The sequence below is a fragment of the Bullifex porci genome (assembly GCF_009695635.1).
Lineage (GTDB): Bacteria > Spirochaetota > Spirochaetia > Sphaerochaetales > Sphaerochaetaceae > Bullifex > Bullifex porci.
This window is the reverse complement of the sequence record NZ_VUNN01000004.1, coordinates 1-57671: the sequence shown is the minus strand read 5'-3', so window position 1 is coordinate 57671 and position 57671 is coordinate 1. Positions and strand designations below refer to the sequence as shown.

The 57671-nt window shown below is 34.6% G+C and carries 55 protein-coding genes (1 of these 55 running past the window's edge); 48 read left to right on the top strand and 7 right to left on the bottom strand.

Annotated features, from left to right (window positions below; genetic code table 11):
- A protein-coding gene (gene asnB, locus FYJ80_RS03435; protein WP_154424731.1) for an asparagine synthase B crosses the window boundary here: on the top strand, nt 1–208 show its end. It extends 1469 nt beyond the left edge of the window; 208 of the gene's 1677 nt are visible here — the last part of the coding sequence; its start codon lies off the left edge, out of view; it ends in the stop codon at nt 206–208.
- On the opposite strand, the gene FYJ80_RS03430 is transcribed toward asnB, so the two are convergent.
- Nucleotides 209–739, bottom strand: a complete 531-nt coding sequence (locus tag FYJ80_RS03430) for a GNAT family N-acetyltransferase (protein WP_154424730.1) — start codon at nt 737–739, stop codon at nt 209–211.
- Between the two features lie 443 nt (nt 740–1182).
- Here FYJ80_RS03430 and FYJ80_RS03425 point away from each other — a divergent pair, with 443 nt between their 5' ends.
- The 4 genes from FYJ80_RS03425 (at nt 1183) to FYJ80_RS03410 (ending at nt 5315) form a co-directional block, all read left to right on the top strand.
- The gene (locus FYJ80_RS03425) at nt 1183–2253 is read left to right on the top strand and encodes a methionine ABC transporter ATP-binding protein (protein WP_154424729.1); all 1071 of its coding nucleotides are present in this window, start codon (nt 1183–1185) and stop codon (nt 2251–2253) included.
- Nucleotides 2253–2972 carry a methionine ABC transporter permease gene (locus FYJ80_RS03420; protein WP_154424728.1) on the top strand — a complete coding sequence of 240 codons (720 nt, stop codon included), beginning with the start codon at nt 2253–2255 and terminating at the stop codon, nt 2970–2972. The genes FYJ80_RS03425 and FYJ80_RS03420 overlap by 1 nt, the downstream gene beginning before the upstream one ends.
- 250 nt (nt 2973–3222) lie before the next feature.
- Entirely contained in the window at nt 3223–4128 is a 906-nt protein-coding gene (locus FYJ80_RS03415; protein WP_154424727.1) for a MetQ/NlpA family ABC transporter substrate-binding protein, read from the top strand.
- Nucleotides 4128–5315, top strand: a complete 1188-nt coding sequence (locus FYJ80_RS03410; protein WP_154424726.1) for a M20 metallopeptidase family protein — start codon at nt 4128–4130, stop codon at nt 5313–5315. Before FYJ80_RS03415 ends, FYJ80_RS03410 begins: the two co-directional genes overlap by 1 nt.
- Nucleotides 5316–5374: 59 nt before the next feature.
- Here the strand turns inward: FYJ80_RS03410 and FYJ80_RS03405 are convergent, their stop codons facing one another.
- Nucleotides 5375–6166 (bottom strand): Rpn family recombination-promoting nuclease/putative transposase, encoded by a 792-nt coding sequence (locus FYJ80_RS03405; protein WP_154424725.1) that lies wholly within the window; start codon nt 6164–6166, stop codon nt 5375–5377.
- Nucleotides 6167–6392: 226 nt separating this feature from the next.
- On the opposite strand from FYJ80_RS03405, the gene FYJ80_RS03400 reads away from it, so the two are divergent.
- The 16 genes from FYJ80_RS03400 (at nt 6393) to FYJ80_RS03325 (ending at nt 22438) form a co-directional block, all read left to right on the top strand.
- A complete protein-coding gene (locus FYJ80_RS03400; RefSeq protein ID WP_154424724.1) occupies nt 6393–7079 on the top strand; it encodes an alpha/beta fold hydrolase in 687 nt (228 codons plus the stop codon).
- A 164-nt stretch (nt 7080–7243) separates the two neighbouring features.
- Complete coding sequence (locus FYJ80_RS03395; RefSeq protein ID WP_154424723.1) at nt 7244–8104, top strand: MurR/RpiR family transcriptional regulator; 861 nt, start codon at nt 7244–7246, stop codon at nt 8102–8104.
- Nucleotides 8097–8852 carry an alpha/beta hydrolase gene (locus FYJ80_RS03390; RefSeq protein WP_206360941.1) on the top strand — a complete coding sequence of 252 codons (756 nt, stop codon included), beginning with the start codon at nt 8097–8099 and terminating at the stop codon, nt 8850–8852. The genes FYJ80_RS03395 and FYJ80_RS03390 overlap by 8 nt, the downstream gene beginning before the upstream one ends.
- Nucleotides 8853–8872: 20 nt before the next feature.
- Nucleotides 8873–10396 (top strand): ABC transporter substrate-binding protein, encoded by a 1524-nt coding sequence (locus FYJ80_RS03385; RefSeq protein ID WP_154424721.1) that lies wholly within the window; start codon nt 8873–8875, stop codon nt 10394–10396.
- Between the two features lie 68 nt (nt 10397–10464).
- Nucleotides 10465–11394: an ABC transporter permease gene (locus tag FYJ80_RS03380; RefSeq protein ID WP_268878555.1), complete on the top strand. Its 930-nt coding sequence runs from the start codon at nt 10465–10467 to the stop codon at nt 11392–11394.
- A gap of 9 nt (nt 11395–11403) precedes the next feature.
- On the top strand, nt 11404–12282 hold the full coding sequence (locus tag FYJ80_RS03375) for an ABC transporter permease (RefSeq protein WP_154424719.1): 879 nt from the start codon (nt 11404–11406) through the stop codon (nt 12280–12282).
- Between the two features lie 15 nt (nt 12283–12297).
- Nucleotides 12298–13275, top strand: coding sequence for an ABC transporter ATP-binding protein (locus tag FYJ80_RS03370; RefSeq protein ID WP_154424718.1), 978 nt, complete (start codon nt 12298–12300; stop codon nt 13273–13275).
- Nucleotides 13275–14234 carry an ABC transporter ATP-binding protein gene (locus FYJ80_RS03365; RefSeq protein ID WP_154424717.1) on the top strand — a complete coding sequence of 320 codons (960 nt, stop codon included), beginning with the start codon at nt 13275–13277 and terminating at the stop codon, nt 14232–14234. The genes FYJ80_RS03370 and FYJ80_RS03365 overlap by 1 nt, the downstream gene beginning before the upstream one ends.
- A 9-nt stretch (nt 14235–14243) precedes the next feature.
- Nucleotides 14244–14969: an alpha/beta hydrolase gene (locus tag FYJ80_RS03360; RefSeq protein WP_154424716.1), complete on the top strand. Its 726-nt coding sequence runs from the start codon at nt 14244–14246 to the stop codon at nt 14967–14969.
- An 11-nt stretch (nt 14970–14980) separates the two neighbouring features.
- Entirely contained in the window at nt 14981–15874 is an 894-nt protein-coding gene (locus tag FYJ80_RS03355) for an N-acetylglucosamine kinase (RefSeq protein WP_154424715.1), read from the top strand.
- Nucleotides 15867–16766, top strand: a complete 900-nt coding sequence (gene murQ, locus FYJ80_RS03350) for an N-acetylmuramic acid 6-phosphate etherase (protein ID WP_154424714.1) — start codon at nt 15867–15869, stop codon at nt 16764–16766. Before FYJ80_RS03355 ends, murQ begins: the two co-directional genes overlap by 8 nt.
- 6 nt (nt 16767–16772) lie before the next feature.
- Nucleotides 16773–17885 (top strand): PTS transporter subunit EIIC, encoded by a 1113-nt coding sequence (locus FYJ80_RS03345; protein ID WP_154424713.1) that lies wholly within the window; start codon nt 16773–16775, stop codon nt 17883–17885.
- A gap of 52 nt (nt 17886–17937) precedes the next feature.
- On the top strand, nt 17938–18522 hold the full coding sequence (locus FYJ80_RS03340) for a helix-turn-helix domain-containing protein (RefSeq protein WP_154424712.1): 585 nt from the start codon (nt 17938–17940) through the stop codon (nt 18520–18522).
- A 62-nt stretch (nt 18523–18584) separates the two neighbouring features.
- Nucleotides 18585–19994 carry an ATP-binding protein gene (locus FYJ80_RS03335; RefSeq protein ID WP_154424711.1) on the top strand — a complete coding sequence of 470 codons (1410 nt, stop codon included), beginning with the start codon at nt 18585–18587 and terminating at the stop codon, nt 19992–19994.
- A 187-nt stretch (nt 19995–20181) separates the two neighbouring features.
- The gene (locus FYJ80_RS03330) at nt 20182–21393 is read left to right on the top strand and encodes an ATP-binding protein (RefSeq protein WP_154424710.1); all 1212 of its coding nucleotides are present in this window, start codon (nt 20182–20184) and stop codon (nt 21391–21393) included.
- 166 nt (nt 21394–21559) lie between these two features.
- The gene (locus FYJ80_RS03325; protein WP_206360940.1) at nt 21560–22438 is read left to right on the top strand and encodes a DMT family transporter; all 879 of its coding nucleotides are present in this window, start codon (nt 21560–21562) and stop codon (nt 22436–22438) included.
- A gap of 46 nt (nt 22439–22484) precedes the next feature.
- On the opposite strand, the gene FYJ80_RS03320 is transcribed toward FYJ80_RS03325, so the two are convergent.
- Both FYJ80_RS03320 and FYJ80_RS03315 read right to left on the bottom strand, forming a co-directional pair.
- On the bottom strand, nt 22485–23549 hold the full coding sequence (locus FYJ80_RS03320; RefSeq protein WP_154424708.1) for a GntR family transcriptional regulator: 1065 nt from the start codon (nt 23547–23549) through the stop codon (nt 22485–22487).
- A 2-nt stretch (nt 23550–23551) separates the two neighbouring features.
- Nucleotides 23552–24346, bottom strand: a complete 795-nt coding sequence (locus FYJ80_RS03315) for an SDR family oxidoreductase (protein ID WP_154424707.1) — start codon at nt 24344–24346, stop codon at nt 23552–23554.
- Between the two features lie 201 nt (nt 24347–24547).
- On the opposite strand from FYJ80_RS03315, the gene FYJ80_RS03310 reads away from it, so the two are divergent.
- The 13 genes from FYJ80_RS03310 to FYJ80_RS03250 all read left to right on the top strand — a co-directional run bounded on the left by FYJ80_RS03310 (nt 24548) and on the right by FYJ80_RS03250 (nt 39873).
- Nucleotides 24548–25327 (top strand): HpcH/HpaI aldolase family protein, encoded by a 780-nt coding sequence (locus FYJ80_RS03310; protein WP_154424706.1) that lies wholly within the window; start codon nt 24548–24550, stop codon nt 25325–25327.
- Between the two features lie 12 nt (nt 25328–25339).
- Entirely contained in the window at nt 25340–26365 is a 1026-nt protein-coding gene (locus tag FYJ80_RS03305) for a TRAP transporter substrate-binding protein (RefSeq protein ID WP_154424705.1), read from the top strand.
- A 55-nt stretch (nt 26366–26420) separates the two neighbouring features.
- A complete protein-coding gene (locus tag FYJ80_RS03300; RefSeq protein WP_206360939.1) occupies nt 26421–26981 on the top strand; it encodes a TRAP transporter small permease in 561 nt (186 codons plus the stop codon).
- A gap of 1 nt (nt 26982) precedes the next feature.
- Complete coding sequence (locus FYJ80_RS03295) at nt 26983–28263, top strand: TRAP transporter large permease (RefSeq protein WP_154424703.1); 1281 nt, start codon at nt 26983–26985, stop codon at nt 28261–28263.
- A gap of 12 nt (nt 28264–28275) precedes the next feature.
- A complete protein-coding gene (locus tag FYJ80_RS03290; protein WP_154424702.1) occupies nt 28276–29166 on the top strand; it encodes an N-acetylneuraminate lyase in 891 nt (296 codons plus the stop codon).
- A 312-nt stretch (nt 29167–29478) separates the two neighbouring features.
- A complete protein-coding gene (gene dcm, locus FYJ80_RS03285) occupies nt 29479–30624 on the top strand; it encodes a DNA (cytosine-5-)-methyltransferase (protein ID WP_154424701.1) in 1146 nt (381 codons plus the stop codon).
- Nucleotide 30625: 1 nt separating this feature from the next.
- Nucleotides 30626–31450 (top strand): hypothetical protein, encoded by an 825-nt coding sequence (locus tag FYJ80_RS03280; protein WP_154424700.1) that lies wholly within the window; start codon nt 30626–30628, stop codon nt 31448–31450.
- Nucleotides 31447–33318 (top strand): DEAD/DEAH box helicase, encoded by a 1872-nt coding sequence (locus FYJ80_RS03275; RefSeq protein WP_154424699.1) that lies wholly within the window; start codon nt 31447–31449, stop codon nt 33316–33318. Before FYJ80_RS03280 ends, FYJ80_RS03275 begins: the two co-directional genes overlap by 4 nt.
- Nucleotides 33315–34928 (top strand): ATP-binding protein, encoded by a 1614-nt coding sequence (locus FYJ80_RS03270; RefSeq protein ID WP_154424698.1) that lies wholly within the window; start codon nt 33315–33317, stop codon nt 34926–34928. Before FYJ80_RS03275 ends, FYJ80_RS03270 begins: the two co-directional genes overlap by 4 nt.
- Nucleotides 34903–35751 (top strand): HNH endonuclease, encoded by an 849-nt coding sequence (locus FYJ80_RS03265; protein WP_206360938.1) that lies wholly within the window; start codon nt 34903–34905, stop codon nt 35749–35751. The genes FYJ80_RS03270 and FYJ80_RS03265 overlap by 26 nt, the downstream gene beginning before the upstream one ends.
- A 243-nt stretch (nt 35752–35994) precedes the next feature.
- Nucleotides 35995–36861, top strand: coding sequence for an HNH endonuclease signature motif containing protein (locus tag FYJ80_RS03260; RefSeq protein ID WP_154424697.1), 867 nt, complete (start codon nt 35995–35997; stop codon nt 36859–36861).
- Nucleotides 36862–36939: 78 nt separating this feature from the next.
- Complete coding sequence (locus FYJ80_RS03255) at nt 36940–38421, top strand: hypothetical protein (protein WP_154424696.1); 1482 nt, start codon at nt 36940–36942, stop codon at nt 38419–38421.
- A 174-nt stretch (nt 38422–38595) separates the two neighbouring features.
- Entirely contained in the window at nt 38596–39873 is a 1278-nt protein-coding gene (locus FYJ80_RS03250) for an L-cysteine desulfidase family protein (RefSeq protein ID WP_154424695.1), read from the top strand.
- A 5-nt stretch (nt 39874–39878) separates the two neighbouring features.
- Here the strand turns inward: FYJ80_RS03250 and FYJ80_RS03245 are convergent, their stop codons facing one another.
- On the bottom strand, nt 39879–40520 hold the full coding sequence (locus tag FYJ80_RS03245; protein WP_154424694.1) for a GntR family transcriptional regulator: 642 nt from the start codon (nt 40518–40520) through the stop codon (nt 39879–39881).
- A gap of 7 nt (nt 40521–40527) precedes the next feature.
- On the bottom strand, nt 40528–41745 hold the full coding sequence (gene pepT / locus FYJ80_RS03240) for a peptidase T (RefSeq protein WP_154424693.1): 1218 nt from the start codon (nt 41743–41745) through the stop codon (nt 40528–40530).
- A 254-nt stretch (nt 41746–41999) separates the two neighbouring features.
- Here pepT and FYJ80_RS03235 point away from each other — a divergent pair, with 254 nt between their 5' ends.
- The 7 genes from FYJ80_RS03235 to FYJ80_RS03205 are packed head-to-tail and all read left to right on the top strand — an operon-like array spanning nt 42000 to nt 49842.
- Entirely contained in the window at nt 42000–42953 is a 954-nt protein-coding gene (locus FYJ80_RS03235; RefSeq protein ID WP_154424692.1) for an ABC transporter permease, read from the top strand.
- An 8-nt stretch (nt 42954–42961) separates the two neighbouring features.
- Entirely contained in the window at nt 42962–43843 is an 882-nt protein-coding gene (locus tag FYJ80_RS03230; RefSeq protein ID WP_154424691.1) for an ABC transporter permease, read from the top strand.
- 11 nt (nt 43844–43854) lie between these two features.
- On the top strand, nt 43855–45456 hold the full coding sequence (locus FYJ80_RS03225; RefSeq protein ID WP_154424690.1) for an ABC transporter substrate-binding protein: 1602 nt from the start codon (nt 43855–43857) through the stop codon (nt 45454–45456).
- Between the two features lie 60 nt (nt 45457–45516).
- Nucleotides 45517–46509, top strand: coding sequence for an ABC transporter ATP-binding protein (locus FYJ80_RS03220; RefSeq protein ID WP_154424689.1), 993 nt, complete (start codon nt 45517–45519; stop codon nt 46507–46509).
- Nucleotides 46499–47467: an ABC transporter ATP-binding protein gene (locus tag FYJ80_RS03215; protein ID WP_206360937.1), complete on the top strand. Its 969-nt coding sequence runs from the start codon at nt 46499–46501 to the stop codon at nt 47465–47467. The genes FYJ80_RS03220 and FYJ80_RS03215 overlap by 11 nt, the downstream gene beginning before the upstream one ends.
- Nucleotides 47468–47474: 7 nt before the next feature.
- Nucleotides 47475–48863 carry a Sapep family Mn(2+)-dependent dipeptidase gene (locus FYJ80_RS03210; RefSeq protein WP_154424687.1) on the top strand — a complete coding sequence of 463 codons (1389 nt, stop codon included), beginning with the start codon at nt 47475–47477 and terminating at the stop codon, nt 48861–48863.
- A gap of 16 nt (nt 48864–48879) precedes the next feature.
- Nucleotides 48880–49842, top strand: coding sequence for a uroporphyrinogen decarboxylase family protein (locus tag FYJ80_RS03205; protein WP_154424686.1), 963 nt, complete (start codon nt 48880–48882; stop codon nt 49840–49842).
- Nucleotides 49843–49844: 2 nt separating this feature from the next.
- On the opposite strand, the gene FYJ80_RS03200 is transcribed toward FYJ80_RS03205, so the two are convergent.
- Nucleotides 49845–50510 carry a GntR family transcriptional regulator gene (locus tag FYJ80_RS03200; protein WP_154424685.1) on the bottom strand — a complete coding sequence of 222 codons (666 nt, stop codon included), beginning with the start codon at nt 50508–50510 and terminating at the stop codon, nt 49845–49847.
- A 232-nt stretch (nt 50511–50742) separates the two neighbouring features.
- Here FYJ80_RS03200 and FYJ80_RS03195 point away from each other — a divergent pair, with 232 nt between their 5' ends.
- The 7 genes from FYJ80_RS03195 (at nt 50743) to FYJ80_RS03165 (ending at nt 57494) form a co-directional block, all read left to right on the top strand.
- On the top strand, nt 50743–51615 hold the full coding sequence (locus FYJ80_RS03195) for an Rpn family recombination-promoting nuclease/putative transposase (protein WP_154424684.1): 873 nt from the start codon (nt 50743–50745) through the stop codon (nt 51613–51615).
- A gap of 77 nt (nt 51616–51692) precedes the next feature.
- A complete protein-coding gene (locus tag FYJ80_RS03190) occupies nt 51693–51875 on the top strand; it encodes a hypothetical protein (protein ID WP_154424683.1) in 183 nt (60 codons plus the stop codon).
- 117 nt (nt 51876–51992) lie between these two features.
- On the top strand, nt 51993–53528 hold the full coding sequence (locus tag FYJ80_RS03185; RefSeq protein ID WP_154424682.1) for a sulfatase-like hydrolase/transferase: 1536 nt from the start codon (nt 51993–51995) through the stop codon (nt 53526–53528).
- Entirely contained in the window at nt 53525–54499 is a 975-nt protein-coding gene (locus FYJ80_RS03180; RefSeq protein ID WP_154424681.1) for a LacI family DNA-binding transcriptional regulator, read from the top strand. The genes FYJ80_RS03185 and FYJ80_RS03180 overlap by 4 nt, the downstream gene beginning before the upstream one ends.
- Nucleotides 54500–54526: 27 nt before the next feature.
- Complete coding sequence (locus FYJ80_RS03175) at nt 54527–55801, top strand: ABC transporter substrate-binding protein (RefSeq protein WP_154424680.1); 1275 nt, start codon at nt 54527–54529, stop codon at nt 55799–55801.
- 51 nt (nt 55802–55852) lie between these two features.
- Nucleotides 55853–56761, top strand: coding sequence for a carbohydrate ABC transporter permease (locus FYJ80_RS03170; protein WP_154424679.1), 909 nt, complete (start codon nt 55853–55855; stop codon nt 56759–56761).
- A 13-nt stretch (nt 56762–56774) separates the two neighbouring features.
- Entirely contained in the window at nt 56775–57494 is a 720-nt protein-coding gene (locus FYJ80_RS03165) for a carbohydrate ABC transporter permease (RefSeq protein ID WP_154424678.1), read from the top strand.
- The last annotated feature ends 177 nt before the right edge of the window (nt 57495–57671 follow it).

Genomic DNA, 57671 nt, shown 5'->3' with positions numbered 1-57671 from the left:
TATAAATACACCTGCAACTAAGGAGGAGTATTACTATAGATCAATCTTTGCTCGTCACTTCCCATCTGAATCAGCTGCTAAGTGTGTACCTCATGAAGCATCTGTTGCATGCTCAACTGCTAAGGCTCTCGAGTGGGATGAAGCATTTAAGCATATGAATGAGCCATCAGGAAGAGCTGTTGCTGGCGTCCATGATAAGGCTTATTAATTAAAGTATTTCTAGTGGAGTTGGGTTGAACTTTACCATGTGTATGTGGTCTTCCCATACTCCATTGATGTATAAATAATTTTTAGAATACCCCTCCTCTATAAAGCCACATTTTTCTAAAACTCTTTTAGATGCAATGTTTTTAGGCATTACATTAGCTTCAATTCTATGAAGCTTTATTACCTCAAATGCATAATGAATGACCTCATTTACAGATTCTGTCATATACCCTTTATTAATATAATCTTTATCTAAGCTATAACCTAAGAAGCATGAGTGAAAGCACCCTCTTACAATATTATTTAACGCAATAGTTCCTATAACCTTATTATCAAGAGTGATATAAAATCTAACACCAGTTCCATTCTTTTCATTTTTTATTGCATTCTTTAATAGAAGCTCTATAGAAGAAAGTGTAAAGAAATTATCATCTCTTTTACTTTCATATGGAGCTAAGAACTCTCTATTTCTTATGTAGTAATCTAAAATTAGTGGAGCAAGCTTCTTATTTGCTTTAACAAGGGTAACCATAGTTTTTGTTTTACCATATATATTTTAAAAAGTGTAATTTATATTAAGTGCAGGTTGAAAGTTTAATTAGATGATGCTGGAAATATTTATAATTTTGCTATACTAAAATAGTAACAAATAGTAACAAAGAATATGATAACTAGCATAGAAAGAGCTCCCTATATTTTCTTCTTATTACATGATTTAAATCTCTCTTTAATAAGATGAAAGGTTTAGATCATATGAGATATACAAAAGATTTAACATTGCTTGACACATATCAAGAATTATTGCAATCTATTTTTCGGATAGGAAATATAATGTATAGCTTTAGATTTTACATGTGCATGTCTATGATGATGTCCCTGGATAAAACCGAGGGCTTTTCCTGTCTGTGATAAGCAAGTAAATAAAAACGGATAACGGAGAGCCTAGGAGCTCTCCATTTTTTTTGTGAGGATTAGATGATTGAGATTGAGAATGTGACTAAAATCTTTAGGACTAAGGCCGGTACTGTAGAAGCACTTAAGGATGTGTCTCTAAAGATTGAAAAGGGAGAGACCTATGGAGTTATTGGTTACTCCGGAGCAGGTAAGTCTACATTAGTTAGATGTATTAACTTCTTAGAGACTCCTGATATAGGTGCTGTTACTATCGATGGAACAAGGATTGAAATTGATAATGAAAAGCTTTTTCTAGTTAAGGATGGAGAGAAAACAAGACTTTCTGAAAAGAGCTTAAATAAGCTTAGAAGCTCAATTGGTATGATCTTCCAGCACTTTAATCTTCTTGATAGATCAAATGTATTTGATAATATTGCATATCCACTAAAATATACAGGAAAGAGTAAAAAAGAAATTCACGATAGAGTATTTGAGCTTCTTGAGCTAGTTGGCCTTGAGTCAAAGGTAAATGCTTATCCATGTGAGCTTTCAGGTGGTCAAAAGCAGAGAGTTGCAATTGCAAGAGCTCTTGCTAATAACCCTAAGATTTTACTTTCCGATGAAGCAACTAGTGCTCTTGATCCCGATGCTACAGAATCTATTCTTAACCTTTTAAAGGATTTAAATAAGAAGTTAGGAGTAACAATTGTTGTTATCACACATGAAATGGGTGTTATTAAATCTATTTGTGACCGTGTAGCTGTAATGGAGAAGGGTAAGGTAGTTGAAGAAGGAAGAGTATATGATATCTTCTCTAACCCAAAGCAGCCTATTACACGCAAGTTTGTTAACTCAACATCATCTCTCTCAAAGGTTGATGAACTTGTTAAGAAGGATTCCCCTCTTGTTAAATCACAAGCAGGAGAGAGTAGACTCTATCGCTTAGTCTTTGATAAGAGTGTTAATAATCCTGTTATCTCTGAGGTTTCAAGAAAGTTTAATGTCGACTTTAATATTATCCTCGCAAATGTTGAAGCAATCGGAGACCAAACTATTGGTGCCATGATTGTAAAGCTCTCAGGAGAGGATAAAGCAATAGATGCAGCACTTACATATCTTAGTGCTACAAAGGTAAGAGTGGAGGCAGTTTGATGGAAAATTTTATTAAAACAGTAGCTCCAAATATTTGGGCATATAGAACACGTTTCATCCAAAGCTTATTAGATACTTGGTCTCTATTTTTAATTCCAGGTATCATATCATTTATTTTAGGTATCTTCTTTGGTGTGGTTCTTACTATTACAAAGAAGGGTGGTATTAAACAAAATACAGTTATTTTTAGAATAATTGATACTATTATCAATATTTTTCGAGCTATTCCATTTGTAATATTACTAATTTTCTTAATTCCTTTTACACGCTTAATTGTTGGAACAGCTATTGGCGTAAGAGGTGCAGTAATTCCTTTAATTTTTGGTACAGTACCTTTCTTCTCTCGACAGGTAGAAACAGCTTTAGCAAATGTTTCACCTGGAAAGATAGAGGCTGCTAGAGCAATGGGTTCGGGAATATTTGGTCTTATATTTAGAGTTTATCTTCATGAGGCAGTTCCTGAGCTTGCTAGAGTAACTACAATTACAGCTATTAGCTTAGTTGGGCTAACTACAATGGCTGGTGCAGTAGGTGCTGGTGGTATTGGTTCCTTTGCAATTAACTATGGTCAAGGTCAAGGACACCCTGATATCGTTAATGTTTGTGTTGTAGTACTTCTTGTCGCAGTTTGTATAATCCAAGCCATTGGTTCATTTGTAGCAAAGAAAACAACAAATAGAACCTTTATACATAAAATTTACAAAAAAGATAATATCTAATATTGCATAAATATTCGTTTAGTGGTACCATTTGGACATCTTTCATAGGAGGGCAACAATGAATAATTATAAGAATTCAACAATGTCATACATGTGCATGCTCTCTATGATGATGCCCCTCTGGGCATAATATCTTCTTTTATAAAATCACTTTACATTATTATTTTAGGCTTTTTGGATGTCATTATTGACTGTTATATATTTATGTATATTCAGTGCATAATTATGCACTTTTAAAAGGAAAAATAAAATGAAAAAACTTATAGCTTTTGCACTTATCTCTTTATTAATCGTAACTTCAGCTTTTGCTGGTGGCGCTTCTGAAAAGGCTGCATTAAAAATCGGTGTTCCTGATGATGCAACAAACCAAGCAAGAGCAATTAAGCTCCTTGAAACAGCGGGCTTAATCGAAGTTGATCCAGCTGTTGGCTACTCACCTGAGATTAAGGATGTAACAAAGTACATCTACAATATTGAAATTGTACCAACAACAGCAAACACACTTTTCTCAACACTCGATGACTTTGGTGCCTCAACAATTAACGGAACATATGCCACATCAGCGGGCTTAGTTCCTTCTAAGGATGCTATCTTAATTGAGACACAGGATGAGGGTGGTAATAATCCATTTGTAAATATCATCGTAGCTCGCTCAAGTGAAAAAGATAATCCTGTTTATAAGAAGATTATTTCTGCATACCAGACAGAACTTGTTGCAGAGTACCTCCTTGCAAAATATAAGGAAGCTTACTTCCCAGCATTTAAATATGATAGCGCTACAGTACAATATCCAGATGTTCTTGATGTAGTTGATAACTATGTTTCATCATCAGCAGGTAAGACAATTGTTAAGGTTGGTGTTTGTGGTGCTGCTAATGAGTACTGGAATGCAGTACAGAAGATATTGGATGAAAGAGGAGAGAATATCTACATCGAACGTGTTGAATTTGATGCTTATAACCTTCCTAATGAAGCATTAAATAACGGTGATATTAACCTCAATGCTTTCCAGCATAAAGCTTACTTAAACAAGGAAATAAATGCTAACGGATATAAGATTGAAGCAATCGGTGATACATTAATTGCTCCACTTTCACTTTACTCAAAGAAAGTAACTAGCGTTGATGCTCTTAAAGAACTTGCAGGAAAGAACTAATGAGTTATTCAATTGAAACAATAAAAAAAGAAGTTTCACAGGAGAGGGACCAATTGGTCTCTCTTCGTCGTTATTTGCATACCCATCCTGAGCTCCCTAGAGAAGAGTATGAAACAGCAAAGTTTATTGAAGAGGAGCTTCATAAGCTTGGGCTTAACACAAGAAGAGTTGGAGAAACAGGTGTATATGCACTATTAGAGGGTACAAAGCCTGGTAAGGCATTAATATTACGTGCTGATATCGATGCTCTTCCAATAACAGAGACTCATGAGTGTCCATATAAAAGTGTAAATGATGGAAAGATGCATGCATGTGGACATGATGCTCATACTGCTGCACTTTTGGGTGCTGCAAAAATCCTTGTAAATCATAAGGATGATATAAAAGGCTCAATAGCCTTTTGCTTCCAGCAGGCAGAGGAAATAGGTTATGGCGCTAATATCTTTGTTAATGAGGGTTTAGTTAAAGGTGATCGTTGCTTTGGCATTCACTTAGCTTCAAATATTGAATGTGGAAAAGTTTCTGCAACTGCTGGTCCTAATAATGCTTCTGTTGACTACTTTAAGATAAAGGTAAATGGATCTTGCGCTCATGTATCAACACCTGAGCTAGGAATTGATGCTGTTTATATAGCATCTATGATAACAGTAGGGGCACAAGGATTAGTTACAAGAAGGACTAATCCAACAGACTCAGTTATTATCGGTATCGGTAAGATAGTAGCTGGAACTGCATACAATATTGTTGCGGGTGAGGCTGTTTTAGAGGGAACTATCAGAGTAATGTACCCTGAAATTAGAAGCCAGGTTAAAGCAGAGCTAAAGGCTTTGGCTGAAAATACTGCTAAGATATATGGTGGTGAAGCTTCTATTGAGTATCAAGATTTTACTGCTCCTCTTATTAATCCTGAAGTACCTACCCATGAGGTTCAATTAGTAGCTACAAAGCTATTTGGCAGTGATAATGTAATTACTAATCGTAAGTATTCTCTTGGTGGTGATGATTTTGCAGAGTTTAATATTGAGGTTCCTGGCTGTTATGCATATGTAGGTTCTGGTAATCCTAATATTAAGGAAACAACTTTAGCCCATCACGACTCATCTTTTGATATTGATGAAAGGTGTCTCGAGGTTGCAACACAATTGCATGTTGCATATGCTTTAGATTATTTAAACGATAATATTTAATTTTAATACAAGCATATAGTGATATTTCTATCACTATCATGCTTGTTAAGATAACTTAATTAAAGCTTATACCCTAAGGTTTCTGCTATAGATAAGAATTCTTCTTTAGGTAAGCCGGAGTTTTCAATTGCATAGTCTAAGGTAATAGCACCTTTATTAACAAAATCTAATAAAATTTCAGTTTTACCCTTAGCTACCCCCTTAGCCATACCAGAATCAAATGATTTTGCAGCATACTCACGCATAGCTTCACAAACTTCGTCTTCACCAATTTCACTTGTCTTATAATACATAGCACACTCCTTAATTACATCGTCTTTCATTGTCTTATAATCACTTGATATAAGGCTTTGCATTAAATTGTCTAATTCTTTTCTGCCTTTATTCTTTGCATTTATATAAATTATACGGCTCCCATCATCAAGTGACAACTTCGATTGGTCATCATACCTCTTAAATTCATATAACTGCTTTCCTTTATCAAAGATATCATCCTCCATTAAGAATATAACAATTTGGTCTTTTATTTTGTTATAGTCCTTTTCTCCAGCTTCCAAAGTATATTTAACATCTATTGCTGATGATATATACCTTGCTCGCTTTCTCAAATTACCCGTGTTAGTTGCTTGTACCTCTATGTTATATAAATTACCCTCACTATCAACTGCAAGGCAGTCTAGTATGACAGAGTGACTATCTTTAAAGAGGTGAATATCATCTTGAGTATTTACACTTAAAATTTTTATATCATCTCTATTTAAAGATAATCTGACGATATGCTCTACAAGAATAATATTACCCTTAGCCATTGTTCGAAATAAGGTGTCATCAATTGGCCTTAATTCCTTCACAATTTCCCTTTCTTCATTTGTATATTTTGTTTTTATTATCAAAATTGTTATCCTTTTTGAAAATATAGTATTTGGCGAGAAAGTATAACGAGAATTTACTCTCTCTTTTTTTATTACCTCCTACTAGTAATACAAAAAAACTTTTAAATTTTCGTAAATTTGAGAAATACAGCTAATTATTTCCTTTGTTCTTACTATTAGGTGTTAATATTAGTTGGAGATAAAAATGAAGAAGAAAGAAAAAATAATATTATTGCTACTACTATTAGTTCTAATAATAGGAGTTGCTTTTACATTATATGTAAATGATTATTACCATGCAGAAACTGACGCTCTAAAGGTTTTAGATGAAGAAAATATTATTGTAAGTAAAGATAGTATCATTTTAAAGGGAAATAGTGAGATTGGCATAATATTTTATCCAGGAGCAAAGGTCGAAGCTGAAAGCTATTTACCAATTTTATCAAAGCTAAGAGATAAGGGTTTTACTACTGTCTTAGTTAAGATGCCTTTTAATATGGCAATATTTAACAGCAATGCTGCAGATAAAATAATTAAAGATAATAGTGATATAAAGTATTGGTATATTGCAGGTCACTCTATGGGTGGTGCTATGGCATCAAGTTATGCTGCAAAAAACCAAGAAAAGGTTGAAGGCTTAATACTTCTTGGCTCATACATTTATGGTGATTACCCAGAAGAAAGAACATTAACAATATATGGATCTTTAAACCAAAGTGTAGAGGATAAAATTAATTACACTAAAAATATAGTTGAAATTGAAGGTGGAAACCACGCTCAATTTGGTAACTATGGATTTCAAAAGGGTGATCTTGAAGCAACTATATCTGCAGAAGAACAGCAGGATATAAGTGTTGATGCTATTACTACTTTTATTAACCAAAATTTATAAAGAAATCTCTTTTTCTTATTATTTACAGGAATTTTTCTATTTCCCTTATTAAGTAGAGGAAATGTATGTTTGTTCTAACCTTGAACAAATTGAAATAAATTTTCAGTAAAAATTGAAAAAAATTTTCGTTGACAGCTGAAGAATGTGGATTTAAGGTATAATATATGAATGGAATCCTGCTGAAGATAATGAATAATAGAGATTACTTCTCCTCTAAAGAGCTAGAGGTTGCTAATGCTATCATTCGCGATCCAGGATTATTATTATCATCTACAATTATTGAATACGCAGAGCACATCAAGACCTCTCCTGCAACTGTTACTAGATTTTGTAAAAGAATGAATATTTCAGGCTTCCAAGAGCTAAAGCTCTTAATTGCACGAGCTGCAAAGGATGAGGAAGTAAATATTGGCTCTATTGAGAGTGATGAATCAAAATCAATGGAAACAACCGATGGCATTATTTCTAATGTAATGAATAATGCTATTTCATCTATACATAATCTTAATAAGTTTCTCAATAACGATACTTTAGAGAGCGTTGTTTCTGCAATTAAGAATAGTAGACATATATTAATATGTGGTGTTGGAGCAAGTGGAGTTGTTGCTAAGGACTTCCATCAAAAGCTTGTTAGAATAGGTATTCTATCAAATTGTGATGATGATTTTGACTTAGCTAAAGTACAGGTTACCTCCTTTGATTCAAGAGACCTCGTAATTGCCTTTTCATACTCAGGTATGAAATCAGAGATAAAGAGTATAGTATCTATTGCTAAGGAAAAGGGTGCAACAGTTATTGCAATTACTAGAGCCGGAAGCAACCCTATAGCGAACAGTGCTAACTATCACATTCCTGTTGCTCCTTCTGAAGCTATCTTTAGAGATGGTGCAACTGTATCAAGACTTCAAATGCTAATAGTTGTTGATATACTCTATCAAATGCTTATCAATAGTAATTCTACTAGTGCATTGGCAACATTAAAGGAAACTTGGAGAAATGTTGCTTCAGGAGGAAAGGATGAATAAAAGAATTTATCTTCAATCTGAAAATAATATCCCATATATCGATCTTTACCTTCATGAAAGAGCAAAGAAAGAGTCAATAGTATTAGTTATTCCTGGTGGTGGATATTTCTTCTGTAACCCTAGGGAAGGAGAGGATATTGCATATAATTTCCTCTCTAGAGGGTTTGATGCAGCTGTTTTACAATACAGTACCAATAAAGGAGATCTCTATCCTAAGCAACTTATTGAGACTGCTAAAGCAATCGACTATATCAAAAAAACGCTTGGGTATGAAAAGGTTTTTTTATGTGGCTTTAGTGCAGGTGGGCATTTAGCTGCTTCAGTTGCAACTCTATTTAATAAGGAAGAAAGAATTAAGGAATATGATTGTCGTCCTAATGGCTGTGTGCTTTCCTATCCAGTATTAATTTCGAGAAGATTTGAAAATAAAATTACACTCGATAATTTATGCGGGAATGATGAAGCACTTCGCTCTTGGGTTAGCTTAGAGGATAGAGTAGATAGCCAAACTCCAAAATTCTTTATTTGGCATACCTTTGAGGATGAGAAGGTTCCAGTTGAAAACTCTTTAATTTTTGCCTCTGCTTTAAGAAAAAATAATATAGCCTTTGAGCTTCATATATATGAGAAGGGTCCTCATGCGCTTTCTCTCGCAACAGATATTACTGCTGAAAGAGAGGAAGACGTAAATAACCATGCTTCTAGCTGGTTTGACCTAGCTTGTGATTGGATTAAAAACTGTCTTTAATAGAAAAAGGAGATACCAAGATGAAAAAACTATTAGTATTCGCTTTATTAGTAGTATTGATGGTTCCTGTATTTGCAGGCGGTGCAAGTGAATCCGCCTCTGCTTCAACAGCAGATAAAACCAAGGTTACTTTCACAGTAGCTGGAAACCCTTATCGTTTCTTCCACTTAACAAGTGCAGGCTGTGGTGGCGATGATAACATCGTACTCGCTAACGTATACGATAACTTGCTCTGCCTTGAAAACGATGGTTCCCTCTCAAATGCATTAGCTGAAAGCTATGATCTTAGTGCTGATGGTACTATCTATACTTTCCACTTGAGAAAGGGTGTTAAGTTTACAAATGGAAGAGAAATGACAGCTGAAGATGTTAAGTTCTCATTAGATAAAGGTTCTCAGGGACCTCTTGGTGGACCTCTTTTGATTAACTACAAAGAGTGTCGTATCGTAGATCCTTATACTGTTGAAGTTGAACTCTCAGCTCCATATGCAGCATTCCCATATTGTGTTGCATCTCGTGTTGGTGGCGTTGCTTGTAAGAGCTATTGGGAAGAGGTTGGTGATGAAGGTTATCAGAATGCACCAGTTGGAACAGGCCCATATAAGCTCACAGCTTATGCAGCTAACGACTACATCACATTGGAAGCTAACGAAGAACACTGGAGAGGTGCTCCAGCTGTTAAGACTATTCAAATTGAGCTCGTAGCTGACCCTAACACAATGATTCTTGGCCTCCAGAATGGTGACTATGATGTAATGGGTAACCCTTCTATTGAGATGGTAACAAGATTTGAAAAGGATCCTAAGATTAACACAAGTGTTGCTTCTTCAACTGGTAGAATTACACTTTACTTAAATGCAAGAAATGGTATCACAAGTGACATTAATTTCAGAAAGGCTGTTCAGGCTGCAATCGATAAGGAAGAAGTTAATATCGCAGTAAACAATGGTGCAGCAACTCTTATTGATGTTGACCTCTGCCCAATGTATACAGGTCACCCAACTTCTGGCTTACACATTGTAACTAAGGATGTAGAGAAGGCTAAGCAGTATCTCGCAGCTTCTGGCTACAAGAATGAAGAGTTTGGTATCCTCGTTCAGGCTGGTACAAACTATGAAACAGCTGCTAAGGTAATCCAGGCTCAGCTCATGGCTGTTGGTATTAACTGTAAGGTTGATGCTGTTGATAACACAACATTAAGAAGCCGCGATGGTTCTCGTGACTTTGATGGTTACCTCTGTGATAACCTCTCATCAATTCCTGATGCAGATGCTATTGCCGGATTCTTCAAGCCAACTAGATTTGCAGAAAGCGTAAGCTACCCAAGAGCTCCAGAGATTTATCAGCTTTCACAGAAGGGATGTTCAGCTCAGGGCGATGCACGTCTTCCTTACTACACAGAAATCTGTAACATCATCACAGATGAGGCATACATGGTTCCTCTCTACAATGGAATTACAACTATCGCTTATAACGCTGACTTAGGCGGAGTAGGTGCTCACTGTCTTAACTACTACCTCTTCAGATATTGGTACTGGAAATAAGTTAATTGGTCTTTGTGGGGGAATCTTCCCCCACAAATCAAAAGTTTTTCATTATAAGGAATTAAACATTGAACTGGCTTAAATACGCATTGAAAAGGTTATTGATGCTTATCCCTGTAATCATAGCCGTTACCTTTGTCCTTTTCGTAATATTATCATTTGCTCCTGGAGATGTTGTTAAATCAATCTTAGGAGATGAAGCAACTGCTGAGCAGATTGCTGAACTTAAACATGAACTCAATCTCGATCAACCTTTGTTGATAAGATATGTTAGATATATGTTTGATGCTTGCCGTCTAGATTTCGGCTCATCATGGACAAGTGGATATGAAATTCTTCCTGAATTTGCAAGAAGACTTCCATATACACTTCTCGTTACAACTCTTTCAGTCCTATTTGCTGTTGGCTTTGGAATTCCTCTTGGAATTGCATCTGCAGTAAAGGAGCATAGCCTGTTAGACTATGGTAGCACCTTCTTAGTAATGCTACTTGCCTCAATGCCTGCCTTTTGGCTAGGTACGCTATGCCAAATATTCTTCTGTCTAACGCTGCGATGGCTTCCTGTATCGGGTGTTGGCTCTTGGAAGCACTTTATTTTGCCATCTATTATTTTAGGTGCATCCTCCCTTGCAACTATGATAAGAATGAGCCGAACTAGTATGCTCGATGTAATTAAGATGGATTACATCAGAACTGCTCGTGCTAAGGGTGCAGATGAGAAAAAGGTACTCTACCACCATGCAATAAGAAATAGCTTAATTCCAGTTATTACCCAAATTGGTATTAGCTTTGCAGGCGGTATCGGTGGTGCTATCGTAACTGAAAACATCTTTGCTATTCCTGGTATTGGAGTAATGCTTGTAAATGCCGTTAAGAGCCGTGATGTACCTGTAGTAATGGGTGTAATTATCTTCGTTACTATAATTGTTGGTATTATCAACCTCATAGTTGACTTAATTTGTGCGATTGTTGATCCACGTATCGACTTTGCTTCATAGGGGATTAATATGTTGAAGAAAAAGAATAAAAAGCCACTATCAGAATATAGCTCATGGGAGCTTATCGGTTACAGGTTTAAAAAGAATAAGCTTGCAATGCTTGGTGTCGCTATGCTTTCTGCTATCATCATAGTTACATTACTAGCTCCAGTATTTATCCCATATGAGAAAGTTATTGAACAAAATGTTAGACAAAAGCTCCAAGGCCCAAGTGTTGAGCATATCTTTGGTACAGATGAATTAGGAAGAGACATGCTTGCCCGAGTCCTATATGGCGGTAGAATATCGCTACTATGTGGTATCGCGATTATTGCTATAGCCTTTGTCTTTGGTGCAATCATAGGTGGTATCGCAGGCTTTATCGGTGGTAAGGTTGATACCATATTAATGCGTATAGTAGATGCGCTAATGGCTGTTCCACCAGCACTTTTAGCTATGGCAATCATTACAGCCCTAGGCAATGGTGTATTTAACCTAGTAGTTGCGCTTGCTATTGCTCAAATTCCACGTTTTGCTAGAACAGTACGTTCATCTGTATTAACTCTTAGAAACATGGAGTATGTAGAGGCTGCAAAGTGCTACGGCTCTTCCTCTATGAGAATAATTTTAAAGCACATCCTTCCTAATGGTATTGGACCAATCGTTGTTGCAGCAACACTAACTCTTGGTGCTGTAATCTTAAGTATCTCCTCAATGGGATATCTTGGACTTGGTGTTGCTTCTCCAACTCCTGAATGGGGTACTATCATCAGTGAAAATAAGATTAACATTAGATATTATCCATACCTCGGTCTTATTCCTGGTCTATGTATTATGTTTACTGTTATGGCTGTTAACTTCATTGGTGATGGTTTAAGAGATGCCTTTGACCCAAAGAGCAAGAACTGATAAAGGGAAAATAAGATGAATGATGATCTACTTCAGATTGAAAAACTAAATGTAGAATATATTACCGATGATGCGATTGTATATGCGCTCAATGACTTTTCTTTGAATGTTAAAAGAGGCGAGAAAATTGGATTAGTAGGAGAAACAGGTGCTGGTAAAACAACCCTTGCTCTTTCAATTTTACGCCTACTTCCAAAGAAGATTGGAAAGATTACATCTGGCTCTATTATCTATGAGGGTGATGAGCTTCTTGATAAGCCTGAGAGCTATATGCTTGGCTTGAGAGGCAGAAAGATCTCTATGATCTTCCAGGATCCTATGACAAGCTTAAATCCTGTAAAGAGTGTAGGAGACCAGGTTCTTGAGGTTTTAAATCTCCACTTCCCTAATTTATCGAAGGATGAGAAAAACCAAAAGGTAGATGAAATCTTCCGTTTAGTTGGTATCCCAGCAGAGAGAAAGATTGAGTACCCTCACCAATTTTCTGGTGGTATGAAGCAGCGTATTGTTATTGCTATGGCACTTATTTCAGAGCCTGAGCTACTACTTGCAGATGAACCTACTACCGCTCTTGATGTTACCATCCAGGCCCAAATTTTGGAGCTTATGAAGGAGTTAAAGGAGAAGTTTAACTCTGCAGTAATTTTAATTACTCACGATCTTGGTGTTGTTGCTGAATTCTGTGATGCTGTTGCAGTTGTATATGGTGGTAGAGTAGTTGAAATTGGAAAGGTTGAGGATATCTTTGGAGAGGGAAATAACCATCCATATACAAAGGGCTTAATTAACTGTATTCCAGATTTAACATCTACAGCTACTCGCTTAAGTCCTATAGCTGGACGTATGGGTGACCCTAGAATAAAGGTTCAGGGCTGTTGCTTTGCAGAGCGTTGTCCACATGCAAGTGAAAAGTGTAAGACAACTCCTCCTCCAATGGTTTATGAAAATGACCATGGTATTCTCTGTCATTTATTTAGTAAGGAGGGCATTTGATGAGCACACCTTTAGTTGAAGCAGTAAATGTTAAAAAATACTTTAAGACACCACGTGGCCTCTTACATGCTGTAGAGGATGTAAACTTTAAGATTTTTGAAGGTAAAACTCTTGGAGTTGTAGGTGAATCAGGATGTGGAAAATCAACCTTAGGAAGAACAATTTTACGTCTTCATGAAGCTACCTCCGGTCAAGTTTTATATAATGGTGAAAATATCCTTGAGTATAAGAAGCGTGAGATGCATAAGGTTCAGAGAAATATGCAGATGATCTTCCAAGATCCATATTCATCTCTAGACCCTAGAATGAGTGTACGCGCTTTAATCATGGAGCCTCTTGAGGTAGTTGGTACTGGTGAAAAGCTTTCAAAGGCTGAAAAGAGGGAGAAGGCAGATAGAATAATGGAGCTATGTGGACTTCCTTCTAACCATGCAAACTTATATCCACATGAATTAGATGGTGGCTTAAGACAGCGTGTTGGTCTTGCTAGAGCAATGATATTAGAGCCAAAGTTTTTAGTTTGTGATGAACCTGTATCAGCTCTTGATGTATCAATTCAAGCTCAGATTCTAAATCTACTTATGGATTTACAGGATAATAAGGGCTTAAGCTATATGTTTATCACTCATGACCTCGCTGTAGTAAAGCACATTAGTGATCAGATTATGGTAATGTACATGGGCCAAGTTATTGAGCTTGCAACCTCAGACGAGCTATTTAAGAGTCCACTCCATCCATACACTAGAGCTTTATTAAATGCTATTCCTACAATCGATCTTTCTAGAAGAAATAGAGAGAAGGTTACATTAAAGGGTGAGGTTACAAGCCCAATTAATCCAGAACCTGGTTGTAGATTCGCTAAGCGTTGTCCATTTGCAAGTGAGAAGTGTAAGCAAGATCCTGTATTAAAGGAAGTTGCACCAGGACACTTCGCAACCTGTACTATGGGTGCAAAATAAGGATATATTATGGCTCATTTACGTGTTGATTTCAGATCAGAGGTCATGGATATGAATACATCCATGACAGTAATTCTCCCTGAACAGAAAAAGCTTGATAACACTAAGGTAGTTTACTTACTTCATGGCTTAGCCGATAACTGCTCAGGGTGGTCTAGATATACAGCTGTTGAGAGGTACGCTAGAGAAAAGGATATCGCCTTAGTTATTCCAGAGGTACAGCGTAGCTTCTATGCTGATATGGCTCTTGGCCTTGATTACTTTAAGTTTATCAATTGTGAGCTTCATACTATTTGCGAAAACTTCTTTGGTTTTTCAGATAAACGTGAAAATAGATATGTTATGGGGCTCTCAATGGGAGGGTATGGTGCTTTAAAGTGTGCCCTCTCTACACCTAAGTGCTACCAAGGGTGTGCAGCATTTTCTTCTGTTGCTGATATCGAAACAACAGTATATTCAAGTAATGATGGAAGAAAGAAGGAGTATAAGGCTATCTTTGGAAATGATATCCCAGAGGAGAGTAATTTATTTAAGCTCTTAGAGAAAAATAGTGATATTCCTCATATCTATCTTGCTTGTGGTGATGAGGATCCTAGAATCATTCATAGTGAGAAGATGAGAGATGCTCTAAAGCTTAAGGGTGTCGATGTTACATATGAGCATTGGTCTGGTGAGCATAATTGGATTTTCTGGGATGCTGCTGTAAAGAAAGCATTTGACCACTTCTTTAAATAAGGATTTCTAATATGGATTTTATCGCAGGAATTGATGGTGGTGGTACAAAGACAACTATCTTAATTGGCGAGACAAATGGTAATGTTATTGATAAAGTAAAGCTTGGTGCTTTTAACATTAACAGTATCAAAGAGGAAGGCTTTAGAGCTCTAATTGATGAGGTTATAAGTGTTCTAAATAAATATGGTAGATGCTTATACCTTACGATAGGTGCTGCGGGAGTTAGTAATAGCCTTATGAGGAGTATTTGTGAGGAAAAGTTTGCAAATGCTAATATCCCTTTTGAGCTAGTAGGTGACCACATAATAGCTTTAGAGGGTGCTCATAATGGCGGACCAGGGCTTGCGGTTATTGCAGGTACTGGCTCTATTTGCTTTGGGAAGGGAGAGAATGGAGTAATTGAGCGAACTGGTGGCTGGGGCCATATTATAGGTGATGAGGGTAGTGCTTATGCGCTAGGACGCGATATTGTTAAGTATGTAGCTAGAGATTTAGATGGCTATGGAAAAAAGACAGTTTTAACTACTCTTCTTGCTGAAAAATTTGGTCTTACTAGTAGAGAAGAAATAATAAAGTATATATATTCAGGTGATAAAGCTACTATAGCAGCGATATCACCAATAGTTGATATTGCATATAAACAAAATGATGAGGTTGCAATATCTATTATAGAGGAGAATGCTAAAGCACTTGCTCTAGCTCTTTCTGGTGTTAGAAAGAAGCTAAAGCTAGAAAGTGCTTATGTATCCTTCTTTGGTGGCTTAATTGACAAGGATACTCCATTTAGAAGTGCCCTTATTAAGACAATTAACTCTATAGATAGTGCAATTTGTTATCGCGATAATATTCATGATGCAGCAACAGGTGCATTAATGCTTTCAAAGAAAGGAGCTAAAAATGATTGATCTCTCTCACATGACTACAGAGACAAGAAATAAAAACACAATGGGCTTAAGCAAAATGACTTCACTTGAGATTGTAAGTCAGATGAATAGAGAGGATGCTAATGTTCCAAAGGCAATTAAAGAGGTGCTTCCTCAAATTGCAGAGGTCGTTGATTGGTGTGTAGCTGGCCTATCGAAGGGTGGAAGAATAATCTACATGGGAGCTGGAACCTCTGGTCGTTTAGGAGTTCTTGATGCAGCTGAATGCCCTCCAACATTTGGTGTTTCACCTAATATGGTAGTTGGCTTAATAGCTGGTGGTGAGAAGGCTTTTATTAAGGCTATTGAGGGTGCTGAAGATAGTGTTGAGCTCGGAAAGCAGGATTTAATTGACCATAATCTTACAAATAACGATGTAGTTATTGGAATTGCAGCTAGTGGAAGAACCCCATATGTTATAGGTGGCTTACAATATGCTAATTCAATTGGGTGTAATACAGCTTCTATTTCATGTAATGTTGGTTCTGAAATTGGAAAGATAGCAAAAAAAAGAATCGAAGTAGTTGTAGGACCTGAGGTATTAACAGGGTCTACACGCTTAAAGGCAGGAACAGCCCAAAAGCTAATTCTTAATATGATCAGTACTGCTTCTATGGTTGGAATAGGTAAGTGCTATGAGAACCTAATGGTAGATGTAATGCAAACTAATGAGAAGCTTAAGGTTAGAGCGCAGAACATCCTAATGGAGGTAACTGGTATCGAGAGAGAGATGGCTAAGAAGGTCCTTGAGCAAGCAGATGGACATGTTAAGACTGCTATTGTAATGGTATTAACTAATAGTAATAAAGATGAGGCAGTTGCTTTACTTAATAAGGCAGAGGGCCATATTTCAAGAGCTCTTGATATAAAATAAAAGACCATGAAGGGTAGATTAAAGGGTGTATTTAGTGCACTAGCAGATGTATTTAATCCTACTATACCTGCATTTATTGTTGCAGGATTAGCAATGGGTTTTGCTAATCTATTAGTCCAAATATATCCAGATATTGATAGTGTAAAAAGTATTGGTGTTATTTATCATTTACTTTTATTGATTAATAATTCCTTTACTCCATTTTTAACCTGTTGGATAGGATACCTTGCAACCAAAAGGTTTGGAGGTACTCCTATCTTAGGTGGAATGCTGGGAATGATGACGATCATAGGTGAAATTGATCAAATATCATCACTCTTAAATATTACATCTATCCTATACCAAGGAACTGGAGGTGTAATTGCTGCCTTTATCGGTTCCTTTATTCTTTCAAAGGTGGAGCTATTTCTAAGAAAGCATATGCTACCAAGCTTAGATATGGTATTAACACCACTTTTAGCAATAATAATAACTGTACTTCCATATGTATTATTTATAATGCCTATCTCAGGTGCTATTTCATCTGTTCTATGCTTTTTAATGGATAAGGTTAGCTTTACAGACTCAATTGTAATGAATATAGTAGTTGGCTTTATATGTGCTGCAATATTCCTCCCCATTAATGTTGCAGGCTTACAGCATGGAATAATAGCCTTATATCCAATACAGCTTGAAAAGTATGGGTTTATCACATTATATCCTGTATTTGCTATGGCAGGTGCAGGCCAGGTAGGTGCGGGCTTAGGAATTTGGTTTTTATCAAGAAAAGCAAATAACCTAAAGCTATCAAATGTAGCCTTCTCAGCTGCAATCCCAGGGACAATGGGTGTTGCAGGTCCTCTAATTTATACAGTAACTCTTCCTCATCCAAAAGCCTTTATCGCATCATGCCTTGGAGCTGGTATCGGTGGTGCTGTAATTAAGTGCTTTAATATAGTATCAACTGGGTGGGGACCATCAGGAATATTAGCTCTATTCATGATGGATGGTCCAAAGGGACCTTTTAATGCACTATTTATCTACCTACTTGGCTTAATAATAAGTGCTACAGCAGGCTTTATTCTTTCTTTAATAATATTAAAGCCAAGTGATTTAGAAGAGCACTCTACTAAGCGTTGATTGATAATACCTAATTACTCCTTTATATTAATTTTTGTAGGAGAAATAAGATATGGATGTATCAAAGACAGGTGAATTAATAAGAAGATTAAGAATTGAAAAGGGCCTTACACAAAGAGAGCTTGCTGATTTAATTTGTGTAAGTGATAAAGCAGTTTCTAAGTGGGAATGTGGAAATGGAATGCCTGATTTATCAATTCTTCCAAATCTTTCAAAGGTCTTTGAGACAGATATCTTAGCTCTATTAAATGGTGAAATGGAGGAAAGAGATATGAATAATGGAAACATGAAAAATATAAATTTTTATGTTTGTCCTGAGTGTGGAAATATAATAACTAGCTTAGAAGCAGGTGATTTCTCATGCTGTTCAAGAAAGCTTGAGGCGTTAAAAGCTATTAAGGCTTTAGATGATGAGAAGCTAACAGTAGAAGCTAATGATGGTGAGTTATTAGTTACAGCAGAGCATTCAATGGAAAAGGATGGATATATATCCTTTATCGCATATGTTTCCTCTGATACCTTAATTATTAAAAAGCTTTACCCTCAATGGGGTGTTAATGTTCGTTTCCCTTTTGCTCGTCATGGGGTATTTTATTTCTATGACACAAAAAAAGGTTTATTAGTGCAAAGATTTTAACTAATAGTATTTTTATCAAATCTAGATTTGACAAATCGTGATTTGACAAATAATATATATTTATGAATAAATTTATAGCACGAAAGAATGAACTAGATTTTTTAGAACAAAAATATGAATCGAAAAATGGTCAACTGGTTATAATTTATGGTCGTCGACGTATTGGAAAAACTGAGACAATAAAACATTTCTGTAAAGATAAAGGTGCTATTTTTTTTACGTGTACCCAAACAGAAGATAATAATCAGTTGAGGAATTTTAGTTCTATACTTTTATCTAATAATCTACCTCAGTCAAAATATATTTCTGAGTTTAATTCTTGGGAGCAGGCTTTTTTAGCAATAAAAGATTTTCCAAAACTTGAAGAAAAGAAACAAATTATAGTAATAGATGAATTCCCTTATATGGTAAAAGGTAACTCAGAAATACCATCTGTTTTGCAAAAACTATGGGATGCAGAATTAAAAAATCAAAATATAATGCTCATCTTGTGTGGTAGTGCAATGAGCTATATTGAAAAAGAAATACTGTCGGAGAAGAACCCTCTATATGGAAGAGCAACAGGAATATATAAGATGTTACCTATGTCTTTTGCTGATGCATCACTATTTTTCCCTAATTGGAGTAAGAAAGATAGAGTTATTGCATATTCAATTTTAGGAGGTATTCCATACTATCTTAATCAATTTGATAGTGCTAAAACTTTAAAGGAGAATATTTGTTCAAACATCCTTCAAAAAGGATCTATTCTATATTCAGAGCCTGAATTCTTAATAAGGCAAGAATTAAGAGAGCCAGCAACTTATAATACAATAATACAAGCAATTGCAACTGGTAAAACTTCTTTTAATGATATTCAAAATACTACTTTAATTGAAAAAGGAAAACTTTCTGTTTATTTGAAGAATTTAATTGAATTAGGTTTACTAACTAGAGAGTTCCCTGTTCTTTCAACTGAAAAGGAAAAACAAAATATTCAACGTGGGATTTATAAGCTACATGATTTATTTTTTCGCTTTTGGTATCGCTTTGTTTTTTCAAACTATTCAGCTTTGGAATTTGGAGACTATGAAAATATTTATGATGTAATAGTAGAACCACAACTAAATAATTTTGTTTCCTTTCCATTTGAAGATATCTGCATAGAATGGTTAAGAAGTAAAAATAAGAAGCGTGAACTGCCTTTTGTTTTTACTAAGATTGGACGTTGGTGGAGTAAAGATCTTGAAATTGATATTATTGCAACAAATGAAGATAAATCAGAAATCTTAAGTGCAGAATGTAAATTCCATAATACTGCTATAAATGATTCAGATTTACAAAAGCATTTAAATAAAAATATTAGTTTGTTAAAAAAGAAGGATAATGCAGTAATTCATATTTGGTATTTCTCTTGGAGTGGGTATACAACACAAGCAAGAGAGTTTGCTAAAGAGAATAATATTACATTAATTGAAGGAAAAGACTTTTGATTAATAATACTAGGCAAATAGATAAGTTTAAAAAAATAACATTTCTATATACACTTAGAGCAGGCAACCTACATTGAAGAATATTTCAAACTGAATAAATCTTAAATAAAACTAATAATTTTCATTATATCGAAAAAATATAATAAAATATATTGTATTTTTCGATATATCGAAATAAACTGAGAATATGAGTATTATTCGTTCAGCATATCTTGAAAAAATTATTCCATTTATCGATAAGCCTTTAGTTAAAGTAATCACAGGAATAAGGCGTTGTGGTAAGTCTGTTATGATGGAGCAGATTCAAGAATATCTTTTAAACCACGGCATAGAATCAGAGTGTATCTTATCGCTTAACTTTGAATCTTTTCTAGATGAGCGAGTGAAGTCTTTAGAAACTGTATCTAATGTCGTAAAAGAAATTGCTGTTAATTCTAGTGGTAAAAAAATATATCTTTTCTTTGATGAAATTCAGGAACTTGATGGATGGGAAAAACTTATAAACTCATATCTAATAGATTTCAACTGTGATATTTATATTACAGGTTCAAATGCTAAGTTACTATCTAGTGAGCTTTCAACTTATCTTGCTGGTCGTTACATTGAAATTAAAATGTATCCCTTTAGCTTTGCAGAAAGTTTTGAAGCCCTAAAAATACTTTATGAAAATATTTCTCAAAAAGAAGCATTTGATATTTACGTAAAGACAGGAGGGTACCCTTTTCTTTACAATTTTAAATTTAATGAAGGACAGAAAAAGCAATATCTAGATGATATTTTCAATTCAATTATTTTAAAAGATATATGTTACCGTTATAAAATTCGTGATGTTGCATTGTTTAAAGTGCTTATTACTTTTTTTATCGCAAATATTGGGACCCCTTTTTCTTCTTCGAGTTTGATAAAATATTTGAAAAATGAAAGGCAATCGCTTTCTACTGAGACAGTTTATAATTATCTTGAATATTGCAAAGAAGCATGTTTGCTATACCTTGTTCCTAGACAAAATCTTAAAGGTAATGAAATCCTTTCTACTCAAGAAAAGATTTATTTAACCGATCATGGAATTAGAGAAAGTCTTTTCATGAAAAATCAAAAAGATATAAACCAGATATTAGAAAACATCGTTTACATTGAATTGCTTAGAAGGGGCTACTTTGTAACTGTTGGTAAAACAAAGAATCAAGAAATTGATTTTTATGTTCAGAATGAAAAAGGAATTGAATATTACCAAGTCTGTTATCTCCTTGCATCAGAAGAAACTGTACAGCGTGAGTTTGGAGCATACAATTCTGTAAATGATAACTATCCAAAGTATGTGCTTTCTCTCGATGATTTTGATTTTTCACAGAACGGCATTATTCATAAAAATATAATAAAATGGCTACTGGAAGGATAGATGTATTGACCAATTTATTGTCCATGATAAATTAACAGGGCAATATAAAAATAAGAAATTAATCTAAACTTAAGATTCTTATCTAAGTGGTGCTTTTAGATGTAAATATTGAATTAGCTTTTTAATAAATGTTTTCTAAAAAAATTTTATTGACTATGGTGTAATGATGGCAGGTTGTGCTGTTGCACTTGTTCCATGCTTATTATTATTCATCTTCTTTATGTTTTGCTATTATGAATCTTTTTATCAATATGCTGGTGAACTGCCAGCCATGCAAAAGAGTTTCTTTAGAAATTGTTTTGCACTAATTTATCCAATTCTCCTTTTAAGAAAGCAACATATTTCCTTTATCCCATCTAAAGGAACTCTGAAATTACTAATAATGAGATCAACTGCAGGTGCTATTGGACTAATATGTGCTTTCTTTGCTATTGATAAAATGCAACTTGCAGATTATAAAATCCTTGGTAAGTTAGCTCCTTTTTCTACAATATTCTTCTCCTATTTAATATTGAAAGAGAAAATAGGAAGTATACATATCATCGCAATATTAACAGCACTAATCGGTACAGTGTTTGTTGTTAAACCAACAATGACAACTATAATCTCATTACCAGCATTACTTTGTTTAACAGATGCTCTACTATCTAGTGTTGCATATACTTTGATAAGAAAGCTTGGACAAAAGAATGTTCCAAGCTGTTATATAGTTTTCTTTTTTACTCTATTTTGTACTATTGTAACTTTCCCATTAGCAATATTAGATTTTCAAGTGATGACGATAAAGCAGCTATTATTGTTAATTTTGTCAGCGCTATTAGGATCAATGGGACAGATATCTATGACTGCCGCATATAATGCAGCACCAAGTAAATCGATATCAATATTTGAATATACCCAAGTAATATTTGTTGCAATACTTGCATTTATTTTCTTATCTCAATTACCTGATATCTATAGCCTTATTGGTTACTGTATAATCTCTTTAGCAGCTTTCTCATTGTATCTTTACAATAAGAAGAGTGCTTATGTAATTGCGCAGTAATATAATTTTGCGTTTATTAAAATCGTATAGTATATAAATCAATTCACTAATTTGAATTATCTCTTGCGGTACTTTCCCTTGCCTCTATATTTGGTTGAAACAAATAAGTTTCAAACTCAGAATGTAATCCTGATTTTATTATTTTATAAAGAACTTCTGCTGCCTTTTCTCCTATTTCAACATTCCTAAATGATACAGATGAAAGAGTTGGAATAAGTGAGTTGCAACGTGCAGTATTGTTGTAACCAATAATTCCTAAATCTTTAGGAATAGATTTGCCCATCTCTTTTGCAACATCGTAACATACTTCAGCTATTGCATCATCAAAGCAGAAAACAGAGTCTATATCTTTATTGGCAAATAGGTTTCGTATTTTATCTTTTTCTTCTCCCTGTTGTAGTTTAATAATTATTGAGTTTCTATTTACAGTAATATTCTTTTCTAATAGCGCAGAGAGATATCCTTGGCATCTATCAGAACTTGTTTTGTACTTTTCTCTAGATATATAGGCAGGGCTTTTATATCCTTGTTTTAAAAGATGCTTAGTTGCAATATATGCTCCATAGAAATCATTTGAAGCAATGAGTGGTGCATCTATACCATCAACACCTCTGTTACAAAAAACAAATGGAATATGGGACTTCGAAAGCATCTTATTCAATTCAAGAGTTGTTGAAATATTATTGGAAATAACAGGAACTAGAATAATTCCTTTAACATCTGAAGAGAATAATCGCTCTAAATACATTGTCTGCTTTTCTATTTTACTATCAGAATTACATAAAATAATATTAGCATTGACTTTTTGAGCATAGTTTTCCGCTCCTCTCACTATACCGCTATAAATACTCTCTGTAATATCAGGTACAATCACTCCCCAATTTTGAGACTCAATATTTGTACCAGACGTTTTATCTGAAATATATGTTCCATCACCTTTTTTGGAAACCAAAACTCCATCTTTGCATAATTCACCAATTGCTTTATCAATTGTAGCTCTAGCTACATTTAGCTCATCTAATAGTTCTTTTCTAGTAGGAAAAAGATCTCCTGGGGACATTTTCTGTATTTTATTTAATAAGGTATTTTTTACAATTTGATATTTGAGCATTATTATTTAGTTGTTGAAAACCCTCCGTCAACGACCAAATTATGGCCAGTAACATAGTCTGATGCATCTGAAGCTAGGAAAAGAGCGGCACCTTTTATATCCTTTCCCATTGTACCCATTCTATTTTGAGGTGTTAGATTTGAGTAATCATCAACAAAACCTTTAGGTTCATTTTTATAAAATCCCCCTGGTGAAATGGAATTGACATGAACATTGTATGGTGCAAAATATGCAGCAAGATCTCTTGTCATTCCTATTACTCCAGCCTTCGCTGCCGCATAATCAACAGGTTGTTGCATTTTATTATTTTTTGTATAGATACGCCTATCTCTACCGACAATTCCTGCTATAGAACCAATGTTGATTATTTTTCCATATCTCCTTTTAACCATGTATCTACCTACGGCTTGAGTACATAATAAAGAGCCAATTAGGTTTGAAGTAATTACTGCCGTTATGTCTTTTTGACTTCTATTCAAAAAATCACATTCGCTTATACCAGAACCGCCACCTGCATTATTGATTAATATATCAATATGATTTTTCCAGCTTTCTGCTTCCTCAGCCATTCTTTGGCATTCATCAGAAGAAGTTTGATCAAAAACAATATATTTTGTTTCTACCCCATATTGTTTCTTTATATTATCTGTAGCATTTTTTATTTTCTCTTCTGTTCTTGAAGCGATAATTATAGAACATCCATATTCAGCCAAAACGCATGCCATATCATAACCTAGCCATGAATGGCCTCCTGTTATTATGGCTACTTTCCCTGTCAAATCAAAGTAATCGCGCATATTTTACCTCTACATTATCAAAAGGATAACATTCGGTAATATACCTGTCAAGAAAATTAGGTTAATTTATAAAAATAGGCAAATTTTAAAATAAATAGCTAAAAAATGCCTATAAATATTAAAAATTCTAATATTAACCTATTTTTTATTTGACAAACCTAAAAAATGATACCTATACTGAACTCACAAATGGAGGTTTAAATGAGAAATTCATTAAAAGAGATAATGAAGAAGAGGACCGTTTTTGGGATGACCGTATGTAGTGGTAATCCTGCGGTAATCGAAATGATGGCGAAATGTGGCTTGGATTTTGCTTTTATTGACACAGAACATAATCCTCGTTCTGTAGGTCAATGTACAGAACTAGTGCTAGCTGCAAGGTTATATGGCATAAGTCCCCTTCTAAGAGTAACAAAACCTGATGAAGTGGAGATTAGAAAAGCATTAGAAATAGGAGCTGAAGGCGTCATCATCCCTCATATCAAGACTGTTGAAGAAATGAAAACTTGCGTTAGAGGTGCTAAATTCCCTCCTTTAGGTAGAAGAGGAATTGATATTGGGGTTAGATCTGACTGTTATGGCCTTGAAGACTATCCTAATAGTGACTATAGAAAGTATAGCAATGAAACAGAATTAGTTATTCCTATGCTAGAGGATTTTGAATTCGTTGATGATATTGAAAATCTTATGTCTGTTCCTGGAATTGATGCTATTAATTTTGGTCCAGCAGATCTTTCAAATTCAATTGATAAATTTGAAGGTTATGATATGGACCATGGATATGTTGCTGATTCTCTCGAGAAATTAAGAAAACAAGCAGAACCTAGAGGTATTGGCATTATGGCCCCTGCAGGTAGAACAGCAGAAAGTGCTCAAAAGTTAATTGATAAAGGAGTAACAATGGTAATTATGTCAAGTGATTACAATTTGTGGCGCGAGGACTTGGTTTCCATTGGTAAAGAAATAAGGAAATACAAATAAAAGGAGTATGTTATGAAGAAATTAGTATTAATTGCTATTGCAATGCTAATGGTTATGACTCTTGCAGCTCAAGGGTCAACAGAAAGTCAGAAGGTTTATGAAATGAATGCAGGTACATCTATTGCTTCAGGAACCTTAAAATCAGAATCTGTAGATATTGCATATATCGAAACATTTAAGGAATATGTTGAGGCAAATTCCGATGGAAGAATTAAGTTTAATATCTTCTATGGTAATTCATTAGGTTCTGATGCTGATGTATGTGCTGGAGTAGCTAATGGGACTATAGAATTTTATATTGGTGATATAACAACTATTTCTGGTTATTACAAACGCTCCCTACTTTTCTCTATTCCTGGTGCGATTGCATCAATGGATGAGGCTACAAAGTTGTTTGATAGCGAATGGGGACAGCAATTCTTTAGTGATTGTGCCGAAAAAACAAATATTAAAATTCTAGGTGTAGTAAGTAAAGGATTTAGAAACTTTACTACTGTAAAAGTACCATTAGAAAAACCAGAAGATATTAAAGGTTTAACACTAAGAGTTCTTAATAACCCTCTTTTCATTCAAATGGTAAACTCTTTAGGTGGTAATCCTGTTCCAATGGATGTTAAAGAACTTTATACAGCTCTTCAGAATGGTGTAGTAGATGGACACGAAAATGCTGTTCCAAATATTCTTCAAGACAAGACATATGAACTTGAGAAATATCTTGTTCTTGATGCTCACACTGGAGCTTACCTATGTGGTATGATTAGCAACTCATTCTATAATGATTTACCTGAAGATTTAAAGAAGGTTGTTGATGATGCCGCTGTTGCAGCCGCTGATGCAGCACGATCTACTGCTAATTCAATAATTGTAAATGGTCTAGAAAAACTAAAACAAAATGGTGTTTCAATTTACGAGCCATCCCCAGAAGAGTTAGATGCTTGGCATAATGCATATAAGTCAGATTGTATGGTAATTGCTAAACAGCAAATCGGTGAAAAAGAAGTTGATGATTTCCTTGAAGCAATTTCTGCTCTTAAGTAAGCATTAATCGTTAAAGACTATGGGGGAGAAGATTCTCCCCCCTCAAAATAAAAAAATGAGAAATATTGACAAGTTATTTTTCCGCGTAAAAAAAATATCGGATTGGATAGAGATTGCAATTAAGTACATGGCAAGCCTTTTAATATTCCTGTGTGCAGTGTGTGTATTTTTTCAAGTTGTTAATAGATATATCCTAGTAAAGCAGACTCTCTTTCCTTGGAAATCTGTTCCTTGGACTGATGAAATGTCTAAACTTTTAATGGTCATATTAGCTTTTTTGTGTATGGGTGTTTGTTATAAACATGGTGAGCTATCTAGAGCTGATATGGTTTATTCCAAATTATCTGGATGGAAAAAGAAAGCTCTTTATTACATTGAATTTGTATGTATTGTCATCTTCTTGGTGGCGGCAATTATATATGGTATAAAGTTTGCTAATGCAAATAAGATATTTAGAACTGAATCTCTTTTTATTCCTGGAAATGTTTTGTATTCAATTCCTGTAGTAGGATTTATTCTTATGCTTTTTAATGCTTTAGTAGAATTTTTAGGTGTTATATCAGGAAATGTAGAACCATTTGAATCTGTTGAAAAACCAGAAGTAGAGGAGGAATAAAATGAATGCAATAATTATTATAACAATGTTTTTGATTTGTTGTGTAATAGGTTTCCCTGTCGGTTTTGCAATTGGATTTACTACTTGGGTTTCTTTTTTGATGCTAGGTGGAAAAATGCTGGTAATGGCTCAAAAATTATTTACTAGTATTAATAGCTTTACCTATCTTTGTATTCCTCTTTTTGTATTAGCATCAGAAATAATGAGTGAAGGAAAATTAATTGATAAAATTGTTGATTTTTTCCAAGTATGTATTGGTCATATTAGAGGTGGGTTAGCTTATGTAAACGTTCTTGATTCAATGGTTTTTGCAGGAATATCAGGTTCCGCATCAGCAGATATGGCTAGCCTTGGAGTATTAACCGCGAATGCAATGGTAAAAGCTGGCTATACTAAAAATTATGCTGTGACAGTATCAGCAGCAACTGCAACTATTGCTCCTCTTATTCCTCCTTCAACAATTATGATAATATTTGCAGCAGCTGCAGGAAGAGTTTCAGTAAGTGAATTATTTATGGGTGGAACAATACCTGGTGTATTATATGGTGTAGCTTTTTTATTCCTTTGTGGTTATTATGCAAAAAAATATAATCAACCAAAGAATGAAAGAAGGGCAACCATAAAAGAAATATGGATGGAGTTTAAATTATCTCTCCCTGTTCTTTTGCTTCCAATACTAATTTTAGGTTCCATTGTTTCTGGTGTATGTACTGCAACTGAAGCAGGTGCTTTAGCAGTTATTTACGCTATTGTCACTACTTGCCTTAGACGAACTATGAATCTTAAATCTTTAATAAATAGTATGTATAAAGCTGCAAGATTGACTGCATCTGTTCTATTTATTATAGCAACCTCGGGAGCTATGCAATGGGTTCTTACTGCACTTCAGATTCCTCAAAATGTTGCATCTTTTTGCTTGCAGTTTATCCACTCAAAGTTCTTATTCCTTTTATTCCTTAATATCCTACTTTTTATTGTTGGATGTTTACTTGATGGCGCTCCAGCTGTATTGTTGCTAACGCCTATATTGTTCCCTGTTGCAATGCAATATGGAATAAATCCTATACATTTCGGAATTATAATGTGTCTTAATTTGACTATAGGACTTATTACTCCTCCAATTGGATTGCTTTTATTTGTTGCATCAAATGTTACAGGGTTAAAACTTAAAATATTATATAAAACAGTATGGCCATTCGTTATTTGTGGTGTATGTGTTCTTTTACTTGTGACATACTGCCCAATACTGACAACATGGTTACCTAGTATAATTTTAAAATAGAGGGAGATTAAGATGAATAATAAAAAACTAGAAGGTATATTTACAGCTCTTTTAACACCTTTTGATGAGAATGGGAATATCCTTTTTGATTCTTTACAAAGGCATGTTGACTTTCTTATCAACCAGGGTGTAGATGGGTTTTATGTAAATGGTAGTACTGGAGAATCTTTTTTAATGACACCAGAAGAAAGAAAAAAGGTACTTGAAGCGGTAATAGAGGCTAATAATGGAAGGGCCGCTATAATTAATCATTGCGGAAATATTGGTACTGATTTATCTATAGATTTGATAAAACACTGTGCTAATCTTCCTATTGATGGTGTTTCTTCTGTTCCTCCTTTCTATTATGGATTTTCAAAGGATGAATTAGTTGCTTATTATAACGACTTAGCTAATGCTAGTGATAAACCTTTTATTGTTTATAATATGCCTAAATTTAGCGGAGTAATAATAACACCTGCAATAATGAAAGAACTTAGGAAAAATAAGAATATAGTAGGTTTAAAGTTCACTCATAATGATTTTTATGCGCTACAACAAATTAGGGCTTCAGATCCAGATTTGATTATTTATAATGGATTTGATGAGATGGCAATATGTGGTTTTTCTTTAGGATGCAATGGTGCGATAGGTAGTACATATAATGTAATAGCACCTCTAATAATAAAATTAAGAAACCTTTGCAGTGAAAATGATTATGTATCAGCTAGAAAAGTACAAACTAAAATTAATGAATATATTAATGGAATGGTTATGAATGGAAAGCATTTTGCCATTACAAAATATATGATTTCTAAATTAGAAGGAATAAATTATGGTATTGTTAGAAGGCCATTCAGCCAAATATCAGATGTTGAAAAAAAAGTTGCAGATAACATGATTGCATCATTAACTGAAAATTAATAGGATATCAATAAGTCAAGCTATATATGCTTGGCTTATTTAATGTATATGTTATAAAAATAATAAAGTTTTTTCTTCCCATAATTCTAAGAATAAATTTATAAATGTAAATACTCTTCTCCTTAATATCAGCCAATAACAATTCAGTGGTTTTCTAATAAAAATTGATTTGATGTTAATTGAACTAAAAATAACACTTACTTTTAGTGTGTGTTTATATTATTTTGATGATTAAAAATAGTTTATCAGTAAATGCATATGGTAATTATGACCACTTTATAATCAAAGCCGACGATGTTATTATAAATAATTATGAACACTGTGGCGGAATTAATAAGAGGGAAAAGACTTCGGCTAGGAATGACTCAGAAGGAACTGGCAGATGCAGTTGGTATGCCTAAAAATGGAGATAGAACGATACGCGAATGGGAGCGAAGTGAAAGTATTCCGTCCGAGGTAGAGCTTGAGAAGATTTTAAGTTTCCCAGAGAATATACCTTTTCCAAATGATGATAATGCTGACTATTCCATGATTGATTTATTTGCTGGAATAGGGGGGACAAGACTTGGTTTTTATCAGACAGGTCGTGTTAAATGTCTATTCAGCAGTGAAATAGAAAAAAACGCCATAAAAACATACCGGGCTAATTTTGGAGAAACTCCTGCAGGAGATATCACTCAGGTTGATGCAGCTGCCATTCCTAATCATGATATTCTTGTTGGAGGATTCCCCTGTCAAGCGTTTAGTTTGGCTGGCCTTAAACGAGGCTTTGATGATACAAGAGGAACACTTTTTTTTGAGATTGCAAGAATTCTTAAGAAAAAAAAGCCAAAAGCTTTTCTTTTGGAAAATGTAAAGAATTTGGTTGCGCACGATGATGGAAAAACCTTTAAAGTAATTTATAGTACATTAGAGAACCTTGGGTATTCAGTTTCATACAAAGTGCTTAGAGCAAGAGATTTTGGAGTCCCTCAAAATCGTGAAAGAATTTATATTGTTGGCTTTGATCCAGTGCAGGTAGAAAACTACAAGGATTTCCATATGCCAGAACCCCAGAAATTAGAAACCTGTCTTGGAAATATCCTTGATCAAAATGTCGATGATAAATATACCCTTTCCGATATTCTCTGGGAAGGACATAAAAGAAGAAAAAAAGAACACAAACTTAGGGGTAATGGCTTTGGATATTGCCTGTTCAATGAAAAAAGTGAATATTGCAGTACACTTTCAGCGAGATATTATAAAGATGGCTCTGAAATTCTGATTGAACAGAAGGGTAAAAACCCAAGAAGACTAACCCCTAGAGAGTGTGCAAGGCTTCAGGGCTTTCCAGAAGAATTCATTATTCCTGTAAGTGATTCTCAGGCATATAAGGAGTTTGGTAATTCTGTTGCTGTTCCTGTAATCAATGCAATTGCAGAACAGATTATTACTATTCTTGATTATAAGGGTAAATGATATGGAAGAAAAAATTGTAAGGAATCTGAAATACCTAATAAGAAATGCGGCGATAAACTATCGTAACGGATTCAGTTGGAATGATGTTAAATTAACAGATGAGTTCAAAAATGTTTATTCAAAATACTTAAGTGAAGTTAAAAGTAGTCATAGTATTGATTTTAATGAATATACCGCTGTACTTACAACATCCAGTAATTTACAGATTTTTATTCCAAATCAGTGGTTTGCTCTTGCTGTATATGCTAAAGAAGTATGTAGAGAGTTACTCAAATATAAAGCTTATTTTGAAAAGGTAGTTCAGAATAGCTTTGATTGTTCTCATGACACGGCCTTAATTCTTAGAGGTGCTTCTGATAAACAAATAGTTCAAAAATTCTCAATGTCTCTACGTGAGATTTTAGAGGATGAATATAATCAGATAGAAGATAAAAATATGATTAATGAGGCTATAGACTACGTCACTAAGTTTGTAACTGATTATAAATGGTGGTCAGGAAGCAAGACTATAGATAGAGGTGACTTCTATGTATCAGTAATACTTAACATGCTGAACCTCGTTAATGCAAGCCAAGGGTATGTTGCTGATATTACGTATGCTTACTGCACTTATGATGAGCTAGATTCTGTTACAAATGAAATCGCATCATTTACTGTCGACTTAGGAGATAGCACGTGGCAAGATTATGATGATAGTATTAATTATTCTTTTGATGATATAGAGTATCCAAATAATTCTTTGCTGGATACTATTGCGGAAACTCCTAGGCAGAATATAATTCATATTTCTGGCAAAACCAAGAAGGAAATTAAAATAAAAACATGAGAAACTGGATGATTTGTAACCACCATTTGGCTTACTCGGATGGTTTAGATTCTCTTTATCATCCATCAGCTTCAGAGATTATTAAATGTATACGGAGCGAAGGTATTTCGCAACTTTATTGTGGAAATCAGGTGCTATCTTTTTCTAGACTCTGTGCATGCATAGAATGTGCCTTTATATTTGATTCTGAGCAAGAAACTATTATATTTAAAGTAATTGCTCTTCATTCCAATACTTTTGTTCCTGTTGATTTATTTAATGGGAAGATTGTAGATCATGTAATAATTAACGATAGATGGATGTATCTGGGTGAGAAAGCCTTGATACTTAATGAAATGCTGGAAAAGGTAAGTATTCAAGATGATGGTAAGTTAGAATTTGATTCCTATATTAGCCTGAATCGTGAACTTCGTTTTAACGGTACCATAAAAATAAATGATTGTATTACTCCTGACGATATTCTTAAATTGTCTTCTGAAAAACCATTGGTTCCAATTAATTTAAATGCAAAACTTTTTCATTATCAGCAGGAGGGGTTTGAATGGATGGTCAGAACATTAAGTGTAGCGCATGGATTCCTTCTAGGAGATGAGATGGGCCTAGGAAAAACCCTTCAGATAATTACCCTTCTACTTTACCATGCACAGAAATCTGATATCCATGCATTAATAATTGCACCTGTATCATTGCTTGTTAACTGGGCACGTGAAATCAGCAGGTTTGCTCCAACTTTATCATTTAAAATCCATTCAGGTGCAATGCGTACAGGTTTTTATTTAAATCTCTTTGATGTAAATATCATTATTACCTCGTATGGTACCGCTATTAATGATTTATCAATGTTAAAAATGTCTAAATGGGATTTTCTTATTCTAGATGAAGGACAGAATATTAAAAACCCAGATAGTGAAAGAGCTATTCAGATTAAGAAAATACCAAGAGTAAACTCCATAGTTATGTCAGGTACTCCTTTTGAAAACCACCTTACTGATATATGGTCTATATACGATTTTGTTTATCCTAGCCTCCTTGGTGATCTAGCATCATTTACCAGCCTTTATAATGATGATGTGCTAAATGCAGAACGGCTTGAACCAATTATTACACCATTCATGATTAGGCGAAGAGTTGCTGATGTAAGAAAAGATCTTCCTGATAAGATTATTGATAATCAGGAATTGCTTATGAGCGATTTTGAATCTACTCTTTATGAGAATATACGTAACTCAGATAAAGATAAGAAGGCATCATTGGGTATTCTTACAAAATTAAGAATGCTGTGTACTCATCCATTCTTAATTGATGCATCCTTATCTACGGAGGCTCCAGAAGAGTATTCCGCAAAATATTCACGATTTCTTGAAATTGTAGAAGAAGTTATAGCCAATGATCAAAAGCTAATTGTTTTCACAACCTACAAAAAAATGAATGAAATGATTGTGAAGGATTTAAGAATACGCTTTGGTGTTTATACAGACTTCATAGATGGTTCTACAGATAACAGACAACAGAAAGTTGATGATTTCTCATCCCAAAAAGGTTCTGCAATCCTTGTTGTAAATCCAAAAGCAGGTGGAGCTGGACTTAATATTACCGCTGCAAATCATGTTGTTCACTATAATCTTGAATGGAATCCTGCAGTTGAAAGCCAAGCTTCAGCAAGAGCTTACAGAACAGGTCAGACTCAAACCGTCATCATTCATCGACTTTATTATTCTGATACTGTTGAAGAGTATATTAATGATCTTATGGGCCATAAAACAGCAATTGGAGAAGCTGCTATTATTGGAACTACAGGATGTAATGATTTGGAAATTGATTTGGTACAGGCATTAAAGAAAACGCCAAAGGGGGAAATTAATATATGAGCGAAAACTTCAGTACTTTAAAACTTCCTGCAAGTCCTCAGAGAGTTATGGAGGGTTTGAGAGATACAGGATACAGTTTTAATACCGCAATAGCCGATATTATCGATAATTCAATTGCTGCAAATGCTTATAGGGTTGATGTTACAATCGAGCGAAATGCAACAGGTGAAATATATGTTTATATTGCAGATAATGGTTGTGGTATGAACGAGAAGGAGCTTCAGAATGCCATGATGTATGGTTCTCAAAAACGCCCTGATCCATCAAGTTTGGGAAAGTTTGGACTAGGTCTTAAAACAAGCTCAACAGCATTTTGTAAAAAATTTTCAGTTGTCTCACGTGGATCAGATATGGTCATCAGAAAGTTTCAATGGGATTTGGATTATGTCGCTCAGCAGGAAGACTGGCTTATTAAAATTCTTGAGCCTAATTTAGATGATATTGATTTAATAAACTATACTGCCGGTGAAACAGGTACTGGAACATTGGTGATATGGGAAGATGTTGATAGGTTGCTAAAGAAAACTTATCAGGTTAAAAAAGCAGAAATTAATGCTTTGAATAAAATTATTGACAGTCTTAGAAAACATGTAGGAATGGTCTTTCAGAGATTCCTTGATAAATCTTTCAACAATGTTCAGAACATACAAATCTTCATTAATGGAGAAGAAGTGAAAGCATGGGATCCTTTTTGCATCTCCCTAGGTTCTGATTTAACAGCAAATGAATATTTTCAAGTAGATACTGATTTTCAATCAAATACATCAGGTTTTACAATTAAAGCTTATATTTTGCCAAGAAGAGAACAGATTCAGACAAAGGCTGCAAGGGAAGAAGCAAATATCACAAATGATTATCAAGGTATTTATATTTACCGTGAGAACCGACTAATACACTATGGTGATTGGCTTGGTTTATATACACGAGAGCCTCACTTATCGCTGTTAAGAGTTGATTTCTCATTTGATTATACCCTTGATGAATTCCTTAACGTAGATATCAAAAAATCTAGAATTAATTTGGTACCTGAAATTCTTGATACATTGAAAGAAGTTCTTCAACCATCTAGAAGAGAAGCTGAAAAACGATACAGAACAGGACAAACTAAGAAAGTAGTTTCGACTCCTACGGATGCTCATGCTCCATCAAATATGAATGTAGAGGAAAAAGCGTCAAGTATTGAAGAAGCTAAGGTTATTGCAACAGGCGATGATTCTGTAAAAATCACAAATGAACACGGTACCTTTAACCATAAAATATCAGTATTAAATCCAAATGATAAAACAAAATGTCGTATAGTCCTAGTTGATAATATTCAATCAGGAGCTTTGTGGGAGCCTTGTCTTTCAGATGGGAAACAAGCAGTTCAGATTAATAAGAGCCATCCTTATTATCAGAAAATATATTATCCAACACTGAGTAATAATGTTACTGTTATTGGAATGGATTCTCTTTTATGGGCTTTGGGTGCAGCAGAGTTCTCAACTTATGATGATAAAGTAAAAGAATATTATGAAGACATCAGATATAAAACATCATATGCTTTAAAGAAGCTTGTTGCAGATCTCCCTGATCCAGACATAGATGAAGATGAAGAAAATAATGAATAATCAGTTGATAGCACAGAATTTAATTGATTGTCTTAAACGGGAGTTTGACCTCCCGTTTGCAATTGATGTACTCAACAAAAATAAGGAAACCAAATTTAGAATTTTCCCCGTAAATGATGATGAAAGCCTTTTCGAAGTCAATATCAGGGTCAGAGATAATATTAGATTTAATGCCACTCTTAAGCCTCAGAAATATGGAAGATGTTTTGTTTCTTCTATGGAGCATGCTGATGATTCCATGAAAGCAGTTTTCAAAGTCGTAGTAAAAGAACTTATTACTGCTGGATGCAAAGTAAATGTTAATTTAAATGATAGTGAAGTTGATCCCTTGGAAATAAACTCGTGGCCTAGTCATTGGAATAAAATAGAAATCTATGTAACAAAGTCACCATTTATTTTTATTGAAGGATCTGAAGAAGAAATTAATAATTTTCTCGGTATCTCTATTAATGTTATCAGTCTATTTCTTTCCCTTGTCCCAATCGAAAGGACTGATAATAATAAAATTCTTTACGAGGGTGATGCAAATGAAATTAAGAGCAGAAAATATGAAAGGAACCCAGTCGCAAGAAGGATATGCATCGACAAATATGGTTGCAGGTGTGCAATATGTGGTTTTGATTTTGAGAAGGAATATGGAGAAATAGGTAAAGGCTTTATAGAAGTCCATCATATTATTCCTGTATCAGCTATTGGCCAGCAATATGTTATTAATCCCGAAAATGATCTTATTCCTCTTTGTTCTAATTGCCATTCAATGATCCACAGAAAGAATCCACCCTATTTGCCAAAGGAATTGGTCAACTTAAAAAATAAAAGATAAATAAAAAGGCTCTTTTTGTTCAATAAATTCAATATTTGACTACATATTGCATATGGCATAAGCTAACGGCCTACTTTGCAGAGCAAAACGGTCGTTCTAAAACGCATTTGCGACCGCCAAAGGATGCAAACGGCAATTATATCTTTATAATAAATCTATATAAATAATACGAAGGAATCCATAGCTGTAGATTTCTATGCTATAATACATTTCGTAGTAGTTGTTCATTTAAGGAGTATTCGTTTGAGATTGCTAACAATTCCACCATTAGACTTTACAAATTCTAGACCTAGAGAGTTCAATGAGTTTTCTGATGAACAAAGAATGTATGTTGTATATGGATGGATTGTTGAAGGAAAAGCTACAAGACAATTAGATAGTGAATTTCTATGCCCTGGAAAAGATTACCGAGGATATAAATCTATGGGTATATTGCACTATTTAGGCCTAAGAAGGGAGCATCAAGGCATATTTAAGGGCGTACCAATTGTTGATGTACTAGCATCATTAATGCAATATGCAACTGACCCAAATTTCTGCATGATTTTTTATTATATTCGTGATTACGTTGCAAAGTATGGCACTGTTGTTGAACTAGATGAAAGTAGCATTAGCAATACATTCCCTAAGGATAGTTTAAAAGATCAATCTTGGATAAAGAATACTTGGACTAAAAGTTATTCTGCTAGTCGTCTTGATGAAAGGTTAATAGAACTTCCGGATGATAATGAAAATGAAGATAAAATAGTGAAGTGTAAGGATGTTATATATCATTACAGTTCTAAAACTATTAAAGAATCATTAAAGTGCTTATATGATTTTAGGTGCCAAATTTGTGGTGATGTAATATTAAGAACAGGATGGAATAAAGATCTTTCAAGAGCAAATCAGTGGGTTTATTTAAATGCTGATGTACACCATATTCTTCCATTATCTAAACATGGTCCAGATAAAAGAGCAAATATGCTTTGTCTTTGCCCATCGTGTCATAGAAAGTTCCATACTGGTGAATTTGAACTAAAAGAAATTAATAATAAGATTACTTGTGTAGATCAACTTTTGGGGCATAAAAGGCTGGTAAATCAAAAGCACTCAATAATTCTTTTCTGATTTTCTTATTTCATATTATTTCCCTTGACATACCTAATTTTGGGGCGCAATATGAATCCCATAAAGGGAGAGGGAAGAATGAAAAAATATTTATTAGTTCTAATTTCATTAATCTTAACATTATCGCTATTTATCTCATGTGATAATGGAAGTAAGGCACCTAGTTCTACAACAGAGGAAAAACCGACAACAACATCTGAAATTGTTATTCTAGATTTTTCAGATGTATCAAATTCTAGAGGTTTAACGAAATTCCCAGAAACAGGTAATCCATTTGGTACTGTCTATGGGTATGACCAAACTAAAGAAGATGGTTTAACTAACATGGCAGATGGTACTGATTATGGACTTTGGATGAGTTGTAATGTAATGAGATCACTCCCTATTCTCCCTGGATTAAAAAGTGCAAATGCTGATGCCGATGATTATGTTGAAAGCATAAAAAATAAAGATCTTATAGGATATGGATTCCCTATTAAAGTATTTAAGGCAGAAAAGACTAGCGATGGAGTATACATTGTATATAATATTTTAGAAGGTGATAAAGTTAATGGTAGAATTGAGTACTATTATTCTACAGTTGAAAAGAAATTCTCATATAGAGAAATTGTAGCTCCTTTATTTGGGGAATTGCGCGCTGGTGACCAAATATTTGTATTTGAATTATTTAATGTTCCTGTTGATAAAACTCAAGATGGTTACTCATTTAAAGCTGGCGAACTATATGAAAATGGTTCAAGTTTTAGGCATATAAGTTTTATTGATAGTTATAGTTTTGGAGAACCAATTCATACTAAAATTAATAAAATGATTATTGAAGATGCTAAACTCCTTATGAACTATAATAACAATGCTGTTACCTCGATGGAGTATGAGAAATATAGTAGTAATATACCATCTGAATATGATAACCTACCAGGAATTCCAATAGATACAATAACAGGTGAAGTAGGTAGTGCTATTGATATTTCTAAAAGAGATAAAGCTTTACAACTAGATGGCCAAGTTGCTTTCCTTAAAAAGGTATTTAAAGAAAAGAGTTTTGCTTTTAACGGCTATAATTCCTTATCAGAATTTAATAATTCTAGTTTAGAATATCTTGCTAGAAAACAAGATATATTAGATGAATACACTAGCTATCCAGATAAAAAGTTTAACGGAATAGGATTCCCTCTTTCTTATGATTTAAATGAAAACAAAAACATTGGTGCCTGTCTTTATAACAATAATGGAACAGTAAAAAAGAGTAATTTTGATGAAAAAATACCTACAATTAATAGTGGTAATCAAACTATGGTAAAACCTGTAACTATTTCAGAGTTTAAAGGGGATGATGAATTTCAGTTTATTTCAAATCCTAAAGTAGAAATGGATAATCCTGGATTTTCATTTCCTCCTTTTATATTAGATCAGTTCAAAAAATGCTTTGGAATTAGTGAAGACATAACAAGTTTTGATCAATTTGTTGCTTTGATGTTTAAGAACCTAGGACTTAATAAGTATGCTGAGGATCCTGTATCAAGGAAGGAATTGCTTAAAGATTCTTATAATAATAATTAAGATTAAAACAATATTTTAATAAGACCATCCTTTATTGTGTTCTCATAAATAGAGGGTGGTTTTTGTTTTAATTAGGAAAAGGTTAATAACTATTTGGGTTTTTATTGACAGGATGTTGATTGTGATTAATACTGATATTATCAGTGATAATATCAATGAACTTGGAGTAGTTAGATGGATAATAATGAAAGAGAGAAATACCTAAATATTTTAAAAGAAGAGTTGCTTCCAGCTCTTGGTTGTACAGAGCCAATTGCTTTAGCCTATGCAGCAAGTAAATGTAGAGAGATATTAGGCCAAGAAGCTGAAGTAATTGAAGCAGAGTGTAGTGCTAACATTATTAAAAATGTAAAAGCTGTAGTAGTTCCAAATTGTGGTGGCATGAAGGGTATAGAGACTGCAGTTGTTGCTGGAATGCTCTTTGGTGATGCATCTAAAAATCTTGAGGTTCTTGAAAATATTGATGAGTCTAAGATTTCAAGTATAAAGAAATATATTGAAACTCATGAGGTGAAAGTTTCACTTTTAGAAACTAATGCTAAGCTCCATTTTATTATTAAAATGTCTTGTGGTAGTGAAAGTGCTCTTATAGAAGTTGTCCATCAACACACTAATATCGTAAGAATTGAAAAAAATGGAGAAGTTATCTATAAGGAAGATTTCTCTGAAAATGATATCAATGATAACTTAACAGATCGCACATCTATGACAGTATCAGGGATAATTGATTTTGCTGAGAATATAGAACTAGAAAAGATTAAAGAAATAATAAAGCCCCAGATTGAATGCAATATTGCTATATGTAAGGAGGGGCTCTCAAATCAATGGGGAGCAGAGGTTGGAAAGACTATTATTGTTGATCCTTTTGTAAATGTTGCATCTGCAGCAGCTGCTACTGCAGCCGCTGGTAGCGATGCAAGAATGAGTGGTTGCTCTCTTCCGGTTATCATTAATTCTGGAAGTGGTAACCAAGGTATAACAGTATCGGTTCCAGTAATTGTATATGCTAATAGTAAGAACGTAGGTGAAGAGAAGTTAATTAGAGCACTTGCACTTTCAAATTTATTAGCAATCCATCAAAAAACACTCATCGGACGACTTTCTGCTTATTGTGGCGTTGTATGTGCTGCATGTGGCTCAGGCGCTGCTATTACATGGCTTGACGGTGGTAGCGAGAAAGAAATTGATGATACAATTGTTAATACTCTTGCCACTATCTCGGGTATGATTTGCGATGGTGCAAAACCTTCCTGTGCTGGAAAAATAGCAGTAGCAGTAAATGCTGCTTACATAGCGCATGAAATGGCTATGAGAAACCGTGTTTATCATTCAGGCGAAGGTATCGTAAAGCAAAATGTTGAGGAAACGGTATCTGGAATTGGTGAAATAGCATCAAATGGAATGCGTGATACAGATAAAGTAATCTTAGACGTAATGCTTGATAATAATTAATATCATCAAAATGTATTAAAGCTACAAAGATAGTCGTTGATGTCGTTACATAATATTTTATTTGCTTCAACACTATCTTTATTTTTTAATGCATCTATTAATTTTCTATGCCAACGCATGTCTTCTCTATGGAGATTATTTTCCCATGACTCTCCATAGTATTGAGAAGCTCCCCTAAAGCATTGCTTCATTATTTTCTCTAATGTCTTAGTGTAGTATGAGTTACCACTCATAGCTGTTAATGTAAGATGGAATTCTTTATTTAAATTCCAATGAATGAAAGCATCCTGTTCCTTTTCTATCTCCTCTCCTTTTTTATATAACTCTTCCAGTTTATCTATATTTTTATCTGTTAGCTTGGGAAAATAAATTTCCATAGCAGCTTGTTCAATAATTAATCTAAGAGCAATAGCATCCTTAATACCCTTTATGCTTATAGGTTTTATCCTATAACCAACTCTAGGAACGCTTTGCAATATTTCTTCATTGCAAAGCATTAATAGAGCCTCTCGAACAGGAGAACGTGATACCTGATATTTATTTAATAAACTCTTTTCAGTAATTATTGAACTTTGGTTGTAAACATTTCTAATAATGTCTTTGAGTATAGCTGTGTATGTAAACTCTGTTTTATCTGATATGTCCATTTTTTCCTCATGCCATTATTGAAGATAGTTTAAGTAGAATTTCAGTACACTTATCCATATCTTCTACACTTATATACTCATGTCTACTATGGCCATTTTGACAACCTGTTGGAAGGTTAGGGCAGGCAAGGCCCATAAATGATAAACGAGATCCATCGGTACCACCTCTGACAGCTTCTATTTGAGGTTCAATTCCAATAGATCTTATTGCCTCTAATGCCGAATCAATTAACTCTGGGTGTTTAATTACTTCTTCACCCATGTTTCTGTAGCCTTCTTCAATCTCAACCTTAACAGTATTTTGGCCATATTTATCACATATAAAGGTTGCTGCTTTTCTTATTACATCTTCTCTTTGTAAAAGCTTTTTATAATCATGGTCACGAAGTATATATTTAAGAGTTGCCTCTTCCACATTGGCATTAATAGACATAAGGTGGTAGAAACCTTCTCTGTTTTCTGTTGTAGCAGGTATCTCATGTTGAGGAAGTAATGAATTGAATTCATTTGCTATTAAGCATGCATTTTTCATTTTTCCTTTGGAATACCCTGGATGAACACTTCTACCCTTTATCTTTATAGTAGCTGTTGATCCATTAAATGTTTCATATTGGAATATTGATATATAACCTCCATCAACTGTATATCCTTTATTAACTTTAATTTTATTCATATCAATTTTATCAACACCATGTCCTACCTCTTCGTCTGGTGTAAATACAATTTGAATTAATGGATGCTTTCTAGATTTATCATTAATAAGAGTCTCAGCCATAGTCATTATTTCAGCAATTCCAGCCTTATCATCAGCACCTAATAAAGTATTCCCATCAGTTACGATTATGTGCTGGTTAATATGTTTTTCTAGATCTGGAAAATCTGATAGTTTTGTTACTATATTTTTTTCTTCATTTAATATGATATCTCCACCATTGTAATGAACTATATGTGGTTTAACATTTTTCCCTGTTACATCTGGAGAGGTATCCATATGTGCAATTAAAGCAAAACCAGGCTTTTCTTCAAATCCGATTGATGGATTAATTGTTCCATATACATATCCATTATCATCTAGGAAAGCATCATCAATTCCTATCTCTTTCATCTCTGTAACAAGATATTTAGCTAATTCAAGTTGCTTTAAAGTAGAAGGAAAAGTAGTAGAGTTTGTTTGAGACTCTGTATCAAAGGTTACATATTTTAAAAGGCGTTCAAATGGCTTCATTTATAGCATCTCCTATCAATAATAATGATGGTTGCATAAATAAATCAGAACAAAAGACAGATATAATTATTTGAGTTTAACATATATTTGTCAAGCTAAAAAATAAAGATTGTCTTTTATAGTAACAAATTAAACTATTTTAAAGAATTATAAACTTTTTGTTGACGGCTCTAATAATCCGAGTGATAATATCAGTGATATTGCAGTAATAATATCAGAAAAAGACAAATAGATTCTCCCTTTGGAGGTAAAAAATGGGCAAATATGTATTGAAGAGATTACTAGTTGCTATCCCAACTTTTTTTGGGATAACTATTCTTGTCTTCATTATTTCATGCCTTGCTCCAGGATCTCCACTTGAACTACTTCTTGCGGACCCGATGGCAACTGAGGCAGATCGTGCGGTTCTTGAGCATCAAATGGGACTTGATGACCCAATTGTTGTGCAGTATTTTAGGTGGCTTGGTAATATGTTAAGAGGTAATCTTGGAACATCCTATAGAACTAATCTTCCAGTATCACAAATGGTACTAGAGAGATTAGGGCCGACATTACTTTTAACTGTAATAAGTACAGTAATTGCTATCTTGATTGCAGTTCCACTTGGAATAATGAGTGCTTATAAGCCTTATTCTGCTTGGGATTATATTTCTAGTGGGCTTTCATTTGTTGGTGCATCAACTCCAACATTTTTTACAGGATTAATCTTAATTTATGTCTTCTCTGTAAAATTAGGAATACTTCCAATGGGTGGAATGTATGACTCAGGAACAAGAAGTATTTTGTCCTTAATGAAGCATTTAATTCTTCCAGCAGCTGTCTTAGCTATTTTTAATATTGGTTCAATTTTAAGACAGACTCGTGGAAGTATGCTTGAGGTATTCCAAGAAGATTTCATTAGAACTGCAAGAGCCAAAGGTCTTAAAGAAAGAATTGTTATCATAAAGCATGGACTTAGAAATGCACTTATACCAGTTGTAACTGTACTCAGCACTATGATCCCTTTCCTCTTTGGTGGTGCTGTAGTTGCTGAACAAGTATTTGGATGGCCAGGACTAGGTAACTTGATGGTTCAGTCAATTAATGCACGTGACTATCCTGCAATTATGGGTATCACAGTTGTAATAGCTGTAGCAGTTTTGATTGGTAATGTTGTTGTTGATATTGTTTATGGATTTTTAGATCCAAAAATTAGAGAAAAGAGATAGGAGCTACTATGGAAAATAATAAAAATATTAAAGCAGACTCCTATTACAAGGACGTTGTAAAGAGATTTTTATCTCATAAACTTGCAATGGTAGGCCTTATAGTAATCATAATAGAGCTTATTTGCGTAATTTTGCTTCCTATTATCTTTAATATGGACCCATACACATCTGATCCTACAGCTTTTAATGCAGCTCCTAGTAAAGCACATTTTTTTGGCTGTGATGATTTAGGTAGAGATGTTTTTGCTCGTTTGATGTATGGAGGAAGAGTATCTCTTCAAGTCGGTTTACTTTCAGCAATTATCAGTATGGTTGTAGGAATTCCTTTAGGCTTAATTGCTGGTTACTATGGCGGAATTTGGGAGACAATCATCATGCGTTTAGCTGATATCTTTATGTCATTCCCTTCAATGATATTAATTCTAGTACTAGTTGCTATATTTGGTCCCTCTGTTTGGACTGTTACATTAGTAATTGGTGTTTTAGGATGGACCGACTTTGCAAAGCTTATGTATGGTAATGTACTTACAGTAAGAAATAAAGAATATGTAGAGTCTGCTAAAGCAATTGGTACAAAGGATTTTAAAATATTAGTTTCATATATTATACCTAATGCTTTTACCCCTGTATTAATTAACTTTACATTCAGAATGGCCCAAGCAATTATTCAGGAATCAGCATTAAGCTTCTTAGGTATGGGTGTTCAACCACCAATGGCTAGCTGGGGAAATATTCTCTATGCAGCTCAATCGATAGTTGTACTATCACATCGCCCATGGCTATGGATACCACCAGGTATTTTATTAGTTCTTACAGTTTGTAGCATCAACTTTATTGGCGATGGCTTACGTGATGCTCTTGATTCAAAAATGACAATAAAAAAGAAATAACGGAGGATAAAATGAAAAGATTATTTACACTTCTTCTTATTACTTTTGTTGCTTTATCAGTAGTATTTGCTGGTGGAGCTCAAGAGTCAAAGACAACTTCTCAAGCTAAGACTGAGAAGGTAGTAACAATCGCACAAACAGGTAACTGGGATACATTCATGCCAATGAATACAACTAACCAGGGATCAGATAACCTTATTGATTTAATGTTTGAGCGTTTGATGGTTATCAAGACAGATGGAACATTTGATCCACGTCTTGCTTCAAGCTGGGAAGCAAATGAAGCAAGTGATGTAATTACATATCACTTAAATCCAAATGCAAAGTGGACAGATGGTACACCTGTAACAGCTGAGGACGTAGTTTATTCTGCACAGGTTGCTTCATCTGCTGAATTTGCATATCCAAGACGCATTAGAATGCAGTACTTCAAAGGTACAGATGACTCAGGTATGGAATTAGCTCCAAATAGTATTGAAGTTATTGCAGTCGATGATCATACAGTACAGTTTAATTTAAAGTCTCCAATGGATCCTACAATCATATATGCATTAATCAATAGAGACTTCTATATTATACCTTCACATCTTTTGAAGGATATTCCAGATGATAAGCTTGCAACAGATAGCTTCTGGCAGAATCCTGTTAGTGATGGTCCATGTATCTTCGATAGCCAGATTGCTGGTGAAAGAGTAGAGTTCAAGGCTAACAAAGATTATTATCTTGGCGCACCAGATTTCGATAGACTTGTTTATCGTGTAGTTACAGCTCCAAATCTTCTCGCTGGATTAATGAGTGGTGAAATTGATGTAACCAGTGCTGATAGCTCAATTCCTCTCACAGACTGGGATGCGGCTAAGAGTGCTAAGAATATCGAAACTATGTCTCTTCCTTCATTTGGTTACCAGACAATGGTTGTTAATACACAACACCTTCCTCAGGAAGTAAGACAAGCAATTAATATTGCTGTAAACAGAGATACTCTTGTACAGTCTCTATTACTTGGCGAAGGTAGACCAGTTATTGGACCACTCGTTGAGAACCATCCTTACTTCAACCAAGCAATGCTCCCAATCGAGTATAACCCAGAGAAGGCTGCTCAGATTATCAAGAATTCAGGATTTGATACTTCTAAGACATTAAAGATGCTTGTTTCAACAGGTAATACAATCAGACAGAACTCAGCTGTACTTATCCAACAGGATCTTCAGAAGATTGGTTTGAAAGTAGAAATACAGACTCTTGACTTCCCAACATTGCTAACAAACACAAGAAATGGAGATTTTGATTTTAGTTTCATCGGTTTCCAAGGTTCTATCGACCCAACTGAGAGTGTTCCAAACGTAACTGTTGGTTACCTTAACAACTTCTCTCAGCTTACAGATCCAACTCTTGGCGAAATTGGTATGAAGAGTTCTCTGTTAGCTAACCCAGCTGAAAGACATGAACTTATGGATCAATACCAGCTCCTTATTAAAGAGCAGGTTCCATATGTATACCTTTACTCTCAGAACCAGCTTGTTGCTCATACAACAAGAGTATCAAATATTCCAACTATCCCAGTTGATCTTAATACAAACAAGTGTGTTTGGCTCTGGAAGGTTCAGGACTGAACTATTATTTAATAATTGCCTGCTCTATATTGGGCAGGCTCTTAGAAATGAGGCGAAGATATGAGTAATGAAATATTAGAAGTTAAAGGACTTAAAACTGTATTTACAGGAAAGAAAGGTAAGGTTACTGCCGTCGATAAAATATCTTTTTCTGTTGAAAAGGGTAAATGTCTATGTATAGTAGGTGAATCAGGCTGTGGAAAAAGTATTACCTCTCTTTCTATTCTTCGCTTGATTCCTAAGACTACCGGTACTATTGAGGAAGGTGAAATCCTATTTGATGGTGTCGATATTCTAAAGCTTGATGAAGATGGTATTAGAAAAATCAGAGGGAATAAGATTTCTATGATTTTCCAAGATTCTATGACAGGTTTAAATCCTGTAATGACAATTGGAAAACAAGTTATAGAGGCTATTAAAGTTCACTCGCCAAATATTGATAAAAAGGAACTTGAAAAAAAGGCTTTAAGCATCTTAACAGATGTTGGAATTCCTGAGCCTGCTAAGAGAATGAAGGAATATCCCCATCAGCTTTCAGGTGGCATGAGACAACGTGTTATGATTGCAATGGCACTCTCTGCAGGAAATAATGAACTCTTAATTGCTGATGAACCAACTACAGCATTGGATGTTACTATTCAAGCTCAGATTTTGAAGCTGATGAATAATTTAAAGAATGAGAATAATACCTCAATAATATTGATTACACATGATATGGGTGTAGTGGCTGAGATGGCTGATTATGTAATGGTTATGTATGCTGGAAAAGAGATGGAATATGCTGATGCAAAGAGTCTATTTGAAAGTCCATTACACCCATATACATCAGGGTTATTGAAATCTATTCCAAAACTATCAACAAATCCAAATGAAGAGCTTTTTACAATAAGTGGTAGCGTACCAAGCCTTACAGATATGCCAAAGGGGTGTAGATTCTCTACTAGATGCTCAGAGACTTGTAAGAAATGCTTTGAAAAAGAACCTCCACTTTTTGATTTGAATGGACATAAAGTAAGGTGCTGGAAATATGAGGAGCGAACAAATGGAAGATAAGACTCTTGTAAAAATTGAAAATCTTACAAAGAACTTCATTTCAAAGAAAAGTTTCTTTGGAAAGCCTCTAAGCTATGTACATGCAGTTGATAATGTATCTCTTGATATATTTAAAGGTGAAACTTTAGGTATAGTTGGTGAATCAGGTTGTGGTAAATCAACATTAGGACGCTCTATTTTACGTTTAACGGAACCTACAAGTGGTAAAGTAATTTACGATAAAACTGATTTAGTTTCTCTATCAAAAGAAGATATGAGACAGATGCGTAAGCGTTTACAGCTTGTCTTTCAGGATCCTTATGCTTCATTAAATCCTCGTATGACAGTTAAAGATTTAATTAAAGCTCCCCTTGATGTTTTTAACATTGGAAATGAGAGTGAGAGGATGGAAAAGGTTTTTCAAATTATGAAGCAAGTTGGCTTAACTGAAGAGCAATTAAATCGTTATCCGCATGAATTCTCCGGAGGTCAAAGACAAAGAATAGTTATTGCAAGAGCAATTATTCTTGATCCTGAATTTGTAGTTTGTGATGAACCTGTTTCAGCTCTTGATGTTTCTGTTCGTTCTCAAGTATTAAATCTCTTAAATACCTTACAAAAAGAGAAAAACTTAACCTATATGTTTATCAGCCATGATTTATCTGTAGTTAAGTATATCAGCGATAGAATTGCTGTTATGTATTTAGGTAGGGTCGTAGAACTTGCAGAAAAGGATGAACTATACAGCCATGCAGCTCATCCATATACTAAGGCTCTTTTATCTGCTGTTCCTATAGCAGAAGTAGGAAGGAAAAGAGAAATCTCTGTCCTAGAAGGCGATGTGCCTTCTCCAATTAATCCACCTAAGGGTTGCTATTTTAATACTCGCTGTCCTTATGCGGATGAGAGATGTAGAAAAGAAAAACCAGAATTAAGAGATATTGGTTGTGGCCATATGTGTGCTTGCCACAAGGTATGAGGATGATATGGAATTTGATAAAAATTTAGAATCATTAATTGATTCTTGGATAGAAGAAAATAAAGAAAGCTATTTAAAGGATTTAGCTTCATTAATTGAGATTAAAAGTGTTTCAAAAGAAGATGAAGATGGATTTAAATATGGAAAGGGCTGTCATGATGTTTTAGTTAAAGCAAAAGAGATTGCATCATCTTATGGTTTTAACTGCGTAAATCCTGAGGATAAGTATCTACTTATAAAATATGGAAATACAAAAAATAAAAAGATTGGAATTTTTAACCATTTGGATGTAGTCCCTGAAGGCTCATCTTGGATTAATCCACCTTATAAATTGACATATAAAGATGGATTTGTAATTGGAAGAGGAGTTGCTGATAACAAAGGAGCTGCTATTGCATCACTCTATGCACTTAGATATTTGAAAGAACACTCTATTTCTTTAAACCATCCAGTAGAGCTTTTCTATGGAGCTGCTGAAGAAACAGGAATGGATGATATTGAGGCTTACAAAAAAAGTAATGAAGTCCCATATTTTTCTATAGTTCCTGATACTGATTTCCCCGTTTGCCATGGTGAAAAAGGAAATATGAGATTTACCCTTTCTAAAAAGGTTTCATCAGCTGTTTTAAATATGGAAGCTGGAGAAGTGATTAATGCCGTTCCAGCATATGCAACAGCAACCTTAAAGGGGTGTTATAGAATTGATGAAAAGAATATTGAGTGTGAATATATAGATTCAAATACTGTGATAAAAGCTTATGGAAAAGCTGGACATGCAGCTTTCCCGGAAGAGTCAGATAATGCAGTTAAAAATCTATTTTATGCTCTTTCTAAGCTAGACACAGGTGATGATGAATTAAATAAAACTTTCTCTATTTTTTATCAGTGTGTATCAAAGAGTTATGGTGAAGGACTTGGTATTGATATATCTGATGAACCATCAGGAAAACTCACATCAATGGGAACTATTTTAAGGTTTGATAATAATACTATTTATCTATCTTTTGATACAAGAACACCAGTTACCGTTTCTATCGATAGTGTTGATAACAAGATTAAAGAATTTGCTAGTAAGAATGGTATGTCCTATAACCTTGAAAGCAGTTCTTCTCCATCATATACCGCTTTAGATAGCGATATTGTAAAGCTTTTATGTTCTATTGCTGAGCATATTCATAAAAAGGATTTTAAACCTTACACAATGGGAGGTGGAACATATTGTCGAAAGCTTCCATTTGCCCTTGGATTTGGTCCTGGTTTAAAAGATGCACCAAACCTATTTGAAGCTGGAAAGGGGCATGGACACCAAAGTGATGAGTGTATTCTTCTTTCTTTATTGTTAGCTGATATCAAAGCTGCAATTTTAGCATTAATAGGGATAGATAAGATTATTTAATTAAAGAGGAGTTTATATGACAAACAAAGAACGTGTAATAAATGCAATTGAAGGAAAAAGAGTTGATCATGTCCCAATGACATTCTCAATTCATTTCCCAAAGGAGGTTGCATTTGGTGATGCTGCTGTTAAATCACACTTAGATTTTTATAAAAATACTGGTGTTGATATTATGAAAATAATGAACGAAAACTTAGTCCCTCAGTTTGAGAAATACCATGGTATTTCATCTTGGGGTGAATTACCAAAACATACAGTGAAGGATGCTTTTATTCAGGCTCAGCTTGATTTAATAAAGAAAATCATCGACCAATCTCCAGATGAAACATTCTTCCTTGGAACCCTACATGGTACTTTAGCTTCAATGATTCACCCATTTGAGCCACAGATTGGATATGAAGAGGTAAGAATGGAGCATCTCAAATGCTTTAGAGAAAATAAAAAAGCATATACAGAAGCTGCAAAAATAATTACAGATACCATGATTATCTTAATTGAGGAAATGGCTAAACTTGGAGTTGATGGTGTTTACTATGCGTCCTTAGGCGCTGAAAAGCGTTATTTCACTGATCAAGAGTTTGAAGAAGCTATTGCTAGCTATGATAAAGTAATGCTTAAAGCAATTAAAGATAATGGAATGTATAGCTTCTTACATATGTGTAAGGATGGCTTAGCTATGGATAGATATAGAAGCTATGCTGATTATGCTGATGTTGTTAACTGGGGCATTTATGAAGATACAAACCTTGATTTATTTGCTGGTAAAAAGCTTTTTCCTGGTAAAACTATTATGGGTGGGCTTGCCAATAGAAAAGGTGTAATTGTCGATGGAAGTAAAGAAGAACTTCAAAATACTGTAAAACAAATTGTAAAAGATTTTGGTAAAGATAAATTTATTTTTGGTGCCGATTGCACACTTCCTACAGAAATCCCATATGAAAGATTAATGTGGATTAAAGAGGCTCTATCTGAGGTATAATTTCAGATAGAACCCATAGACTGGAGTGAAAGTGATATATACGATTTTAAATCTGAAATATCGGTTTTAAGTATTTTTATGCTTTCCTCCAGGTCTCTGTTTTCTAATGCTTCTATAAGCATTTCATGGTAAGGCATATTCCCTTTGTTATCACCTTCTTCCCAAAAGTTTTCATAGTAACCATAAACACCACGAAAACAGGTTTTCATTAGTGACATTAATGTTTGGGTAAAGTATTTATTATTGCTAAATGATGCAAGTGTAATATGGAACCTAACATTAAGCTCCCAATGTACATAAACATCCTTAACATCAACAATACTTTCTTTTTCTTGTTGTAATACTTTTAATGTATTAATTTTGTTTTCATTTATATTAGGGAAAGAGTATTCAAGTGCTTTCGTTTCAATTAATAATCTTAGTGTTAATGCATCAGATAAATCTTTCATACTTAGTGGAATAATTCTATAGCCAATTCTGGGTAAGCTTTCTAGAATTCCATCACTGCAAAGCTGTATTAATGCTTCTCTTACAGGTGATTTACTTAGATTATATTTATCAATTAGCATCTTTTCCGTTATTATGGATTGATGGCTGTATTGCCTTCTTATTATATCTGCAAAAACCGATTGATAGACCAATGTTTTCTTTTCGTTAGTATCTGTCATAATTCCTCTAAATCGATTTTAGAATAGAGTTTCTTATGTTGCAAGTTGTTATTATTGCCCAATAAAATTATATCTCTTATTTCTTAAGGGTAAGCATATTGTTTATTTCTTTTAAATTATAATTGGCTTAAATACAACTCCTCTAATTCTATCCAAAACCCCAATTTGTAAAAATTTTAACTTTTTTCTCTATTATTAATAGAAGGTACTTCTAACTTCTAAAGGAGGCCTAATGGCACGAGAAGAAGATAGAATATGTAAAGAGTATTTTGACCAACCCGATAGATTTAGTGATTTAGTCAACTATACTCTTTACCAAGGTAGAGAGGTAACAAAACCAAGTGACTTCAAAGAGCTTGATCCCGTACGATCAGAGGTCTTTGGTCCTGATAACTCCTATGAGGTTTTAATTGATAATCTAAAGGAATTATCATTAAAAGAAGATGATAGAAATATCTATATAATGATTGGCTTAGAGTCTCAAGGCTATCATGATGAAACCATGGTAGTTAGAGCAATGAAAGCTAAAGCATTACTATATACCTATCAATTAAGAGAAAAGGTTAAACCTCTTAAACCTGTTATTATTATAGTCCTTAACTTAACTGGAGATAAATGGAAAAGTCCAGTAACGTTAAAGTCAATGTTTGAGAAAGAATACTTAGACAAGTTTGGCTATCTTATTGATGACGTCTCATATGTACTATTAGATGTTAAAGAGGATAGTGAAATTCCAAAAGGTTTACTGAAGACTGATTTAGAATTATTATTAAACTGTCTAAAGTATTCAAACAATAAGAAAAGGCTTGAAGAGTATATGGAACAAGAAGAGATGTTTAACTCACTTGAGGATTTAACCTTCAAGATACTTAATAAAACATCGTCTTTAGATACTAAATTTAAAAGTGAAGGAGGCAAGATAAAGATGTGGCCAGCTGTAAAACAGATGAAAGAAGATAGCTATAATAGTGGATATAATATGGGTGCATTAATGCAAACTAATAAATTAGTTAATATCCATTTACTTAGTGTTGAACAAGCCGCTATGAGTTTAAATCTTACAGTAGAAGAATATCTTGCTGCTGTAAAGAATCTTAAGAAATAATATAAAGTATTTAGAAGTTACCTTCTTTAGCCTCACTAATTTGTGGGGCTTATTTCTAAACTAGGAGGGATAATAATATGTGGCCAGCTGTGAAACAGATGAAAGAAAAAAGCTATAATATGGGTGTTTTAGCTCAAACTAATAAATTAGTTAATATGCATTTATTAACTGTTGAACAAGCTGCTATGAGTTTAAATCTTACAGTAGAAGAATATCTTGCAGAAGTTGAGAAAGTATCTGATTATCTAAAAAATCGTTAATCATCTTTGTAATAATAAACTAGGTTTTCTCAGAATTTAATAATATGTATTTTTTCGTTGACAGATAGATAATATGATTTGATAATAAATATACACACGAGTGTATAAGGAGTATAAATGGAACCAAAAAGACAGATAGTTTTTATCATGACAGATACTACTAGATGGGATATGGTAGGATGTTATGGCTATCCTGATATGAAGACACCTGAACTCGATAAACTTGCAGCAGAAGGTGTTAGATATGATAAAGCATATTCCTGCCAGCCTGTATGTGGCCCTGCAAGAAGTGCGATATTCACTGGAAGATTTCCTCATTCAAATGGTAGCTTTACTAACTGTGTACCTCTTTGGGCAGGTGTAAAGACTATAGGTGAGTATTTACAGCCAAAGGGCATTAGTAGTGCTTATATTGGTAAGTGGCACCTAGATGGTGGTGATTACTTTGGTAATGGAGTATGTCCAGCAGGATATGACAAGGATTACTGGTATGATATGCGCTGCTATCTTGAGGAGTTAAGTGAAGAGGATAGAAGAAAGTCTAGAAAAGAGAGCTCTTCTCTAGAAAATGGTGGTATTGATGCTTCCTTTACTTTTGCTCATAGAATAGCTGATAGAGCAATTAACTTCCTAGAAAGAGATAAAGATAAGGATTTCTTCCTTGTTGTAAGTATGGATGAGCCGCATCAGCCATATCTTTGTCCTGAACCATATGCAAGTATGTATGAGGGTTATGAGCTCCCAATAACTCCAAGCTATTTCGATACCTTAGAAGATAAGCCAGAGCTTGAACGTCTTTGGGCTGGTGATAATTTAAAAGAGGATAAATCAAAGCTAAAGATTAAGCCTCAGCTTTTCTTAGGCTGTAATAGCTTTGCAGACCATGAAATCGGAAGAGTAATAGATAAGGTAAGAGAAGTAGCACCAGATGCTATGATTATCTACACATCTGACCATGGTGAAGCCTTAGGTGCTCACTCTCTTTCATTAAAGGGACCAAGTGTTTACGAGGAAATTGCACATATTCCTATGATTATTAAGGGTGGTGCATATATGAAGACACCTGTTGGTAAGGTATATGAGCATGTTACTTCTCATATCGATTTAGTACCAACCTTCCTCGATTACTTTGGTATTAAGGTTCCTGGAGAGCTTCATGGAGTATCGATGAGACCAATCATCGAAAATCCTGAGAGCAATGTATTACACGATACAGTATTTACTGAGTTCCACCGCTATGAACAGGACCACGATGGCTTTGGTGGATTACAGTTTATGAGAGCTGCAATTTCAGATAATGCAAAGCTTGCTATACATCTAATGGATAAGGATGAGCTATTTGATAGCAAGAATGATCCTTATGAGCTTAAGAACCATATTGATGATCCTGAGTATGCATCAATTCGTGATAGTCTTCATGAAAAGCTTCTAGATATGATGAATAAAACTCGTGATCCTTTTAGAGGCTATCAGTGGAGATGTAGAAGCTGGAATAAAGATAAATATTCTCCTGAGTGGGAGTGTGATGGGTATACAAGACAAAAGGTTACTGAGCCTGGAGAACTACAGGAGCTTGATTACGATACAGGAATGCCTATAACAGAATTTGTTAGGTATAAGAAGAAGTATAAAAAGCCAGCAGGAACTGTATGAAGAACGTTACGAGGAAGGATATAGCAAGAGAGGCTGGCGTTAGCGAGACTATCGTAAGCTATGTTATCAACGATAATAGATATGTAGATGCCCAAAAGAAGAAGCGTGTTCTAGAGGCTGTAGAGAAGCTTGGCTATAGACCAAGCCCTATAGCTCGTGCGCTAAAGGGTAAGACTAGCAACCATGTTCTATTTATCGCTGATGATATGATGAGTGAATACTTTGGAATCATCATTGGGGAGATGGAAAAACGTCTCAGTGGTAAGGGCTATATAATTTCACTCTCTGCAGATAAAGGAGATCCTTCCTTTGTAAAGAAGGTCCTTGATTGGAACTTCGATGGTGTAATTATTGGTTCGAGGACTATGGAGCCTAAATCTATCCAAAGTGTAATTTCATCATCAATTCCAACTGTACTATTGGCAATTAATGAATACCCAGTCTTTGAAGGCCGCTATGGAATTATATATACGGGCTTAAAGGGTGGAGCTATTGATGCTATTAATGCCATGAATAAGGTAGGAAGGAAAAAGATAGTTTACATCGATTCCTTATCTGATAAACAGGTTTTACCAACCGACTATAGATATCAAGGATATTGTGAGGTAGTTAAAGAGCCTTTAGTTATTAGTGGAGTTAAAACACAAGAGGAGCTTGAGATAAAGGTTAGAGAGCTATATCGCAAAGAGCATTTTGATGGTGTCCTCGCTCGTACTGATTCTGTTGCGCTATATGCAATTAGAGCTTTAAAGGATTTAGGAGTAAGAGTACCTGAGGAGGTTTCTGTTGTTGGCTTTAACAACTCAAAGATGTGTGAGTATACATCACCAACTCTTTCGAGTGTAAGAATTAGACAGGATTTAATTGCTGAAAGTGCTTTAAACCTGCTACTAAAGCTAAGAAAAGAGGAAGATGGCCAGGTTTTGAGAGCGGAACTCAAAACTGAGCTTATAAAAAGAGAAAGTTTATAAAAAGGAACAAAAGGAGGTTCGATTTTTATGAAGAAGATTTTGGTTTTATTATTGTCATTGTTAACTGCTATGTCCCTTTTCGCAGGTGGTTCTGCAGAAAAGGCTGAATCAGAGCAAGTAACTATTAAAGTTGCTAACTATGCAGTTCTAGAGCAGGGCTATATCCCATTCTGGGAAGGTGTAAAGGAAGGCTTTGAAGCAAAATATCCTAACTATAAGATTGAATGGGTAACAGCACCATATGGAGAAATCGTTAACCAGGTTATCAACATGGCTGGTGGCGGTGATAGAGTTGATGTAATCTTCTCTGAATCAAGCTGGGTTCCAGGCTTTGAGGATGCTGGCTTAGCAGCTCCAGTTGATGAAGTTTTAAGTGCTGACTTTATCAAGGATATCTATCCAAGTGTTTTAGCTGATTTTGAGATCAACGGTAAGGCTTACGGTGTTCCTCTATATGTAACTCCATTTGTTCTTTATTACAATAAGGACCTCTTTGCTCAAGCTGGACTTGACCCAAATACTCCTCCTACAACATATGATGAGATGCTTAAATATGCTGAAAAGCTTTCTCAGCTTAAGGATAAGAACGGTAACAAGGTATATGCATTTGGTCAGACAACAGCTAGTGTAGCTATCAGTGGTACAGCATTAACAGCAATGGTATTTAACTTTGGTGGTGAAGTATTAGATGCTAATGGTAACCTCTCTTGTGATAATGAAGGCTTTAGACAGGCATTTGAAACCTTAGCTTTATTAGATGAAATGGGCTATAACCCACAAAATGCTAAGCTTAAGGATTTAAGAAACTTATTCGCTCTCGGTCAGCTTGCAATGTATTACGATCAGAGCTGGGGCTTCAATGGTGTTAGCTCAATCAATCCTGATGCAAAGAACTTTACAGCTTCTGCAGCACCTCTTAAGGGTGGAAATGGTAGTGGTGAATCTTTAATGAGTGCACACTGCTTCGTACTTGTTGATAATGGTGAAGCTCACAACAAGGCTGTTGATGCATTTGTTCAATATGTAATTAGCGCAGACACATTAAGTGATTACCTCGCAAACGTAACTCCTGCTTATCCAGCAACATACTCAATGGAAGGTATGGAAGGCGTTGCAAACAACCCAATTCTAAAGGGTGCAGCTAATTCTGTTGCAAATGTTAAGCACCAGGTTACAGTACCTGCTCTTAATGACCTTAACCTTGAGCTCACAACTCTTGCTCAGGCAGTTACAGTAAGTAATAAGAGTGTTGACCAAGCAATTGCAGAATTTAAGAAAGCAGCAGCATTAAAGCTACAGTAATTTAATTCCTTCGTCAGGGCTAATGCTCTGCCGATATCTTGGAGAACTATTATGAGAAAACTAAACTCCAAAAATAGAGGGGACAGGATTTATTCTTTTTGCCTTTTAATTCCTGCATTCTTACTTGCCCTCTTTTTTATCTTAATCCCAATTGTTGATTCCGTAATTAAAAGCTTTCAGGATTTCAAGGTTAAAAATATTATTAGTGGCAAACCTGGAGTCTGGAATAACTTCGCAAACTACATTAAGCTCTTTGCCTCTAATGCTTTAGGAAATGCAGTTGTAAATACTTTTGTATTTGTTGTCTTTGTTATTGTATTTCAATTTGTTTTAGGAATGGCATTAGCTTTAGTTTTAAATTCAAATATAAAGGGTGCACGTTTCTTTAGAAGTATTATGATGACACCTTGGGTTGTCCCAACTGTCATTTCAGCACTCATTTGGATGTGGCTCTTCCAGCCTCAATATGGCTTAGTAAAGTATCTAGTAAGCTTAGTTACCTTTGGAAAGGTGACTGAATTTGCAATGCTAAACCAACCTGATAGTGCCTTAACAGGTGTAGGTATAGCAGCACTTTGGAAGCAAATTCCATTGATGACTCTTTTACTTCTTGCAGGATTGCAAAATGTCCCAGATGACATTCAAGAGGCTGCTATGATCGATGGAGCATCAAAGACTAGAAGATTTTTCTCGATAACAATGCCTTATATGGCTTCAGTAATAAAGATTGCTGTCAGCATGTCTATTATTGAGAACTTTAAGCAGTTCCCTCTATTCTGGACAATGACAGGTGGTGGCCCTGATGGAGCAACTACTAACCTTGCTATTCTCTCTTATAGAGAAGCCTTTGTTAGTATGAACCTTGGTTCAGGTGCAGCTGTTACAACTATTTGGATGCTTTTGATGATTATTACAGTTGGCATCTATAATAAGTGCTTCCGCACTTACGATATGACTTAAAAGGAGGAGCGAAATGAAGGGACGTACACTATCTAAAGTACTATGTTACATCATATTAGCAGTAATTTTGCTCTTTTTGCTCTTCCCAATCTATTGGATGCTAGCAACCTCATTTAAGACTAATATGGAAGCATATATGTATCCTCCTACCTTCTTTCCTAATGAAACTACGGTAGATGCATATATATCCTTGTTTACAGTTAATAATCAATTCTTCGTTTACTATATAAATAACTTTATAGTATCAGGAATTACTGCTATTATCTGTACGCTATTTGCTGTATTTACAGGATATGCTTTAGCACGCTTCCACTTTAAGTGGACAGTAATAATGAGTGGTATTTTGTTATCAACTCAGATGTTCCCTATTGTAAGTAGAATGATTAGCTTATATTCGCTTATGAGTAAGGTTCACTTAATAAACACTATGCCTGGTCTTATCTTAGCTATTAGTGCAGCTCAGCTCCCATTTTGTGCTATGCTAATGAGCTCTTTCTTTGCTAGCGTGCCAAAGGAGCTTGAAGAAGCTGCTTATGTTGATGGAGCAGGAAGAGGAACTATTCTTTTTAAGATTATTACTCCTCTCGTAAAGCCTGGTATGTTGGCTGTAGGAATTTATGCATTTCTCATGACTTGGGATGATTATCTACATGCCGCAACATTAATTCAGACTGATGGCTTAAGAACACTTTCTATTGGTATTGCTCTTAGATATCTTGGTGAGCTTTCGTAAACGTGTTTTCAGCTGATATTTAAGTTTTTTTCCGATTGTATGAAAATTCTTCTAAAAGGACGAAAACAACATGTATAATCACTATCCAGAGCAAACAAGACGTAATGTAGTAGCAGCTCATAGAGCTGGTATTACTGTAACAAACCTTTCTAGAGCCTTAAATATTCCTCGCTCATC

Bases quoted from the DNA above. Each gene is read 5' to 3' on its own strand.
- FYJ80_RS03430 (WP_154424730.1), bottom strand. From the start codon at position 739: ATGGTTACCCTTGTTAAAGCAAATAAGAAGCTTGCTCCACTAATTTTA.
- FYJ80_RS03425 (WP_154424729.1), top strand. From the start codon at position 1,183: ATGATTGAGATTGAGAATGTGACTAAAATCTTTAGGACTAAGGCCGGT.
- FYJ80_RS03420 (WP_154424728.1), top strand. From the start codon at position 2,253: ATGGAAAATTTTATTAAAACAGTAGCTCCAAATATTTGGGCATATAGA.
- FYJ80_RS03415 (WP_154424727.1), top strand. From the start codon at position 3,223: ATGAAAAAACTTATAGCTTTTGCACTTATCTCTTTATTAATCGTAACT.
- FYJ80_RS03410 (WP_154424726.1), top strand. From the start codon at position 4,128: ATGAGTTATTCAATTGAAACAATAAAAAAAGAAGTTTCACAGGAGAGG.
- FYJ80_RS03400 (WP_154424724.1), top strand. From the start codon at position 6,393: ATGAAGAAGAAAGAAAAAATAATATTATTGCTACTACTATTAGTTCTA.
- FYJ80_RS03395 (WP_154424723.1), top strand. From the start codon at position 7,244: ATGAATGGAATCCTGCTGAAGATAATGAATAATAGAGATTACTTCTCC.
- FYJ80_RS03390 (WP_206360941.1), top strand. From the start codon at position 8,097: ATGAATAAAAGAATTTATCTTCAATCTGAAAATAATATCCCATATATC.
- FYJ80_RS03385 (WP_154424721.1), top strand. From the start codon at position 8,873: ATGAAAAAACTATTAGTATTCGCTTTATTAGTAGTATTGATGGTTCCT.
- FYJ80_RS03375 (WP_154424719.1), top strand. From the start codon at position 11,404: ATGTTGAAGAAAAAGAATAAAAAGCCACTATCAGAATATAGCTCATGG.
- FYJ80_RS03370 (WP_154424718.1), top strand. From the start codon at position 12,298: ATGAATGATGATCTACTTCAGATTGAAAAACTAAATGTAGAATATATT.
- FYJ80_RS03365 (WP_154424717.1), top strand. From the start codon at position 13,275: ATGAGCACACCTTTAGTTGAAGCAGTAAATGTTAAAAAATACTTTAAG.
- FYJ80_RS03360 (WP_154424716.1), top strand. From the start codon at position 14,244: ATGGCTCATTTACGTGTTGATTTCAGATCAGAGGTCATGGATATGAAT.
- FYJ80_RS03355 (WP_154424715.1), top strand. From the start codon at position 14,981: ATGGATTTTATCGCAGGAATTGATGGTGGTGGTACAAAGACAACTATC.
- murQ (WP_154424714.1), top strand. From the start codon at position 15,867: ATGATTGATCTCTCTCACATGACTACAGAGACAAGAAATAAAAACACA.
- FYJ80_RS03345 (WP_154424713.1), top strand. From the start codon at position 16,773: ATGAAGGGTAGATTAAAGGGTGTATTTAGTGCACTAGCAGATGTATTT.
- FYJ80_RS03340 (WP_154424712.1), top strand. From the start codon at position 17,938: ATGGATGTATCAAAGACAGGTGAATTAATAAGAAGATTAAGAATTGAA.
- FYJ80_RS03335 (WP_154424711.1), top strand. From the start codon at position 18,585: ATGAATAAATTTATAGCACGAAAGAATGAACTAGATTTTTTAGAACAA.
- FYJ80_RS03330 (WP_154424710.1), top strand. From the start codon at position 20,182: ATGAGTATTATTCGTTCAGCATATCTTGAAAAAATTATTCCATTTATC.
- FYJ80_RS03325 (WP_206360940.1), top strand. From the start codon at position 21,560: ATGGCAGGTTGTGCTGTTGCACTTGTTCCATGCTTATTATTATTCATC.
- FYJ80_RS03320 (WP_154424708.1), bottom strand. From the start codon at position 23,549: ATGCTCAAATATCAAATTGTAAAAAATACCTTATTAAATAAAATACAG.
- FYJ80_RS03315 (WP_154424707.1), bottom strand. From the start codon at position 24,346: ATGCGCGATTACTTTGATTTGACAGGGAAAGTAGCCATAATAACAGGA.
- FYJ80_RS03310 (WP_154424706.1), top strand. From the start codon at position 24,548: ATGAGAAATTCATTAAAAGAGATAATGAAGAAGAGGACCGTTTTTGGG.
- FYJ80_RS03305 (WP_154424705.1), top strand. From the start codon at position 25,340: ATGAAGAAATTAGTATTAATTGCTATTGCAATGCTAATGGTTATGACT.
- FYJ80_RS03300 (WP_206360939.1), top strand. From the start codon at position 26,421: ATGAGAAATATTGACAAGTTATTTTTCCGCGTAAAAAAAATATCGGAT.
- FYJ80_RS03295 (WP_154424703.1), top strand. From the start codon at position 26,983: ATGAATGCAATAATTATTATAACAATGTTTTTGATTTGTTGTGTAATA.
- FYJ80_RS03290 (WP_154424702.1), top strand. From the start codon at position 28,276: ATGAATAATAAAAAACTAGAAGGTATATTTACAGCTCTTTTAACACCT.
- dcm (WP_154424701.1), top strand. From the start codon at position 29,479: ATGAACACTGTGGCGGAATTAATAAGAGGGAAAAGACTTCGGCTAGGA.
- FYJ80_RS03280 (WP_154424700.1), top strand. From the start codon at position 30,626: ATGGAAGAAAAAATTGTAAGGAATCTGAAATACCTAATAAGAAATGCG.
- FYJ80_RS03275 (WP_154424699.1), top strand. From the start codon at position 31,447: ATGAGAAACTGGATGATTTGTAACCACCATTTGGCTTACTCGGATGGT.
- FYJ80_RS03270 (WP_154424698.1), top strand. From the start codon at position 33,315: ATGAGCGAAAACTTCAGTACTTTAAAACTTCCTGCAAGTCCTCAGAGA.
- FYJ80_RS03265 (WP_206360938.1), top strand. From the start codon at position 34,903: ATGAAGATGAAGAAAATAATGAATAATCAGTTGATAGCACAGAATTTA.
- FYJ80_RS03255 (WP_154424696.1), top strand. From the start codon at position 36,940: ATGAAAAAATATTTATTAGTTCTAATTTCATTAATCTTAACATTATCG.
- FYJ80_RS03250 (WP_154424695.1), top strand. From the start codon at position 38,596: ATGGATAATAATGAAAGAGAGAAATACCTAAATATTTTAAAAGAAGAG.
- FYJ80_RS03245 (WP_154424694.1), bottom strand. From the start codon at position 40,520: ATGGACATATCAGATAAAACAGAGTTTACATACACAGCTATACTCAAA.
- pepT (WP_154424693.1), bottom strand. From the start codon at position 41,745: ATGAAGCCATTTGAACGCCTTTTAAAATATGTAACCTTTGATACAGAG.
- FYJ80_RS03235 (WP_154424692.1), top strand. From the start codon at position 42,000: ATGGGCAAATATGTATTGAAGAGATTACTAGTTGCTATCCCAACTTTT.
- FYJ80_RS03230 (WP_154424691.1), top strand. From the start codon at position 42,962: ATGGAAAATAATAAAAATATTAAAGCAGACTCCTATTACAAGGACGTT.
- FYJ80_RS03225 (WP_154424690.1), top strand. From the start codon at position 43,855: ATGAAAAGATTATTTACACTTCTTCTTATTACTTTTGTTGCTTTATCA.
- FYJ80_RS03220 (WP_154424689.1), top strand. From the start codon at position 45,517: ATGAGTAATGAAATATTAGAAGTTAAAGGACTTAAAACTGTATTTACA.
- FYJ80_RS03215 (WP_206360937.1), top strand. From the start codon at position 46,499: ATGGAAGATAAGACTCTTGTAAAAATTGAAAATCTTACAAAGAACTTC.
- FYJ80_RS03210 (WP_154424687.1), top strand. From the start codon at position 47,475: ATGGAATTTGATAAAAATTTAGAATCATTAATTGATTCTTGGATAGAA.
- FYJ80_RS03205 (WP_154424686.1), top strand. From the start codon at position 48,880: ATGACAAACAAAGAACGTGTAATAAATGCAATTGAAGGAAAAAGAGTT.
- FYJ80_RS03200 (WP_154424685.1), bottom strand. From the start codon at position 50,510: ATGACAGATACTAACGAAAAGAAAACATTGGTCTATCAATCGGTTTTT.
- FYJ80_RS03195 (WP_154424684.1), top strand. From the start codon at position 50,743: ATGGCACGAGAAGAAGATAGAATATGTAAAGAGTATTTTGACCAACCC.
- FYJ80_RS03190 (WP_154424683.1), top strand. From the start codon at position 51,693: ATGTGGCCAGCTGTGAAACAGATGAAAGAAAAAAGCTATAATATGGGT.
- FYJ80_RS03185 (WP_154424682.1), top strand. From the start codon at position 51,993: ATGGAACCAAAAAGACAGATAGTTTTTATCATGACAGATACTACTAGA.
- FYJ80_RS03180 (WP_154424681.1), top strand. From the start codon at position 53,525: ATGAAGAACGTTACGAGGAAGGATATAGCAAGAGAGGCTGGCGTTAGC.
- FYJ80_RS03175 (WP_154424680.1), top strand. From the start codon at position 54,527: ATGAAGAAGATTTTGGTTTTATTATTGTCATTGTTAACTGCTATGTCC.
- FYJ80_RS03170 (WP_154424679.1), top strand. From the start codon at position 55,853: ATGAGAAAACTAAACTCCAAAAATAGAGGGGACAGGATTTATTCTTTT.
- FYJ80_RS03165 (WP_154424678.1), top strand. From the start codon at position 56,775: ATGAAGGGACGTACACTATCTAAAGTACTATGTTACATCATATTAGCA.